We start from the raw sequence: 57671 nt of genomic DNA, 5'->3' as shown, positions 1-57671 counted from the left end.
CGCCGATGAAGTGCGCACCCAGCAGGCGGCCGGTGGCGCGGTCCGCAATCAACTTGGCAAAGCCGTCGCGATCCTCCAGCGCCCAGCCGTAGGCGACATCGCCGTAGTTCTGTACCTTCACGGTAATGTCCGTGCCATTTTCCGCAGCCCAGGCGCGAGCTTCGTCCTCGGTCATACCGACCTGACCTATCTGCGGATGTGAGAAGACTGCCGACGGAATGTAGCGGTGGTCAAATTCGCGCAGGTCGGACGGGTTCAGCACGTTGTGGAAGACAACCTTGGCCTCATGGTTGGCAATATGCTTCAGCTGGTACGGGCTAGAGACATCGCCCAGCGCCCACACACCTTCGGCAGAGGTGCGGCCGTACTGGTCAACCTTGATGCGACCATCGTCGTGCATCTCCACACCACCGGCGGCAAGGTCCATACGGTCACCGTTGGGAATGCGTCCGGTTGCCACGAGCAGGGCATCGGCTGCGATCTCCGTGCCGTCGTCAAGCGTGGCCGTGACGATCTCGCCCTCCTGGGAGAGCTCAGTGATGGAGGTGTTCATACGGATGTCAATGTCGCGGGAGGCAACCTCGTGGAAGCGCTCGGAGATAGCGGCGTCTGAGCCACGCAGCATGACATCGGAGCGCACCAACATGTGTACCTTCGTACCGAAGGAGGCGAAGACGTGCGCGAACTCGCTAGCGATGTAGCCGCCGCCGACGACGATCATTTCGCGCGGGAGCTTGTCGACGCGCATGATGTTCTCGTTGGTGTAGTAATCCACCCCGGAGTTTGCGATGAGGCCCGGAACGTGAGGGCGGGAGCCTGCAGCGATGATGATGTTGTCGGCTGTGATGTCGACGGTTTCCTCGCCGATGCCAGTGCGAATAGTGCGGCGGCCGACGAACGTTGCGTGGCGGTCGTAGACATCGATATTGGGAGTCTCGTCCCCGCGGCGGTATGCCTCGCCGCCGTCGGCAATCTTGTCTACGCGCTGGGCAAAAACGCGATCCTGGATTTGCTTGAGATCAACGGAATCGAAGGTGCCGTGCACGCCCAGGCGGCTGGCCTCGCGGATGTTGCGGGCGGCATCAGCGGCCAGAACGAACATCTTGGTGGGAATACACCCAACGTTGAGGCAAGTACCCCCGAAACGTCCTTCCTCCACCAGAGCGATACGGACATTGTCGTAGGCCGGGGCTGGAATGGAATTGCCGGACCCGGTTCCGATAATGATGACGTCGTAGTGGCGTGGGGTAGTCTCAGGCGAATTCTCAGTGGTCACAAGCACTCCTAGCATTCTGGTCAAACTAGTTTGGTTCAACCGTACTGAATGCTGATTTATTCCGAGTTCCTATTCTGTGCTCCTATTTTGAGCTGTCTCCTGGATTGACTGTGGCAAGGAACTGAAAGGTCTCATTAAAAGCGCGGTCAAGTGCTTCGGGTGCGGAAAGGTAGACGTCATGGAGAGCACCCGGAATCGCGACGTTGCGAGCCTGCGGTCCCAAGTGGGCAGTGGCATCGGCAATTTGCTCAGTGTTGAGGACAGAGTCAACGCGGCTGAGCTCCGGGGTGTAGTCGGAGCCGAGAAGGTAGTTGTCCGAGTGGAGGACGAGCGTCGGCACGCCGGTGTCAATACCGCGGCTGACACGTTGCTGGCCGACGATGATGGCATTGAGCCAACGCCAGTTCTTGTCATGGCCAGCCAGCGGCTTGAAAGTGCGGTTGTACTCCCAACGCCCCTGGTGGTCGGCGCTAATGGATTTTCCATAGCCGCCCGCAGACTGCACTGGAATAAGACTGTTGGGGCGAATCCGCGACATAACACGAGTCACCAGCGAGTACACGGGAGCCTTTGCCCGGGAAACGTGCAGAGTCAGCCACGGTGAGTTCAAGACGGCAGCCGTGACGGAAATATTGGGTGCTTGCGGGCAATGGCCGCCTGTGCTTCGTAACCAATCGAGCCAGAGCACGGCAATGAGACCACCAGTGGAGTGCGCATTAACAGTGACAGTTGTATGACCAGCGTGGTCTAACACCGCGAGTGCCCTGTTGAGATCCTCGAAGTAATTCGTCAGATCGCTGCAGCCATGCCAAGTCTGCCCAGGTTGGTGCGCGCGCCCGCACTTACGCAGGTCAATAGCGTAAAAGGCGTAGCCTTCGGCGTGGTACCGCTCCGCCACGTGCTTCTGGAAGAAATAGTCCGACATCCCGTGAATCCATAGAACCGCCGGACGCGTTTGGAAGTCGCTTGCCGACGAGTCGGGGCAGTAGCGGACCAATACCGCGTGTACGGATCCCTCACCGTCGGGATCCTGGCCGAGTTCGATGACATGTTGGCTGTAGTCTTCGCCTAGGTTATCGGGGTTAAAGGTGGGGGTAACGAAATCGGGAATATCGGTAGTCACAGGGTCAAGCCTAGCGCCGATTACCGGGGGTAGTGGGAATGTGTGCCACAATAGATTATGGACTGAGACGGTAGCTCTCTTTTGCGTCTTTAGTTGTGTGCGCGCATGTGAGCGAGCGCTAGTTTGAATCACTAATCAAGTTAGTAAGGATGTTGACAGCAAAATGGCTGATAACAAGCTTCCTGCTTCCAGTGGCGACGAGGTAGACGTCGTCCTCATCGGTGCAGGTGTAATGAGTGCGACGCTGGGTGTGCTGCTCAAGGAGCTCGAGCCATCCTGGTCACAGGTTCTGTTCGAGCGTCTCGATCAGCCCGCCAAGGAGTCTTCCTCCCCGTGGAACAACGCTGGTACCGGCCACTCTGCTCTGTGCGAGCTGAACTACACGCCGGAGAAGAACGGCAAGGTCGATGTCACCAAGGCTAAGCTCATTAATGAGCAGTTCCAGGTTTCCCGCCAGCTGTGGACCTCGCTGATTGAAAACGGCACCCTGACTGACCCGAAGGAATTCATCAACCCAGTTGATCACACCACCTTCGCTCAGGGGCCGGAGCAGATGGCGTTCATGCGTCGTCGCTACGAGGCACTTGAGAAGGAGCCGCTGTTCCACGGTCAGGAGCTCATTGAAGATCCGGACCGTTTTGCTGAGTACCTTCCGCTGATGTCCGAGGGCCGTGACTTCTCCAAGCCGGTCTCCGCTATTCGTAACCCGAATGGTACGGACGTTAACTTCGGTGCACTGACCAAGCAGTACCTGGCCGCACTGTCCGATATGGGTACTGAGATTCGCTACGGACACGAGGTCACCGGTCTGAAGCGCGACGGTTCCAAGTGGATCGTCACCGTGAAGAACCTGCACACCAAGGACGTTCGCACCCTGGTTGCCAACTTCGTATTCGTCGGTGCCGGCGGTGACGCACTGCCGCTGCTGCAGAAGGCTCGTATTAACGAGATTCGCGGTTTCGGTGGCTTCCCGGTCTCCGGCCAGTGGCTGCGCTGCACCAACGAGGAAGTCATTGCTAAGCATGACGCCAAGGTCTACGGTAAGGCTTCCGTCGGCACGCCGCCGATGTCCGTTCCGCACCTGGACACCCGTGTTATCGACGGCAAGCGCGGCCTGCTCTTTGGCCCGTACGCCGGTTGGAACATGAAGTTCCTCAAGAACGGTAACAACCTGGACCTGATTAAGTCTCTGCGTCCGGCCAACCTGCCGTCCATGATGGGTGTTGGTGTCCAGGAGATGGGGCTGACCAAGTACCTGATTACTGAGGTTCTGAAGGACTTCGACGCACGTATTGAGTCCCTGCGTGAGTACGTCCCGAACGCTCGCCCAGAGGACTGGGAGCTGATCGTCGCTGGTCAGCGCGTCCAGGTCATTAAGCCGATGAAGGCTCCGGTCTTCGGTACCCTCGAGTTCGGTACCGCGGTCATCAACTCGTGGGACGGCACCATTGCCGGCCTGATGGGTGCATCCCCGGGCGCTTCCATCGCTCCGGCTGTGATGATTAGCCTGATTGAGCGCTGCTTCGGCCGTCACATGGGCAAGTGGGCTCCGAAGCTGAAGGAGCTCGTCCCGTCCTACGGTACGCACCTGGCTGATGACCCGGCTCTGTTCAAGGAGGTCTGGGAGGCTTCCCAGAAGACCCTGAAGCTGGAGCGCTAGTAACTCGCTGAAGAGCTTCAAAGAGTTCAATTAAGCCAACATTGTTCTACCCCGCTGTGAGCCATCCGTTCGCAGTGGGGTAGAACTGTGTTTATGGAAAAAATCACGCCAGCGACCACTGCACAAACAGAGCCCACTTTTCCTTTTACTGCGATTGTCGGGCAGCAGCGACTACAGCTTGCGTTGATTCTGACCGCCCTATCCCCGGAGATTGGTGGCGTGGTCATCCGCGGTGAGAAGGGCACGGCCAAGACCACTACTGTCCGCGCGTTGGCACCATTTCTCAGCGGATCGTTGGTAAACCTACCCCTCGGCGCGACGGAAGATCGAGTCGTAGGCTCCATCGATGTGGAGACCGTCCTGACTACCGGACACGCACAGTTCAATCCGGGACTACTCAGCGCGGCTGACGGTGGCATTCTCTATGTCGACGAGATTAACCTGTTGCCGGATCATCTGGTTGACTCCGTTCTCGATGCCGCAGCCACCGGTCGCGTGGTTGTTGAACGCGATGGCATCTCGCACTTTGCAACCTCCAGGTTCGTGTTGGTCGGCACGATGAACCCGGAAGAGGGCGAATTGCGTCCCCAGCTTCTCGACCGCTTTGGTCTCGCCATCGACGTCACCGCTTCCAAGGATCCGGCTGTCCGCGCGGAAATCGTCGCTCGCCGCCTCGACTTCGACACCGACCCGGAGAGCTTTGTCACGCGGTTCGCCGCCGACGACGAGGCACTGCACGCCCGCATCGATCGCGCACGCGCACTGCTTGACGACGTCGAATTGACCCCCAACATTCTTGGTCAAATTGCCACAGTGTGCGCTGCTTTTGATGTGGACGGGATGCGTGCCGACATCGTCATTGCACGTACCGCCCGCGCTCACGCTGCCTGGCGAGTAGCCGGGGACGAGTCGGCGCAGCCGGCACGCGGCAATCCAATTGAGATCACTGCGGAAGACATTAAGATAGCTGCGGAAATGGCACTGCCGCACCGTCGTCGCCGTGACCCCTTTGATGAACCAGGACTGGACCAGGAACAGCTCGACGATGCTCTGCAGGATGCAGAGGAGCAGTTCCGAGATGACCAGGATCAGCCAGAGTCGGATTCGGAGACCTCAGACCAGCCCGAAGTCAAACCTGAGAAGCCCTCCCAGTTCGACTCCAACTCCGAACCACAGGAGCCACAACAGTCGAATTCCGCGGGATCGAAGGGAGGTCGCGCCGCTGAAGGCGCCCCCTTTCGCCGTTCGTAAAATCAGCGTTGACGGTGTCGGCCAAGGGGATTCCGGTCGGCGTTCCAAGGCCATCGGCCCGCGGGGCAGCACCATTGGTGCCGAGCGGGGAGGCCATGGTCTCCACGTGCCGGCGACAGTGCTGGCCGCAGCCAATCGTGGTGCCCGGATGGGCGGCTCCATGATCCCTCTGGAACCGGAGGACGTTCACGGCGCTATTCGACAGGGAACTGAGTCCAATCTGGTCGTCTTTGTCGTGGACACCTCGGGTTCCATGGCAGCACGCGACCGTCTGGCAGCCGTCACCGGCGCGGTCACATCGCTGCTGCGTGATGCCTACCAAAGCCGCGATAAAGTCGCTGTCATTACTTTCCGCGGAAATAACGCCGAATTAGTTTTACCGCCGACGAAGTCTATCGACACCGCAGTACGTCGCCTCGCAGATGCCCGCACTGGTGGCCGAACTCCATTGGCCGAAGGATTGCTGAAGGCACACGAAGTGGTAGTTCGGGAAGCCCATAGGGAGCCCACACGGCGCGCAATCATGGTGTTGCTCTCCGACGGCCGAGCAACGGGTAAAAATGGCCTGCAGCAGGCGAGGGCTGTGGCCGCAAAGATCCGTCGTCAAGCGTTGGCGGCGACGGTGGTCATCGACTGTGAGCGCTCTCGCGTGCGGCTGGGGCTGGCACAGGAACTCAGCGTGGAATTGGGTGCGACCTGCATAAATCTCTCCGAACTCAATGCCGAAGCCGTGGCGGGCGTGGTCCATGCCTATCATCGAGACCATGGCACAAGGAAAGCTTGACCCCAAATCAATTCCCAACGATGGACTGACCACCAGGCAGCGTCGCATGATTCCGATTACTGCGGTGCATACGGGCCCAGGTAAGGGCAAGTCCACCGCGGCATTCGGTATGGCGATGCGCGCGTGGAATCAGGGGATGAATATCGGTGTCTTCCAGTTTGTGAAGTCGGCAAAGTGGAAGGTTGGCGAGGAAGCTGTCATGCGCCGATTGGGCGAGCTTCACGACGACACGGGGGAAGGCGGCCCGGTCGAATGGCACAAGATGGGAGAAGGCTGGTCTTGGTCGCGTAAGCAGGGCACTGAGGAGGACCATGCGGCAGCTGCTGCCGAGGGATGGCAGGAGATTAAACGCCGCCTGGAAAATGAGGTGCACGACTTCTACGTGCTCGACGAGTTCACCTACCCAATCAAGTGGGGTTGGATTGATGTCGACGATGTGGTGGAGACATTGAGGAACCGTCCCGGCCGCCAGCATGTGGTGATGACTGGCCGCGATGCGGATCCGAAGCTCGTGGAGGTCGCGGATCTGGTGACGGAGATGACCAAGATTAAGCACCCGATGGATGTCGGACGTAAGGGACAAAAGGGCATCGAGTGGTAGCGCCTGGAATTGTCATCGCGGCGACAGCATCAGGCACGGGAAAGACGACAATCTCCACGGGCCTGATGCGTGCACTGTCGCGCCGTCACGCGGTGGCACCTTTCAAAGTCGGACCCGACTATATTGATCCTGGCTATCACGGGGTAGCCGCTGGTCGTCCCGGCCGCAATCTGGATTCCTTTATGTGCGCGACTGAGATGATTGGGCCGCTCTACGCGCATGGAGCTGCCGACAGCGATATTGCGGTGGTCGAAGGGGTTATGGGGCTTTTCGACGGCCGCATTGGTGACGACCCGCTATCGGTGGAGGGCTCGACGGCTGAGATTGCCTCACTGTTGGGCCTTCCGGTGGTGTTGGTGATTGATGCCCGGCATATGTCGCAGTCGGCGGCGGCTGTTGTCCACGGTTTCTCCACGCTTCGCACTGACGTCCGAGTCAGTGGCGTGATTATTAATCAGGTGGGCAGCCCGCGGCATGCGGACATCATTACCCGTTCTGTGGAGGCCATGGGGGTCGAGGTGCTCGGTGCTATTCCGCGAGTGACTGATATTGAGGTGCCCAGCAGGCATTTGGGGCTGGTCACTGCGGTCGAGCAGGGTGAGCAGCTAGAAGCGGTCATTGAATCGATGGCCAACTTGGTGGAGACCTACATCGACATCGACCGGATTATCCAGCTTGCCCGGCAGCCCTATCCAGCCGAACCATGGGACCCTGCACAGTTCGTTGCACCGCTGGCTCTTAATCGCCGCGTGCGCGTGGCGGTCGCGGCGGGTCCTGCGTTCTCGTTTACCTATGCAGAGCACCGTGAGCTATTGCAGGCCGCTGGAGCCGAGGTCGTGGATTTCGACCCATTGGTTGACGAACTGCCGGAAGCCGAAGGCTACATCGTGCCCGGTGGATTCCCGGAAGAGCATGCCGACGCGCTATCTATTCGTGATGACATTCGCCGCGATCTACGTCAGGCTGCCGATGATGGTGCGCTGATTCACGGCGAATGCGCGGGGCTGCTCTGGCTGCTTGAAGATCTCGGTGGGCGCCGTATGTGTGGCATCATCCCGGGGCGAGCGCACATGGCACGGTTGAAGCTGGGGTACCGGGAGGCTGTGGCGCTGACTGATTCTGCGCTGTGCCCGGTAGGAACGCGCGTGCGCGGTCACGAGTTCCACAAGACAGCCCTCACCGATGACACCGCAAGTGTCGCTGCTGCGGCCGGGTGGCAACCAGCCTGGGGTTGGCGTGGATATCAAGGCGAAACAGTTCGCGACGGCTTTGTTTCCGAGTCTGGGCGGATTCATGCCGGTTACCTGCATGTTCATCCGGCGGGTGCGCCGGGGAACGTCAGTCGCTTTGTCGCTTCGTGCGCCGGGTAAAGTGCTAGCTATGAGTTTGCTTCTCAAAGACTACGGTGTGTTGGTGATTGGCGGTTCCACGGCTGCAGAGCGCGTGATTCCTCGGCTGTTGGACTCTGGCGCTGATGTCACTGTGTGTGAAGGTGGGGAAGTAACAACTGCGATTGAGGCCTGGGCTGCAGACGGCCGTATTACTTTGACCCGCACCGGTTTTACCGAGGCGATGAGCTGGGGCAAGGCTCTCATGGTCTGCTGTGACGAGGCGTTGTTGCGTGAGGTGACTCTAGAGGGACACCGCCGAGGTATTCTCGTCGACGATGAAACCGGGGCTTCCAGCCCGCTTACTCCTGTGGCGCTGACCGGCCGTCGCGCGTCGCGCGCTGGGGACCTCGCTGGTCAGGTCGCGCTTGTGGGTGGTGGCCCGGGCGACCCCGGTCTGATTACCGTTGAGGGGCGTCGCTTGCTCCGGCTTGCCGACGTTGTCGTTGCAGACCACCTCGGTCCACTGTCGCTGCTCGGTGACTTGGAGCCGGATGTCGAGATTATTGATGCCGGCAAGCTTCCTTACGGCCGCGCCATGGCTCAGGAGCGCATCAATGAACTGCTAGTTCATCGTGCCCGCGAGGGCTACTTTGTGGTCCGGCTCAAGGGTGGCGATCCGTACATCTTCGGCCGCGGTTTTGAAGAGCTTCAGGAGCTGCAGCAGGCAGGGGTACCGGTTCGAGTTGTGCCGGGTATCACCTCGGCACTGGCGGTACCAGGGACGATTGGTATTCCAGTAACAATGCGTGGCGTCAACCACGAATTCACTGTTGTGTCCGGTCACGTCCCACCGGGGCACAGGAAATCGCTGGTCAATTGGGATGCGCTGGGCCGGATGCACGGCACTATTGCCATCATTATGGGAGTTAAGAACGGGCCGAAGATTGCCGAGGCTCTGATGAAGGCCGGCCGCAGCCCGAAGACTCCGGCTGCGGTCATCCAGGACGGCACGTTGCCGAATCAGAGGTCGCTACGCTGCACACTCGGCGAGCTTGGCGAGAAAATGGTCGAAGAGGCAATCAAGCCGCCCGCCGTTATCGTCATCGGTGAAGTCGCCGGTCTGGATGAGGGCGATGAGTAAGAACAACAAGTCGAGCAACAACAAGTCGAAGAAACCAGAGCCAGAGCAGCAAAAGGCAGGGCTTGTTACCCGACTGCTTGCCGACGATCAGCTGCGTAGCGCCATCTGGATGGGTGCTGCGACCTTCCTGGTCTTCTACCTCGGAGCCATGATCATCTTCCGCCTCCTTCTCCTCGGCGGAGAAGGATCGCGATACGACAGCATTTTCATCGCTGTTATCGCTCTGATCGCCGCCATTGTGGCAGGCCGAAAGCGCTACAACGACGACATTTAGTTTTCCGGGACGCGGAAGATGAGGGTGTCGTCGTCAAGCGAGACGTCGTATCCTGCGGCGCGTGCGATGTCGACGGCCTCTGTGGGGGAGGTCGGTGTCGTGTCGGAAAGGGCGATGGCGCGGGCAAATAGGCCCTTGTAGTGCTTGTTGAAGTGGCTGACGATTTTGCCCTCGGCGGTGAGCACGGTCATCGTTGTCGCGCTCTTGACTTTGCCCAAATTGGCGTAGGTGCCGGAACGAAGGTCGATGAGGAAGTCGACATCATTGAGAGCCTCGGTGATGGCGGTGCCCCAACGGCGCTTCATTGTGGGAGCCGCGTCGGCAGGCTGATCCGCGAAGGGGAGCTTGACCGTACCAGAGAGACGGTAGTGGGGGATGAGGTCGTCCCCGCCAATGACACCGAAGAGCGCTGACCCGATGGCGAGTCGAGCACGGCCGGTTTCCGGCAAATCGCTGGGGGAGAGTGCGTCGTAGAGCACCCCGGTATAACGCTCGAGAGCCGGCATAGTCGGCGACTCTAGGAGCGCGGCATTAGCTGTGACTTCGTCAGCAAGCCGTGGCCCCAGCTTCAGTGTTTCCATCGCGGCTTCCCTGTTCGCACTTAGCGCCACGAGATCGGCTGCAATGCGCTCGCGGATGGGGTTGAGGGAGCCGAAGCTCAGCGAGGAAAAGTCTACTGCGGGATGGCTGCCACCAGTGGCTTTGGTTTCAGATGGGGGTAGGACTACGAGCATGGGCACCATAGTAATGCCCCGCATGTTGCGAAGAATGATCGACGGGTAAAATCAGCATTCATGATTACGCGAATGTCCCAGCTGTTCCTGCGCACACTGCGCGAGGATCCAGCTGACGCCGAGGTCCCTAGCCACAAGCTGCTCGTCCGTGCCGGCTACATCCGGCGAACTGCCCCTGGTGTGTACTCCTGGCTGCCACTGGGCTTGAAGGTTCTGCGCAACGTAGAGAAGGTTGTGCGCGAGGAGATGGAAGGCATTGGCGCACAGGAGCTGGCATTCCCTGCACTGCTCCCGCGTGAACCGTACGAGGCGACGAATCGGTGGACCGAATACGGCTCCGAGCTGTTCCGTCTGAAGGATCGCAAGGGCGCGGACTACCTGCTGGGGCCGACGCACGAAGAGATGTTCGCGCTGGCTGTCAAGGATCTTTTCAGCTCCTACAAGGATTTCCCGACGACGCTGTTTCAGATTCAGACCAAATACCGCGACGAGGCCCGCCCGCGCGCTGGTATTCTGCGTGGCCGCGAGTTCGTGATGAAGGACTCTTATTCCTTCGACATGGACGACGAGGGGCTGGAGAATTCTTATCAGCAGCACCGCGGTGCCTACCAGCGAATTTTTGACCGGCTGGGCATTAAGTACGAAATCTGCCACGCCACCTCCGGCGCTATGGGCGGTTCGGCCTCCGAGGAGTTCCTGGCTGTTAGCGAAAGTGGCGAAGACTCCTTCGTAGTCTCCACCGACGGTGAGTACGCCGCCAATGTGGAAGCCGTGAAGATTCCGGCAGTTGAACCGCAGCCGATTGAGGGACAACCGGAGGCGAAGGTTTACGAGTCTCCGAACTGCACCACAATCGCAGCACTTGTTGATTGGGCCAATGGTGCGGACCTCGGACGCGAGGTCACTGCTGCCGATACTTTGAAGTGCGTTCTCGTCGCCGTCGACCCGAAGAAGGTCGATAAGGAGGGCAACGCCCTGCCGGAACAGCTCACCGCAATCCTGGTTCCCGGTGACCGTGAGGTCGATGAAAAGCGTCTTGAAGTCGCATTTGAACCGGGTGAGGCACGCTTGCTGGAGGACAAGGACTTCGCAGCCAATGACTTCCTGATCAAGGGCTACGTCGGCCCGCAGGGGCTCGCCGATCGCGGTGTGAAGGTCCTTGCTGACCCCCGCGTGGCGGAGGGCACAAATTGGATTACAGGAGCCAACGAGGAAGGCAAGCACATCGTCGATGTGGTCGCTGGTCGCGACTTCCAGATTGACGGTATTTGCGATGTCGCAGAGGTGCGTGACGGCGACCCGGCTCCGGAGGGGCATGGCACGCTAAAGATCGAGCGCGGAATCGAGATCGGTCACATTTTCCAGTTGGGCCGCAAGTACACCAACGCCTTTGAAATCGACATCCTCGATGTCAACGGTAAGCGTGCTCGTCCGACGATGGGGTCCTACGGCATTGGCGTATCCCGCCTGGTCGCTGTCCTCGCAGAACAGCAGTTGGATGAAAAAGGCCTCAAGTGGCCAGTTGCCGCAGCACCGTACAAGGTTCACATCGCTGTGGCCGGCAAGAACGCCGAAGCAGCTGAGGCCGCTGAACAGCTGGCGGAAGACCTCAGCCAGCAGGGCATTGAGGTGCTTTTCGACGACCGTCCGAAGGTCAGCCCCGGTGTGAAGTTCAAGGACGCCGAGCTGCTGGGTATGCCGTTTGTGGTCATCTTTGGCCGTGGCTACGCGGACGGCAAGGTGGAGCTGCGTAACCGCCTGACCAACGAGACCGACGAGGTCGCCGCTGACGGCATTGCAGCTCACGTCGCGGAGCTGGTTCGCAAGGCTTAGAGCCCGGGCAACGGCTCCAAGTTGTTGCCACCTAGCGCTGCCGCTCCGGCGGCAGCCACGCCAGCTGCCTGCAGTGCGAACATACGCATCCGAGGGTTATTAGCAGCGAGCAATACGTCTTCCCACGCCTGGGCACAATAGCGCTCCAATGCAATCATGTAATCGACGGGTGCCGTATCTGGCGAAGGAGCGCCTTCCGGCATATAGCCAGGTGCGCTCTCCGGCACCTCAACGTCGGAATCCTCCAAAATTAGTCGGGCACGATCGCGCAAAATTCGGTGGCGCTCGCCACGGGCCAAAAGTGCAGTAGTGGTATCGCCTCCGACACGTGGTGCGGCTACGCCGACACCGTAAATCATCATGTATTCGGCTTGCAGTGCCTTAGTCATCTGTTCTTCGGCACCCGAGATTTCATCCCTGTCACTGGGAATCAATGGGACAAGCTCCTCCCACTCAGCGCCCGCAACACGCAGAGCGAGGACGATACCGCCATCGACAGCCGTGGCGAGGCGCGCAGTGTGCTCCTCCCGCAATGCAGTGCGTGAATCCAGGGCATTCGTCAGTACGGGATTGTTTCGCGAGTCCGTGAGCAGTAGCTTCGCGTCGGAACCGGTAACCAGGGATCCTGGGACTGCTACGTCCGAGCCACATTCATCGACAGGTTTACCGTCCTTGTGGGTGCCGCAGGCGCGTGTGATTTCCTTATCCAGTTCGGTAACCTGCGCGGAGCGCACCGCTGCGAGGTCAGGATTGGCGTCGATAAGCGAATGTGAATCGCGCGCCGCGAGCGCGTGGAGAACCTCAATGGCGTAATCGGGGCGCGGTGCCACCAGATGCGAACACGCGGAGAGCGCGGGAAGTGATCCCACGGCGAGGGCAGCAGCGAGGAAGCCACGGCGTGAGAGAGTACGAGTGCGATGCGATGCGGAAGCAAAACTGGGGGCGGGAGGTTCAACAATCACCTCACTATGGTGCCACGGCGAGCGGCACTTTGTGTCAATGCGGTATGTGGAAAGCGCCCAGGTGCGCAATTCCTAGTACTTGACCTGTAGACTCTACGACTATGGCGATACCCGCACCCGAGAAAATTGAACAGTTTGTGAGCCCGGCGCTCGCACAAATCGGCCTGGATGTGGAAGATGTCAAGGTCGTTCGCGCCGGCGCAAAGTCACAGGTCATTGTGTTGGTTGACGCAGATGAGCGTCCTGACCTCGATGTTCTGGAACAAGCCACGCATGAAGTATCTTCGGCTCTGGATGCCGCGGAGGTACGTGGTGAAGCCGACTTCGGCGCTCAGGGCTACACCTTGGAAGTTTCCACTCCTGGTATTGACGCACCGCTGACTCAGCCTCGGCACTGGCGTCGTAACCGTGGTCGTATTGCGGAGATTTCGCTTGCCGACGGTTCCGCGATTGCAGCCCGCATTGGTGCGTTGTCGCCGGATGAAGAATCCATCATTCTCGTTACCTCTAAAGGGCCAAAGGGGCGTTTGAAGGCTGTTGGTCAGCGTGTCCAATTAACCAATGTGGCCCGTGCAGTGGTACAAGTTGAATTCTCTAATCCGCCCGCAGCCGAGAAAGATTTTGCGGGACTAGACTATGACGATGCCTTGACCAGGCTGGAGGATAACAAGTGAAGATTGAACTAGCTGCCCTGCGAACCTTGGAAAAGGAAAAGGGTATTCCTGTTGACGAAATGCTGGGACTGGTCGCCCGAGCATTGCGTGAAAGCTACCGTAATACCACCGCACCGGCACAGTATGCGCGCGTCGAAATCGACCGTGAGACCGGTGACGTCATAGTCTTTGCCCAGGAGCGAGACGACGAGGGCAATCTCATCTCCGAATGGGACGACACTCCGGAGGACTTCGAGCGTACCGCTGCATTCGCTGTTCGTCAGACCATCCTTTCGCGTCTGCGGGATGCGGAGAGCGATAAGGTTCTCGACGAATACGCAGACCTGTCTAATCAGGTCATTTCCGGCGTGGTCCAGCGCGATGTCTATGCCAATGAAAAGGGCATTGTCGTCGTCCACATCGGTTCGGAGGCCAACGGCCGCGACGGTATTCTGATGCCGGCTGAGCAGCTGCCAGGTGAGGAACTCAAGCACGGTGACCGCATCAAGTGCTACGTCGTCGGTGTGAACAAGACTCCGCGGGGTGTTGCGATTCACCTGTCACGCACGCACCCGGAGCTCACTCGTAAGCTCTTCGAACTTGAAGTTCCGGAAGTTGCCGATGGGGCAGTGGAATTGATTTCCATTGCGCGCGAGGCCGGTCACCGCACCAAGGTTGCTGTACGCCCCACGGTCAAGGGCCTCAACGCTAAGGGCGCCTGCATTGGGCCCCGCGGTCAGCGTGTGAGCTCGATTATGAATGAGCTCAAGGGCGAGAAGATCGACATCATCGACTACGACGAGGATCCGGCGAAGTTCGTTGGTAACTCGCTGGCGCCCGCCAAGGTAGTTAGTGTCAAGATTCTGGACATGGACGAGCGCCGTGCACACGTTGTGGTGCCCGACTACCAGCTCTCTCTTGCTATCGGCAAGGAGGGACAGAATGCCCGTCTGGCGGCTCGTCTGACCGGCTGGCGAATCGATATCCACTCCGACGCGGAGTAGACACAACGTCAGCGTCCCAGCGGTTGCGAAAGTGGCGGGAAAGTGCCTAGGGGGTTGGCACTTTCCCGCCTTTTCGGGTTATGCTGGGAGGTGGCCAAACGACAAGGCGTGATTTTCCTATGCGAATTTTCGCGCTGAATTTCTTAGCAGGAAGGTGGGTGCGTCAGGAGTATGACGACTTCGCGGGTGCTAAACCCGAATTCGACAACTCATACGCCTGCACCCACACGTACCTGTATCGCAACTAAGCAGCGCCACAATTGCTCGGAGCTGCTGCGCATTGTCGCCACCACCCGTTCAGATGGCTCAGTAGCCGTCGTTGCTGATCCGCATCGTCGGATGCAGGGGCGAGGTGCCTGGATCACCCCAACACTAAAGGCTTGGGAGATCGCCGACAAGCGCCGTGCATTTGGCCGCGCACTGAAGGTATCTACGCAGGTAGATGCGTTTCCGGTTAAACAGTTTATCGCCACGCACTACGAAGCGGCGGAGGGTTTCGCCCCCGCTGACGATGTGCGTGTCGCTAAGCAGGGAGGCAGGAAAAATGACAACAGAAAGACCTGAACACTGATGAGCACACGATGAAGCATCAGCGATGAACGGCAATAGATAAGAGGGAGCCCTGCAGGCGCTCTCGGTGCGCGGACAAATCCGCCATCGGGCGCTGCTCGGCCCCCACTAGTGAGGAGAGCAGTGTCCGGAAAGCTACGTGTCCATGAGCTCGCTAAGCAGCTCGGGGTCACCAGCAAAGAACTACTCGCCGAGCTGAAGGCTCAGGGCGAGTTTGTTAAGACCGCTTCTTCGACGGTGGAACCACCCGTCGTCAGGAAGATGAAGAAGGTCTACGAAGAGAAGAATGCTGGCGCAGGTGCTGACGCGTCTGCCCAGGCCCCAGCGACCAAGGCTGCAGCTAAGTCTGCTGCTAAGTCGGGTGCCAAGCCAGCAGCTAAGCCAGGCGCTAAGCCTGCTGCACCAGCGGCGGCAAAGCCAGGTGCCAAGCCTGCTGCACCAGCGGCGGCAAAACCGGGTGCCAAGCCTGCTGCACCAGCGGCGGCAAAACCGGGTGCCAAGCCAGCTGCACCGTCCCGTTCGCCGAAGCCGGGACAGGAAATGCCACGCCCGCCGAAGCCTGCTGGCCCGAAGCCAGGGCCGAAGCCAGGCGCACGCGCACCGCGTGTGGCGAACAACCCATTCTCGACCGGCGGATCCTCCCGTCCGGCACCGCGGCCGTCCAACATGCCGCGTCCGCAGGGCGGTCCTGGCCGTCCGGGCCCGAAGCCGGGTGGACGCCAGGGTGGCCCTCGCCCGCAGGGTGGAAACGGCCGTCCGGGCCCGAAGCCGGGAGCACGCCAGGGTGGCCCTCGCCCGCAGGGTGGACAGGGTCGCGGTAATAAGCCGAGCGGCAATCGTCCAACTCCTGCAATGATGCCTTCGCACCCGAACCCGGGGCAGATGCCTGCAAAGGCAAGCCGCGGTGGCGGTGGCGGTGGCTTCGGCGGCCGTGGTCGCGGCCCGGGTGGCCCGGGTGGCGGACCGCGCGGTGGTCGCGGCGGACGTCGCGGTGGAACTGCAGGTGCATTCGGGCGACCAGGAGGCGCCCCGCGTCGCGGACGTAAGTCGAAGCGTCAGAAGCGCAACGAGTACGAGGCAATGCAGGCACCATCCGTGGTAGGCGGCGTTAAGCTGCCCAACGGTAAGGGCACGACCATTCGCCTCGCACGTGGTGCATCCCTGTCTGACTTCGCTGAGAAGATTAACGCCGATGCAGCATCGCTGGTCCAGGCGTTGTTCAACCTCGGCGAAATGGTGACGGCAACTGCATCGGTCTCCGACGAGACCCTGCAGCTGCTCGGCGACGAGATGGATTACAAGGTCCAGGTCGTCTCGCCTGAGGATGAGGACCGCGAGCTCCTCGAGTCCTTCGACCTCCAGTTCGGTGAGGACGAGGGCGACGATGAGGACCTGGAGCAGCGCCCGCCAGTGGTAACTGTGATGGGTCACGTCGACCACGGTAAGACGCGCCTGTTGGACACGATTCGTAAGGCCAACGTCGGTGGACACGAGTCCGGTGGTATTACCCAGCACATCGGTGCCTACCAGGTGCCGGTGGAGCTCGACGGTGAGAAGCGCAAGGTTACCTTCCTGGATACCCCGGGTCACGAGGCGTTTACCGCCATGCGTGCTCGTGGTGCCAAGTCGACCGATATCGCGATTCTGGTTGTTGCAGCTGATGACGGCGTCATGCCGCAGACGGTTGAGGCTATTAACCACGCCAAGGCCGCTGATGTGCCGATTGTCGTTGCAGTCAACAAGATTGATAAAGAAACTGCAGATCCGCAGAAGATTCGTGGTCAGCTGACTGAATACGGTCTCACTGACGAAGAGTGGGGCGGCGACACTATGTTCGTCGATATCTCCGCTAAGCAAGGTCTCAACATCGATCAGCTTCTCGAAGCAGTGCTGTTGACTGCCGATGCTTCGCTGGATCTGCGCGCCAATCCGGATATGGACGCTCAGGGTGTCGCCATTGAGGCTCACCTTGACCGTGGCCGTGGTCCGGTGGCAACCGTTATCGTTCAGCGCGGTACGTTGCGCGTCGGTGATTCCATCGTTGTCGGTGACGCATATGGTCGTGTTCGCCGCATGGTCGATGAGTACGGCAACGACGTCGATGAGGCCGGTCCTTCCCGTCCGGTTCAGGTGCTCGGCCTGACCTCCGTACCGGGTGCTGGTGACAACCTCCTGGTTGTTGACGAGGATCGTACGGCCCGCCAGATTGCAGACCGCCGCGACGCACGTCGTCGTAATGCGCTGCAAGCACGTCGTCGCAAGCGCGTCTCCCTGGAGAACCTGGACGAGATTCTGAAGGAGACCAACACCCTCAACCTGATCCTGAAGGGCGACAACGCCGGTACCGTCGAGGCACTGGAAGAAGCCCTGCTCAAGATCGAGGTCGACGACGAGGTCGCTCTGAACATCATCGACCGTGGTGTCGGTGCTGTCACGCAGACCAACGTCACGCTGGCTGCTGCGTCTGACGCCGTCATCATCGGCTTCAACGTTCGCTCCGAGGGCAAGGCCACCGAGGTTGCCAATGCTGAGGGCGTTGACATCCGCTACTACACGGTGATCTACCGTGCTATCGAGGATGTCGAGGCTGCTCTGAAGGGCATGCTCAAGCCGGTCTACGAGGAGAAGGAGATTGGTCGTGCAGAGATTCGCGCCATCTTCAAGTCTTCCGCAGTTGGCCTCATCGCCGGCTGTATGGTCGAGTCCGGCAAGGTCCGCCGCAACGCGAAGGCTCGCCTGGTTCGTGACGGCAACGTCATTACGGATTCGGCGACTATCGAGTCGCTGAAGCGAGAGAAGGACGATGCCACCGAGGTCGCAGCCGGTTACGAGTGCGGTATGGTGCTGTCCTACCCGGACATCCAGGTGGACGACGTTATCGAGGTCTACGAGATGGTCGAGGTTCCGCGCACGTAGCGACGTAAGCTAAACACTGCGTGAACTTTGATAAGGCGCTCCCTTCGGGGAGTGCCTTTTTGCGTATCGTGTTCGTTATGGGCTTCAAAACTAATCTCTTTGCACTCTCAGGTGAACTGCCGCGAACGAATATTTTGAATTATCCTCCTGCGAGCGCAGAGGAGACTCTTGCGCAATTGGACAAGATTTGGCCAGGGAAATTCGCCTTTGATTCCGAGGAAACCATTGAGGATGGTCATAATTGGTACTTCCACGCGGTAGCGTTTGGGCCAACGCTGCTTTTCGGGACCGACGACGTATACGACCTTATTGAGGACCCAGCGTTGGCGAACGATCCTCGCGAAAGTTGGTCACTGTGCATCAATAGTGTTGTCGATTTCTGCCACTACAAGACTCCTACCAGGGAATTAGAAGCAAGCTGCGAAGACTATGATTTTGACATGCAGCGGTTTTTCAGCTCTGGACGACTGTTGGATTTCGAGGTACCGTTCGCTAACGGTGAACACGTCGAGGTACTACATCCGACGGATGTGGCTGAATGGGAACAAACCCATGGCAGTGTGGCGCCCAAGGATAAAAATGGTGAGGTAAGTTACCTTTTCCATCCGCTGGAGCTAGGTAATGCTGCGGTTAAATGGATTTTCGGCATCGAGGGAGAAACACCATTGCAGGACAGTGTGATGGATTCACTGCCTGACTGCTCTCATGTTAATGGGTTACCGATGTACAACTTCGTGGAGCGCCGTTAAGAGCGTACGGGTAGGCTGCGTTTCACCTGCGCAATTCCGTAGTAGCGACTCCCCATGCCGTCGATGACATCGGTGGTGGTGGCAGTGTTGTCGTGATGATTAATGGGTTAGTAACAAAGGGCGAGCGTGCGGCGAAGCAATTGACTGCACTCGGTAAACGGGTGCGGGCGAAGTCGCGAAACATGCGGTTCGAAGTTGAGTAGTGTTTTGCGTGTTAGTATTAGCAGTCCTTTGTATTGAACCGTTTTGCCGGATCCCAAATGGGTCTTTGTCAGTGAAGGGGCGCTTCAGGCCCCACGCTAAATGGGGTCTAGCTACGAATCGTTACGCACAGGTAGAGATAGATAGGGAGTAGCCAAAAATGGCAGATCCAGCACGCGCGCGCAGGCTGTCCAAGCGTATTCAGGAGATTGTCGCCAGCGCAATTGAGCGTGAGATTAAGGACCGGCGGCTGGAGTTTGTGACTATCACCGACTGCCGCGTCACCGGCGATTTGCACGACGCCACAGTTTTCTACACTGTGCGCGGACGTACGCTCGACGAGGAACCGGACTACGAGTCGGCAGCAGCAGCGCTGGAAAAGGCGAAGGGGCAGCTGCGTTCCCTGGTCGGTCGTGGCACCGGTGTGCGCTACACACCGACGCTGGCTTTTGAGGTTGACACCGTGCCGGAGATTTCCGCGCACCTTGAGGAGCTGCTCGATAAGACTCGCGCGCGCGACGCGGAATTGGCTGAGCAGGCTAGAAACGCAAAGCCCGCAGGCGATGCCAACCCATATCGCGACGAGGAGTAAAACTCTCCACCGGCCACATCTATCGATGAAAGGGGCACCCACGTGACCACTTCTCCGCAGGCTCAGGAGCAGGCAGCTCACCAGCTTTCCCAGGCGATTAATCGCCGCATGTCCAAGCCGATTCAGCAGATGCAGGATATGCTTGCCGACGCCAAGAAGGTCGGCGTCATTGCCCATGTTCACCCCGATGCGGATGCGATTGGTGCTGCATCTGCGATGGTCATGGCACTTGTACAACGTGGCATTTCGGCTGTAGCCAGCTACGGTGAGAGCGATTTGCCAGCCAAGTCGCTGCTGACCATCCCCGGATGGGAGCGATTTGTCGAGTACACGGACTTGGATGAAGACATTGATACGTGGGTGACTGTCGACTGCGCAAGCCCGGGGCGCCTCGGTGCGCTGGAAGATCGCGTGATGGCCTCCGACCGCGTTATCAATGTTGACCATCACGCGACCAACACTCGCTTTGGGTCCGTCAACATGGTTGACGAACGCGCAGAGTCCTCGACCATGGTGCTCCTGGACTTCTTTGGTGTCTGGGGTATCAAGCTGACCACGCCGATGGCTCATGCTCTCTATGCAGGGCTGTTGACGGACACCGCATCGTTCCAGTTCGGCCATTCCCGCATGCACACTGCAGCGGCGCGCCTGCTGGATAAGGGGCTCAATCCGCGCACGATTGGTGCACAGCTGCTGGAAGAACATCCGTTTGCCTACCTTCCATTCCTGGGCAAGGTGCTTTCCACCGCGACATTGGTGCCCGAGTGGGGCGACGGCGCTGGCCTAATCCACGTCGTCATTGAGTACGACCAGACCGCCGAAGTTGGCCACGATGAGATTGAATCGGTCGTGGACATTGTGCGTACGACTAATGCGGCCGACGTCTGTGCCGTGCTTAAGGAGTATGAGCCAAACCAGTGGGCCGTCTCGCTGCGTTCTCGCGAGCTTGTCGATGTCTCCCAGGTCGCCCTGGAAATTGGCGGCGGTGGCCACGAGCGTGCCGCCGGTCTGACTCGGGAGTGCAGCAAGGATGAGCTGCTGCAGGCCATCCTGGACACCAGCGATGTCGCAGCCCAGGCACGCCGAGGCACAAGCGAGGCCTAGGGGATTGTCGGACTCGCGAGAAACTCAGGAACACACTGAGATTGAGCACACTGACATAGAGCGAACCGGGCACAGTGCGAAGTCAGATGTCAGCCTTCGCGCAATCGTTTCGCTGGCGCTGCCAGCGTTGGGCGTTCTTGCCGCGCCCGCCCTCTATGTGCTGCTGGATACGGCTGTCATTGGTCGGCTTGGAGCTGTCCAGCTTGCGGCGCTTGCCGCTGGTTCGACGGTATTTTCCGTGGTAACTACGCAGCTCACTTTCTTGGCTTACGGCACGACCGCCCGATCAGCGCGAGCCTTTGGCAGGGGCAACGTGGACGAGGCGGTTGAAGAGGGACTGCAAGCGACGTGGGTCGCCATCTTTGTGGGCCTTAGCCTCTTTGCCATCATCGTGGGGTTGGCACCAGTATTTACCGGTTGGTTAGCTTCTCATCCGGAGGTCGCTCATGATGCCGGGCAATGGCTGAGAGTTGCTGCTTTCGCCATTCCGCTGACGTTGATTGCACAGGCCGGAAATGGTTGGCTGCGCGGTATCCAAAACACCCGCGCGCCGCTGATATATGTGCTCTCAGGCCTTGTTCCGGCCGCCATTGTGATTGTGCCGCTGGTCCGCGCCTTCGGTCTCGAGGGCTCTGCGATGGCCGTTCTTTTCGGCGAATTGATTACCGGCGGGCTGTTCCTCCGCCGTCTTTTCAAAGAGTGCTCTAGCCGCAAGCTCTCCATGCGCCCGAATGGCGCCATTATCAAAAGCCAGCTGGTCCTCGGCCGCGATCTCATCGTTCGCTCCTTGTCCTTCCAGGTAGCGTTCCTCTCCGCCGCAGCGGTTGCTGGCCGCGTTGGGCCGACCACGCTCGGTGGGCACCAGGTCATGCTGCAACTGTGGAACCTGATTTCGTTGGTGCTCGACTCGCTAGCGATTGCTGCACAGACGCTCGTCGGTGCAGCGTTGGGCGGTAGCTCCACGGCCGTTGCCCGCTGGACTGGCAAGCGCGTGACTGTCTGGTCAAGCGTCATTGCCCTCGGCCTAGCGGCTGTTTTCGCAGTAGGTAATGCCAGTATTGTCCGCATTTTTACCGACGCCACAGGCGTGATTGACGCAGTCACCGCTGGACCATGGTGGATTCTTGTCGCAATGATTCCTATCGGCGGTGTCGTCTTCGCGCTCGATGGCGTTTTGCTCGGCGCCGGCGACGCAGCCTTCCTCCGTAACGCCACCGTTAGCGCGGTCTTGTGCGGTTTCCTCCCACCGGTCTGGCTGGCGCAGGCATTTGGCTGGGGGCTGACCGGCGTGTGGTGCGGTCTCTTGGCCTTCATGATTCTGCGACTCATCTTTGTCGCTACCCGTTTCCGTGGAGAGAAATGGTACGGCATCAGCGCATGAGTGTGCTTGTCGACGTCCAGGAGTATCTGGCCAGGCATTTGCCCGCCGGTAGCCGGCTGGTTATTGACTCCAATGCCGAGCGTCCGTTTAGTGATGCGGAATTGCAGCAGCTCCGTAGCGCTGAGTTGAGGCTGTCTGATAGTGCAGCACCTGTTCGAATCCGTGATTTCACCCGAGGGCGCCTCGCTGCGCATGAGGCGGTGCAACGGCTAGGAGAGTCTGCCCCACATGGGATTGGCATGTCGGACACCGGAGCGCCGCTGTGGCCACAAGGGATCGTGGGGTCAATTAGCCACTGCGGCAGGGCCGTGGCAGCCGTGTCCGCGAGCGCTGAACAGCTGCAGGGGATTGGCATCGATGTCGAGGTCGAGCAGACTCTAGAGTTAGGAATCATCGATGCAGTCTTGCGCACTGACGAAGCACGTCCTGACCCGCTGGTGCAATTTAGCGCCAAGGAATCAATGTACAAACTCTGGGAGCCGATAGTCGGGCAGTGGCTGGACTTCGACGAAGTCTCCGTCGAACTGAGAAAGAAACGGATAGCAGGGCGAGGTTTTTCCCGAGGACTCACAGGCGGACCTTTACAGCTAACGTTTCACCGTGAGATTCCCGACGCCTTCTGCGGAGTAAAAGGCTTCTGGGCTCGCGGTGCAGGCATCGTTGCAACCGCGGTGTGGCTCGAGCAGTCTTAAAATCCTTGAGAGGTAGTCACAGCGTGGCCGGGCGCACCACGAAGACCGTCTTAGCCCGTTTGCCAGATTCTGTGAGCAGCGCCGGAACCTTTCCCGTTGGTGACACCGCCGCATAGACTCCAGGTTTTCCGATCGGCTCCAGCCACTTGCCCTGAGTCAAATCAGCCGCCTGCTGTTCAGTAATTTCGCGGGTATCAAAGCAACGCAGGCAGGCCTCGTCCAGACTCATCGGCAGCAAGGAAGCGGCGCGCTCCGGGACTGGGCGTCGCATCTCCGCAATTTCTGGATTGGCGGTGTCGAACTGCTCGGCCTTCGCCGTGAGCTCGTCGATAGTCAACGCCTCATCAATAGTGAAAACGCCGGCGGCAGTACGTCGAAGCGCGGTGAGATGACCACCGACCCCCAATGCATCCCCCAAGTCACGAGCTAGGGCGCGGATGAACGTGCCGGCAGAGCAGTCGACCTCCACGTCGATATCGATGCACTCCCCGGGGCGGGAAGGATCGGAGTCGTGGCGGATGTCCTGAACCTCATAGCGGGTGATTGTCACTGGGCGCGCAGGGATATCGACCTTCTCACCACGGCGGATGCGCTCGTAGGCGCGGACACCGTCAATCTTCACCGCTGATACCGCCGCGGGTTTTTGCATGATTGTGCCGGTGAACTTCGCAATTTCCGCTCGAACCATTTCATCAGTCACCGATGCCGCCGAGGATTCGGAGAGCAACTCGCCTTCGGCGTCGTCGGTAAGCGTGGCAGCGCCGAGCCGAATGGTGGCTTGGTAGGACTTCGTGTCCGCGTGGACATGCGGTAGGAAACGCGTGCCGCGGCCGATGCCGAGGACGAGCACACCGGTGGCCATGGGGTCGAGGGTGCCGGAGTGGCCGACCTTCTTGGTGCGGAAGATTCGACGGAGTTTGCCCACTACATCGTGGCTTGTCCAGCCTTGGGGCTTGTCCACGATGACAATGCCGGAGTCTGCAATCGGATCGAAGTCGGTCATAGAGGCAATCCTATGTTGCGCTATATGCGGTGTGTTAAACGGTGACCAGTTACACTGGCTCTCTGTGGAGATTTGGTATGGCTTGGACAATGCACCCGAAGACCTGGGGGACACGGTCGTAACCATCGGAGTGTTCGATGGTATTCATCTTGGGCATAAGCGCCTGATAGCTGCTGCGGTCAGTGACGCTCGCGCTCGTGGCGTGAAGTCGCTGTTGATGACTTTCGACCCCAATCCCGTAGCGCTGTTTGCCCCGGATAAGGTGCCGCCGGCGCTGTCCACCGTTTCCCGTCGTGCCGAGCTGGCAGAGGCGGAGGGAATCGATGCCATGCTTGTCGTGCCTTTCGACAAGAACTTCTCCAGCATCCCCGCAGAAGACTTTGTACGCACCGTTGTCCGCGACAAGCTGAATGCACAGGCCGTCTTCGTTGGCCAGAACTTCACCTATGGGCAGAAGGCCGCAGGTACCGCCGAGACTATGCCGGAGCACGGCCGTAAGTGTGGGGTCGACGTCACCATCGTCGACCTTCTCGACGTCACTGCCGCGGACTCGACCGAACGTGTTTCGTCGACACGTATTCGCGGTTTGCTTGCCGACGGTGCGGTGTCCGCAGCCGCCTCGTGTCTCGGGTACTTCTACCGTGTCGATGGTGATGTTATTCCAGGTCAGGGGCGTGGGGGAGCGCAGCTGGGCTTTCCGACCGCCAATATTGACTTCGCTGAGGGCCTAGCAATCCCGGCTGATGGTGTCTACGCGGCATGGTTCACGGTTCAGCCGACGGCAGCCCGCCCGGAGCCGGACCCGAAGGGCGATATCGAGTTTGGGGTGCGCTACCCAGCGGCCGTGTCGGTGGGCACTAATGTGACCTTTGGAGACACTGGTCGAACGGTCGAGGCCTACGTGATTGACCGTCATGCGGACCTCTACGGCACCGCTGGGCAGGTTGAGTTTGTCGACCGGATTCGCGGAATGGAGAAGTTCGACTCGGTCGAAAAGCTCATTGACCGGATGAACCAGGACGTGGCAGACACCGAGGCCATTTTGGCTAAGACCGATTAGCTGTTAAAGTAAAACGTCGGCTGTGACTGCGGTCCACAAGCAGTTGCGAGGAACCAGCTGCCAGACGCTGTTTGGTTCCGGGAAAGCCGAGAATGTGGACTGAAAAAACGACCATAATTTGATTCAAGGAGTTAGATTTACATGGCTTTGAACACTGCAGAAAAGGCTGAGATTCTCAAGGAGTTCGGCCTGCACGAGACCGACACCGGTTCCCCGGAGGCTCAGGTTGCACTGCTGACCGCACGTATTCGTCAGCTGACCGAGCACCTGAAGTTCCACAAGCACGATCACCACTCCCGTCGTGGTCTGCTGCTGCTGGTCGGTCGCCGCAAGGGCCTGCTGCAGTACCTGCAGGACAACGATGTTGAGCGCTACCGTAAGCTGATCGAGCGCCTGGGGCTGCGTCGCTAAGGTTCTCCTTAAGGTCCTGTTTGACAGAGCTTCATTGGTGTAAGTTGCTCTGTTAATTCAAGGCTTTTAAGCTTTTTAGACTCGCCGTTTGGGTTTCCATTGGATGGAAGCTCACGGCGGGTCTTTTTTTTGATCACTTGTCGTTGTGGTATTCACTCATCGATGCGCTGTAGCGTGGCCACAAGTGAATACCTCATCGACATGTGGAGGGGCTGATCGAAAGCGTGCGCATAAGTGCCGGGGCACCATCGATAAGACACGGTAATTCGTCGATAAGACACGGTAAACCATCGATGAGTTAAGAAAAGTCATCGATAAGTGCCCCCCGCCCCGCAAACTCCTAGAACCCCGCGTAGGTGCAAGAACCCAGATGGCAGTGAGATATCTCCGATCCGTCCAATACAAGAACTTTCCGCGTTAGCTGGTAGAATGCGTGACGCAAACGAAGTTCATTCGATCTTTTACAGGCGACATCGATGATCGCCGCTATTTCTAGGAGTAAGAAACCTATGGCCAACAGCAAGGCTGTTGAATTTTTCTTTGATGAGGATTTCGGTATTACCGAGGCCGTTGCCACCATCGACAATGGTGATTTCGGCACCCGCACCATTCGCTTTGAAACGGGCCAGCTGGCTCGTCAGGCCGATGGTTCGGTGACCACCTACTTGGACGAGGAGACCATGCTCCTGTCCACCGTCACCGCTTCCAACCAGCCCCGCGAGGGCTTTGATTTCTTCCCGCTGACCGTCGACGTTGAAGAGCGTATGTACGCTGCAGGCAAGATTCCGGGTTCGTTCTTCCGCCGTGAGGGCCGCCCGTCTACCGATGCCATCCTGGCATGTCGTCTGATCGACCGTCCGCTGCGTCCGACCTTCGTCAAGGGCCTGCGCAACGAGGTACAGGTTGTTGTCACCGTCATGTCCTGGGATCCGAAGGACCGTTACGACGTTGTCGCAATCAACGGCGCGTCAGCTGCAACTCAGCTTTCCAGGCTGCCGGTCTCCGGCGCTGTCGGTGGCGTCCGCATCGCGCTCGTTGCTGATGACAAGCACCCAGAGGGTGCATGGGTCGCTTTCCCGACCGAGGAGCAGCACGAGCAGGCTCTGTTCGAGATGGTCGTCGCTGGCCGTATCGTCACCCGCAAGCGTCGCGGCAAGAACGTCGAAGATGTCGCCATCATGATGGTGGAGGCCGGAGCAGGGGAGACCGTCGTCAAGCGTATTGCTGACGGTGCACCGGCGCCGACCGAGGACATCGTCGCCGCTGGCCTCGAGGCAGCAAAGCCGCACATCAAGGTTCTGTGTGAGGCACAGAAGGGTCTGGCTGAGCGCGCAGCGAAGGAAACGCAGGAGTTCCCGCTGTTCCCGGCATACGGCGATGAGATTTTTAACGCAGTCGAGAAGAAGTCCGCTAAGAAGCTGGCCAAGCTGCTCACCATTCCGGGTAAGCAGGAACGAGATGACGCCACCAATGAGTACATGGAGGACGTCGAGGGGCAGCTGCTGGAGCGCTTCGTATCCGATGATGTCGACGAGCAAGCTGCATCTAAGCAGATTCGCGCTGCATACAACGCAGTGATGAAGCAGATTGTCCGTGAGAAGATTCTGGCTGAGGGCTTCCGCATCGATGGTCGCGGTGTCACCGACATTCGTGACTTGGGCGTTGAGGTCGGCTTGATTCCGCGTGCCCACGGCTCTTCGCTGTTTGAGCGCGGCGAGACCCAGATTCTGGGTGTCACCACTTTGGACATGCTGAAGATGGAGCAGCAGATTGACTCGCTGACTCCTGTTACCTCCAAGCGCTACATCCACCACTACAACTTCCCGCCGTACTCCACCGGCGAGACCGGTCGTGTTGGCTCTCCGAAGCGCCGCGAGATTGGTCACGGGGCACTGGCTGAGCGCGCTTTGCTGCCGGTCGTGCCGTCCCGCGAGGAGTTCCCGTACACCATTCGCCAGGTCTCCGAGGCGCTTGGATCCAATGGTTCGACCTCCATGGGCTCGGTCTGTGCTTCGACTCTGTCGCTGTACAACGCCGGTGTGCCGCTGAAGGCTCCGGTTGCCGGTATCGCCATGGGCCTGGTTTCCGGCGAGGTTGACGGTGAGAACCGCTTCGTCGCACTGACCGATATTCTCGGTGCCGAAGACGCATTCGGTGACATGGACTTCAAGGTCGCTGGTACTGCGGACTTCATTACCGCACTGCAGCTGGACACCAAGCTCGACGGTATTCCGTCGAAGGTTCTGGCCGATGCTCTGTCCCAGGCTCGTGATGCACGTCTGGCCATCCTGTCCACCATGGCTGAGGTCATCGAGTCTCCGGACGAGATGAGTGGTCTCGCTCCGAAGATCACCACCGTTAAGGTTCCGGCTTCGAAGATCGGTGAGCTCATCGGTCCGAAGGGCAAGACCATCAACGGCATCACCGAGGAAACCGGTGCTGATATCTCTATCGAGGACGACGGCACCGTATTTGTCTCGGCAACTTCCGGTAAGGCCGCGGACGCTGCAATCGAGCAGATTAATGCCATTGCTAACCCGCAGCTGCCGAAGGTCGGCGAACGCTACCTGGGCACTGTCGTGAAGACTGTCGCTTTCGGTGCTTTCGTCTCCCTGACTCCGGGCCGTGACGGTCTGATCCACATCTCCAAGCTCGGTGGCGACAAGCGCATCGAGAAGGTCGAGGATGTCATCAACGTCGGCGACAAGATTCAGGTCGAAATCGCTGATATCGACAACCGCGGCAAGATCTCGCTGGTTCCGGTCGAAGACGACTAATGCTTGGCGACGGAGGATGTGCTGTAGGTAGCCTCTGACAACGCGTGTAGCGAGGGCGCGGTTAGGTCACAAATTGACCTAACCGCGCTTTTGTTTTGGGTTAATCTCGGGTTTCGAACGGATTAATTTTCGAACCCACGTGGAAGGTGATTTGCGCATGCAACTTGTCGCGCACGATCATGAATTCATTGACATTGCGGCCGGTGACTATGTCGCAAGTATTTCCCAGTTCGGTGGTGGTCCGAGATCACTGGAGTACTGTGGCCTGCCACTGCTGACTGACTATCCCAAAGGGTTCAATCCACCGTTGTCCGCAGGTACGCTCCTGGCTCCGTGGCCGAACAGGGTCGCTGACGGAGTATTCATCTTTGATGGGGAAGTCCATCGACTAGATATTTCGGAGCCGTCCCGGGCGAATGCTATTCACGGGTTTGTTGCAGATCGCGTTTGGTCTGTGGTCGATTCTGATGACAGCAGCGTCACCTTGGGCGTGGAAGTTGAGCCGCAACCGGGCTGGCCTTGGGAACTCGGTATGACCGTGCGCTGGCAAGTCACGTCTGCAGATGGCCTATCGGCGGAGTTCACAGTGCATAATCGCAGCGATAGGGAGTGCCCGTTTGGTCTGGGCTGGCATCCCTATTTAAGCGCGTTGGGCGCTGACTTCGGCAGTTGCACACTGCGGTTGCCCGTTGATAAAAACCTGCCACTGGAGCCAATTCGAAACTTGCCCGCCGGCCCAGCGGTGCCAGCGGAGACAGTGGTTCCCAGCCTTCGAGAGGGGGTATCCCTGGATGGACTGTGGCTGGATCACTGCTTCTTTGCTGCCGCGGAGGCAGCGGGGAGTGACTCGCCGCGCCGTCGTGAAGCGCATTTGGTTGGGCCAAATGGCAAGGGTGCTGTGCTCTGGGCCGATGATGAATTCAGGTTCTTCCAGGTCTATGTTGCGGACGCCGGACGACGAGAAGGATTTCCTGGGCACGGGAATGCGATTGCGGTGGAGCCAATGACATGTCCGCCGGATGCGCTACGCTCCGGTACCGGTTTGCTGCGAGTTCAGGCTGGAGAGACAACAACTCTTGCCATGGGGCTGCGCGCGGAAACGGGTGGAAAATAGTTTTCCCAGCGCAGAAGAGTACAGCCCCCTCAATGGAAATCCCGGGCCGGGAGCAAGCCGCCTAGTTTAGGCGGTATTCCCCCCCGGTCTTGGGGGGCTACTGTAATGCAATCTTCTTCCGCTGCGGCTTGAGCAGCGTGGTGAGGAAGATTAGTACCACGGCAAATCCCGCGGCGGTAAACATCGCAATGCTATAGCCACGAATCACGTCGTCGGCGGCAGGAGCTGCTGCACCAGTGCTGGACAGGCCAGCGGCAATAACAGCTGACAGTGCCACAAACAGTGCAGTACCGACAGCGCCGGCAACCTGCTGCAGCGTGTTCATAATTGCTGAGCCATCCGGGTAGAGGCGCTTCGGAAGATCACCAAGACCGAATGTAAACAGCGGAGTAAACAGCAGCCCCAGGCCAATCTCAAGGACGATGTGGCAGGCGACAATCCACCACAGCGGAGTCGATGCTGAGATGAAGCCGAGCCCGAAAAGACCGAGGGCAAGGACAACGGAGCCGGGAATTGCCAGTGGGCGCGGACCATAGCTGTCAAAGAGCCGACCGACAGCCGGTCCCATAAGGCCCATAACCAGTGGACCAGGCATCACAATCAAACCAATAGTCTTGACGTCGACACCTCGCAGATTGAGGTAGAGCGGCAAAATGATGATCACACCGAACATCAGCATGAAACCAATGGTCAGAATGATTGTGGACAGCCTAAAGCTCTTTGTGCGGAAGGTTCGAAGATCCAGCAGAGCTCGGTTGTGCGGTGCCAAACGGCGCTGGCGCATGATGAAGAATACCAACAGCACGATGCCGACTACGCACAGGATTCCGTCGATAAGCGAAAACTCTGCGCCTACGCGGCTCAGCGCGTACACCAGCGGGCCGAATGCACCGGCACTGAGGAACACCGAGAGGATATCGATGGGCTTCGCGGAGTTTTCCTCAATATTGGGAACGAGAATGACACCCACTACCAGCACAATTAGGCCGAGCGGCAACATCGTGTCGAAAAGCGCATGCCAATTGTTATTTGCGATCTCCAGAATGAGACCGGAGATGGTCGGTCCGATAGCAGGCGCGACAGCGATGACCACGCTCATTCGTCCCATCATGCGCCCGCGCTCATGCTCCGGTACTACGTTGAGCACCGTGGTCATCAGCAGCGGCAGCAGCACTGCGGTACCGGACGCTTGGACAATGCGTGCGAGCAGAACGATCGCGAAGTTTGGCGCGAAAGCACCGATGAGAGTGCCCACGACGAATAGTCCTTGACTGACCGCGAAAAGAATGCGGAACGGCACTGCCGAAATGAGAAATCCAGTGACCGGAATGACAACTGCCATGGTCAGTAGGAACGATGTTGTCAGCCAGCCTGCGGTAGCTGCGCTGATTCCGAGGTCCGCCTTGACGACGGGAATTGCGACGCTCATGACCGTCTCGTTCAAGATAGCCATGAATGCCGCAGCTAGTAGCACGTAAATGGCCATATAAGCACTTTTGGGCGCATCGGCCTGTGGTGCCTCCGAACTTGGGCTGAGTTCGGAATCTTCAGATTCAGAAACCAAGTGAAGTCTCTTTCTATATATCGGTACAGAAATAGGTGATTGTCGAAGATATTGAATCTTAGCGCAACAAAAACCCCGTCGTAAGTCGACAAAAAGGCAAAGCGGACGGGGGCATTGGCACACAAGTTGGCCAACACATTCTAAGGTAAGGGAGAAAGATAAACCCGTTGGGAAAGGACAATAGCTGTGAGCAATATCAAGGTCGGCGTACTTGGCGCCAAGGGCAAGGTAGGGTCCACCATCTGCGAGGCAGTTGAAGCCGCCGACGATTTGGAGCTGGCAGCGGGTCTCGACTCTGGCGATGACCTGAATGAACTTGTCACCGCTGGTGTGCAGACCATTGTTGACTTTACTCAGCCCGACGCTGTGATGGGCAATCTTGAGTTCTGCGTTAAGAATGGCATCAACGCTGTCGTGGGTACTACGGGCTTTACTAAGGAGCGCCTCGATCAGGTGCAGCGCTGGCTTGACGACGCCGCCGGTGAGGCCAATGTTCTTATTGCACCGAACTTCGCAATCTCCGCGGTACTGACCATGAAAATGGCGGAGCTAGCCGCTCCGTACTTCGATTCCGCTGAAGTTATCGAAATGCACCACCCTTTTAAGAAGGATGCCCCCTCGGGCACCGCTATCCACACTGCTGAGGCTATTGCTCGTGCTCGCAAGGAAGCCGGCATGGGGGAGCAGCCGGACGCCACTGAGCAAACTCTCGATGGTGCTCGCGGTGCTGAGGTCGAGGGCATTCCGGTGCACGCAGTCCGTATGACCGGTTCGGTGGCTCACGAGACCGTTATCTTCGGTGCAGAAGGGCAGTCGCTCACCATCAAGCAGGACTCCTACTCGCGCACCAGCTTCGTACCAGGCGTTCTGCTGGGTGTGCGCAAGATTGAGGATTTTCCGGGCCTGACTGTGGGACTGGAGCCATTCCTGGGACTTTAATGGCCGGGAGTTAACTGAAAATGTCTGAAAATGTCACTCTCAAGGCGCAGCTAATCGCCGCGACCAACTTCTTCCCGCCGGAGGACATCGACTTTGATAGCGATGCCGATGGTGGGGAAGCATTGATTGAGTTCTCCGGCAGGGCTTGTTATGAAACGTGGGACAAGCCCAATCCACGAACGGCGACGAATAGGGGATATCTGCGACATGTGCTTGAGGTAGGCCACACCTCACTTTTTGAACACGCAAGTGCAAGCATCTATGTTCGTGGGCTGTCGCGCTCGTGTGCACATGAACTCACACGGCACCGCCACTTTTCCTTTTCGCAGTTGTCGCAGCGGTTTGTGCCGGCCAGTTCCAACAATGTTGTGGTTCCTCCCGCAATTGCGGAGGACCCGGATCTGTTGCGAGTTTTCGAAAGCGCGGTTGATCAGTCCCGTTTCGCCTATGGTGAGTTATTAGACGCACTGGAAGAGAAGTGGGCCGACGAGTCCAACGCTATCTTGCGGCGAAAGCAGGCACGCCAGGCAGCCCGGGCGGTTTTGCCCAATGCCACCGAAACTCGAATCGTGGTTACTGGTAATTTCCGGTCTTGGCGCCACTTCATTTCGATGCGTGCGACTGAGCATGCCGATGCTGAAATTCGGGAGTTGGCAGTGGCTTGCCTGCGGGAGCTGCAGCGCTGTGCCCCTGTTGCTTTTGGGGATTTTGAGATAAACACTCTGAAGGATGGGTCGGTCGTCGCGTCGAGTCCTTACGCCTTCGAGGGGTAATCGCACGTACAGTGTGAAGATATAGTCGATTGAGATTTTTAAGAAAAGGTAGTCAACAATGAGCACAGGAATTGCGTCAACTCGCGGTGCTGACATTTTCGGCACCGTCGCCGTAGCTATGGTGACCCCTTTTGATAAGGACGGAAACCTCGATGTCAAGGCGGGTGTGCAGCTCGCTGGTCATCTTGTAGACGGTGGCTGCGATGCACTCATTCTGGCCGGTACTACCGGCGAGTCGCCTACTACGACGGTTGAGGAAAAGCTTGAGCTTCTCCGAGCTGTCCGTGCAGAGATGGGTGACGAGGTTAAGCTCGTGGCCGGTGCCGGCACCAATGACACGGCCGGGTCCATCGAGCTGGCAAAGGCTTCTGTGGAGGCGGGCGCGGATGCGCTGCTCGTCGTCACGCCGTATTACTCCAAGCCGTCCCAGGAGGGGCTGTACCGTCACTTTACGGCAGTGGCTGACGCAACCGAGGCGCCGGTGTGTTTGTATGACATTCCGCCGCGTTCGGTTATTCCGATTGAAGTTGATACCATTTACCGGTTGGCGGAGCACCCGAGAATCCAGGCTGTTAAGGACGCCAAGGGGGATTTGGGAGCTGCCGCCGGCATTATCGCTAATACTGATTTGGCGTGGTACTCCGGTGACGATGTGCTGAACCTTCCGTGGCTGTCTATTGGCGCCACCGGGTTTATTTCCGTTATTGGACATGCAGCCCCGCAGCTGCTGGCTGAGGTGCGCTCTTGCTTTGACAAGGGAGACCTTGCTGGTGCGCAGGCTGCCCACGCGAAGATGACTCCGCTGTTTGCCGCTCAGGCTGCACTTGGCGGTGTAAGTTTTGCTAAATCCGCTCTGCGTCTGCAGGGCATTGAGATAGGAGATCCACGCTTGCCGCAAATTGCAGCAAATGACCAGCAGCTTGAGATGCTTGAAGAAGCTATGCGGAAGGCGGGTGTTCTGTAGTGGCTGAAGGACGCAATCGCGCCCGCAAGGTAACTCGTAAGGCTGGTCCGCCTTCCGAGTCCGACGTGGCTGCAGCAGAGCAGTCCAATAACTCTGCATCCAAGGGCTCCGACAAGGGTGGAGCTAAATCCAACGGCTCGAAGTCCTCGCAGCGTTCCGGTGAGCGTAAGAACTCCGGTAACGCTAAGAAGTCCCAAGGTTCTTCGAATTCTTCCAACCGCGGTTCCCGCGGTGGTCGCGGCGGCCGTGGAGGTAACCGCGGAAATAGTTCGAGGGGTGGCCGTGGCGGACGCGGTGGCAACCGTCGTAACGTAGTCCAGTCGATGCAGGGTGCAGACTTGACGCAGCGTCTTCCTGCACCGCCGAAGGCCCCCAAGGACGGCCTGCGCGTGGTCGCACTGGGCGGTATTTCCGAAATCGGTCGCAATATGACCGTGTTGGAGTACAAGAACCGCCTGATCATCGTCGACTGCGGCGTGCTGTTCCCGAGCTCGGATGAGCCGGGTGTTGACCTGATCCTGCCTGACTTCTCCTACATGGAAGACAAGTGGGATCGCGTGGAAGCTCTCGTGGTCACCCACGGTCACGAGGACCACATCGGTGCTATCCCTTGGTTGCTCAAGCAGCGCGCGGACATCCCGATTATTGCTTCTCGCTTTACCCTGGCACTGATTCAGGCCAAGACACAGGAGCACCGTCAGCGCCCGAAGGTCATCGAGGTCAACGACACCAGCCACATTCAGCGTGGTCCGTTCGATCTGCGTTTCTTCAATGTCAACCACTCGATTCCGGAGTGCCTTGGCATCGTCATTAAGACCGGAGCTGGCATGGTCGTCCACACCGGTGACGTGAAGATGGACCAGACCCCGCCGGACGGGAAGCCGACTGACCTGCCGGCGCTGAGCCGCTACGGTGATGAGGGAATCGACCTCTTCTTGTGTGAGTCCACCAACGCTACGATTCCGGGCTTCTCGGGATCCGAGGCGGAATTGGCTCCAACTCTGCGCCGTCTGATTATGGATGCCAAGCAGCGCGTTATCGTCGCGGCCTTCGCATCGAATGTCTACCGCGTGCAGGCGGTCATCGACGCAGCTGTTAAGGCTGGCCGCAAGGTTGCCTTCAACGGTCGCTCTATGATTCGCAACATGCGCATCGCGCAGGAATTGGGGCTGCTGACCGCTCCGGAAAATACCATTGTGGAGATGAACGAGGCCGCTCGCATGGCGCCCCACAAGGTCGTGCTGGTGACTACCGGTACGCAGGGTGAGCCAATGGCTGCGCTGTCTCGCATGGCCCGCCGTGAGCACCGTCAGATCACCGTCCGTGATGGCGACCTGATTATCCTCAGTTCTTCGCTGGTACCCGGTAACGAAGAGGCAGTCTTCGGCGTTATCAACATGCTGGCCCAAATTGGTGCCACGGTTATCACCGGTAAGGATGCGAAGGTTCACACCTCCGGTCACGGCTTTGCCGGCGAGCTGCTGTTCCTCTACAACGCAGCTCGTCCGTCGAACGTCATGCCGATTCACGGTGAGTGGCGCCACCTCCGTGCCAACAAGGAGCTGGCTGTGTCCACTGGCGTGAAGCCAGAGAACGTTGTCCTGGCTCAGAACGGTGTGGTAGTCGACCTCGTTGATGGCCGCGCTCGTGTAGTTGGCCAGGTTCCGGTCGGTAACCTCTACGTCGATGGCGTCACCATGGGTGACGTCGACGCTGACGTGCTGGCAGACCGTGCTGAAATGCGTGAAGGTGGTCTTATCACCGTCACAGCCGTCATTGATAACCGCACTGGCCGCCCGTTGGAGAAGCCACGGGCTCAGGCTCGCGGTTACTCGGACGACGCCAAGGAAGTGCTCGAAACCGTCGAGCAGGTCGTTGACGATACTCTCTTTGACCTGGCTGGCAGTGGCGAGAACAACCCGTACCGTATGGCTCAGGAAGTTCGTCGCCGCACCGAGCGTGTCATTAACCAGAAGTGGCGTCGCAGCCCGATGGTTGTTCCGACAATCGTGCCGATGTCCTCTGAGGCAGCCGAAGAGGTTACCGATGAGGAAATCCAGGAGTCGCGCGAAAGTATCTAAATTTCTAGAGCGTCTTTTAGCGTAAGAGCCCGCATCCACCTACAACCGTGTGGATGCGGGCTTCTCCGTGCCTGGTCTAGGCTGGAGCTATGACTTTTGCTGAACGGGAACGTGAAGACCTAGCTAATCTACTGCTCAGCGTCGGCCCCGACGCCCCGACCTTGTGCGAGGGGTGGACGACCCGGGATCTTGCCAACCACCTGTACATTCGCGAAAACCGTCTGGATGCCGCTGGCGGGATGTTCGTCAAGGCGCTTTCGGACCGCCTTGATGCTGTTACCGCTGAGGTCAATCGAATGCCCTACGTCGAAGTGGTGGGGAAGTGGGGTAGTGGTGCTCCGCGATGGAATCCAATGAACTGGGCAGACCGCTACGTCAACGCTGCGGAGAACTTCGTCCATCACGAGGATGTCCGTCGTGCCCAGGAAGGCTGGACCGTTCGTCAGCTGCCACCCTCCGGAGTTTCGGACCTGTGGCGTCTGGTCACTACTGCCGGCCGTATGATGTTGCGCGGTTCGACCTCGACCGTGGTGCTAATGCGTGACGACGGAGTTGCGGTGACCCTAATCGACAACAGTGCTAAAGGTGCTCCAGTTGTGACTGTCCGCGGAAGCGTCGGGGAACTGGTGTTGTGGCTCTATGGCCGTGGCGAGGTGCGCGTCACCATCGACGGCGACGAATCGGGCATCAAGCGCAACAGTCTTTGAGATCACGTTCTCAGTTCTGGACGGTCGCGACAGCACGCCTGTTAAACAATGACACGCGTGTGACTAATGTGAAAACGATCCGGCGTTAGCTGTAAGGTAATGGTCATGTCTGCGACCAGCCGAACCAGAACTGACAATCGTCGTGGATCTTCCCGCTCTGCGGAGACAGATGCCACGCGGCGATACCCCGTGCACAGCGCCACGGAGGAATTCGAGCGCACTCCTAGCGCTATGTCGTTCGTGGGCAATAGCTTGGCCAGCGCCTGGACTGAAACTGCCCGCGGCGTGGCCGGTCTTGCCCGGCGGGTCAGCGGTCGCAAAAATAAGCGAAACGAAGAGGAGAATATGTCGCGGCGCGAAAGTGACGCCGATTTTTCGACGAAGCCCCGTAGGAAGCGTCGTAAAGCAGCTAGCGGCTATGACGATGTAATTGAACCGCCGGCACCGGCCTCCGTGCCAGCTGACGAGTTCGATGCAGACTTCGATGAGGGTGGCGAACCGGGATCGAAGGATGGCCTGGCACTACTCGTGCTGGCGTTGGCAATTGTGCTGGCTGGTTCGACATGGTTCCACCTGGCAGGGCCAGTGGGGGAGTTCATTGAAACGGCAGTGCGCACGCTCATTGGTATCGGCGCTTTTGTACTTCCGGTGCTGCTCGGTGTTGTTTCCGTATTGATGATGCTGGATGCGATGCCGCGTCGTGAACGTCTGACACCTACCATTACTGGAGCTTCGCTGATTGTGGTGGGTCTGCTCGCAATTGTGCATATCGGCTCTGGTCGTCCTGCGGACTGGCAGGGGCGACGTGCAGCTGGTGGCGCAATCGGTGGTTATATCGGTTCGCCGCTAGCAGCCGGGTTTACCTCGTGGGTCGCCGTCGTTTTGTTGCTGGGCATCGTTTTTTACGGCGCTCTGGTGCTCTCTGGCGCGACGGTGCGTCAACTTATCGATGCCACTAAGGAGTACTTCAACTTTTCCGAATGGTCTTCGCGTCGTGCCGGCGACGAGCCGGAATCGGACGATCCCTACGGCAATGTCGATGACATGCTGGAACGTCGTGCGAGCTGGGATTCGGATACCGCATATGCCGATGAGGACTTTGACCAGCCGACGCAGCTAATCGAGCGTCGCCCAAGCCACAGCGGCCGCACGCATCATTCCTCGTCGCGTTCGACCGATCGCTCTGCTTACCGAGCTCCTCGCCGTGGCGCGGATAGCCGTATGTCTGCACCCGAACCCGCGCCTTACGACGAACCGGATGCTGACGGTAATCTCTACGATCTTTTGGACGAAGAGCCGCAGAGGACTCGACAGGCTCCGCGACCTGCCCGTCAGGTTGAGGATGTCGACTACGATTCGGCAAAGACCACAGTGTTTGATGTCCGGCATGGGGCACAGCACTCCAACCGAGTCTCCCCGGTGGAGCCGGCGTTTCCGGCGGCTGAGTACGTGGAGGAAACTCAGTCGGATGCTGTGCATCGGGACACCGCCGAAACGGAATCGACTATTCCGGCTGTCGGGGGCACGAACTGCCACGCTGCCGACGAGGAGTATGACGAGTACTCCGAGTACCCGACGCAGGAGGCTGCTGCAGCGAGCAGCAGCGAACGCAATCGTGTTTCCGCTTCCCGAGCTCCGAAACAGCCCGTTCAGTCTGAGACCGTAGCGCCGGAGAGTGCCCCGCAGGGCGAGTCGTCTGTCGACGATTCGCGGGATGCGGTTTCTGAGGCTACGCGCCGCACCATGGATGCCATTGCCGCTCGTTCTGGCATCGATGCCTCTAAGATTCCGGCCACAACTCCGAAGTCTGAATTGGAAAAGGACGCCGAGGGTACGTCCGCTTCGTCGGCATGCACGCCGGAGTCTGACTACCACCTGCCATCGACTAACTTGTTGATCCCAGGTGAGCGCCCCAAGACACGTACGGCGACGAACGACCGCATGATTGAAGCGATTACTGAGGTATTCGCAGAATTCAAGGTCGACGCTGCGGTGACTGGTTTCTCTCGCGGTCCGACGGTGACTCGCTACGAGGTCGAGCTTGGCCCGGGCGTGAAGGTCTCGAAGATCACGAACCTCCAGTCCAACATTGCCTATGCGGTAGCGACCGACAATGTCCGCCTACTGACTCCGATTCCGGGCAAGTCAGCCGTTGGTATCGAGGTACCGAACAACGACCGTGAGATGGTTCGGCTTGCCGACGTACTCAACGCGCCCAAAACCGTTGCGAACGATGACCCGATGCTGATTGGCCTCGGTAAGGATATTGAGGGCGAGTTTATCTCGCACTCTATCCAGAAGATGCCGCACCTTCTCGTTGCCGGTTCGACCGGTTCGGGTAAGTCCGCGTTCGTAAACTCGATGTTGGTGTCGCTGCTGACGCGTGCAACCCCGGAGGATGTCCGACTGATTCTGGTGGACCCGAAGATGGTCGAGCTGACTCCCTACGAGGGGATTCCTCACCTGATTACGCCAATCATCACTCAGCCGAAGAAGGCCGCGGCGGCTCTGCAGTGGCTGGTTGAAGAGATGGAACAGCGGTACATGGACATGAAGGCCGCCCGCGTCCGTCACATCAAGGACTTCAACCGTAAGGTCAAGTCCGGTGAGATTACGACGCCACTTGGCTCGGAACGCGAGTACCGTCCGTACCCGTACATTGTCTGTGTCGTCGACGAGCTGGCAGACCTGATGATGACCGCACCCCGCGATATCGAAGATGCGATTGTGCGCATCACGCAGAAGGCCCGTGCCGCCGGTATCCACTTGGTGTTGGCTACGCAGCGTCCGTCTGTGGATGTGGTCACCGGTTTGATTAAGACGAACGTGCCATCGCGATTGGCATTCGCTACCTCGTCACTCACGGACTCCCGCGTCATTCTTGACCAGGGAGGTGCTGAAAAACTCATTGGTATGGGCGATGGCCTGTTCATCCCACAGGGTGCAGGCAAGCCGCGACGTCTACAGGGTGCCTTCGTCACGGACGAGGAGATTCAGGCCGTAGTCGATGCAGCTAAGGCACAGGCCGAGCCGGATTACACCGAGGGTGTCACAGAGGATAAGAGCGCTGAGGCTGAGCGCAACATTGACCCCGATATTGGAGATGACCTGGAAGATTTGCTTCAGGCAGTCGAGCTGGTGGTCACCGCACAGCACGGGTCGACCTCGATGTTGCAGCGCAAGATGCGAGTCGGCTTTGCCAAGGCTGGTCGACTGATGGACCTGATGGAAACTCGCGGAGTGGTCGGGCCATCAGAGGGCTCTAAGGCACGTGAGGTCCTGGTCAAGCCAGAGGAGCTCGAAACCATTAAGTGGATGATCAAGGGCGCAAATCCGGAGGACGCTCCTAAGGAAGAAGTAAACGTAGTCGACGCTGATCCGAATCAGTCTATGGCGTAGGACGACCCAGCCTCACCGCCGTTTCTGATTGCGTGTATAGTCGGCACACGTGGAGGGGAGTATCCCCGGTAGAAGCGGATGTTTTTCCGCTAGCCCGTGACGGTTATCGTCAGCACGGATTGGACGCACAGACTCGCTTTGTGCAGATTCAATCCCGGTGCCGTCACTTTTGTCACTTTGGCAGAAGCAGGAGAGACCTCCGGTTCATGTTCGCACGACCGGAGGTCTTTTTTTAATATGCATGTCCCCGCATTGGTATGGATCATCACCATTGTGGTCGTCATGGGTTTTATCGCCTTTGACTTCTATGCACACGTTCGCACGCCGCATAACCCAACTATGAAGGAAGCCGGCGGCTGGACCGCTTTCTACGTAGTCTTGGCATTAATTTTTGGCGGAATGGTGTGGTTGTTGTGGGATCACCACCGAGGCATTGAGTTTCTATCGGGCTATATCACTGAAAAGGCGCTCAGCGTAGACAACCTGTTTGTCTTTGCGCTCATCATCGGTGCGTTTAAGATTCCACGCCAGTACCAGCAAAAGGTTTTGCTGTTCGGTATTGCGATGGCGCTGGTATTCCGAGGCCTGTTCATTTGGGCTGGTGCGGCCGTTATTGCCAAGTGGTCTGACGTTTTCTACCTGTTTGCAATCTTCCTGATTTACACGGCTATCAAGACGGTGTACGACGAAGCCGTCGATAAGCCGGAACCCGATCCGTCGGATATGAAGTTGATTCAATGGCTGCGTCGAATTGTCCCGATTTCGGATCATTACAACAAGGACAAGCTGACCGTTAAGGAAAACGGCAAGCGTTACTTGACGCCACTTGCCATCGCGCTGGTGTCCATCGGTTTTATCGACGTGATGTTTGCGTTTGACTCTATCCCGGCTATCTACGGCCTGACGGATGAGGCATACATCGTCTTTACTGCAAATGCCCTGGCTCTCATGGGTTTGCGTCAGATGTACTTCTTGCTTGACGGTCTGCTGGATCGGTTGGTGTACCTGGCTTATGGTCTGGGTGTCATCCTGGCCTTCATTGGCGTGAAGTTGCTATTGCACGCACTGCATGAAAACAACCTGCCGTTTATTAACGGCGGTGAGAACGTGTCGGTGCCTGAAGTATCGACCTGGGTGTCGCTGGCGGTGATCGTCATCGTGCTGGTGGTGACTGTCCTGGCATCGTGGCTCAAGATTAAGCGTGATGAAAACATGGGTGCGATTGCCCTTCCGCGTGTTCACCACGATGATCATGGAAACGACGATGACCTTGGCTCTCACGCTTCCTCTACCTCTGTCGGTGGGAGGTCAGCGTCGGCCGGAAACGAAACTAACGGTTCGCACACCGGTAAGAACGAGCCTGGGCATTAATCGAACACGATTGTGAGATAAGGTAACAACTGTGACTGCTCCAAGTGCTGATACAAGCCGTGTTTCCAACTGGAACTTGCCCAATTTCCTGACCGTGCTTCGCATCCTCGGAGTGCCGGTATTCCTGTGGGTACTTCTTCAGGAGGGCGGCGAAGCCACCAATTGGCGCTGGTGGTCGTTTGTCGTCTTCGCGCTTCTGATGGCGACTGACAAGTTGGACGGGCACCTCGCACGCAGCCGTAATCTCATTACCGACTTTGGCAAGATTGCCGATCCGATTGCCGATAAGGCGCTGATGCTGGCCGCGCTGATCGGTATGAATATCATCGAGATTCTGCCGTGGTGGGTGACTGTCATCATCGTGATTCGCGAAGGTGGCATCACCATCTGGCGTATGTTCGCACTGCGTCAGGGGCGTGTTGTTCCGGCTTCTCGGGGCGGCAAGATAAAGACGGTCCTGCAGTCTGTAGCAGTGGGGCTATTCCTGATGCCAGTAAACTGGTTGTTCTGGCCGTCCTGGATTGTGATGATTGCCGCGATTGTCGTCACCGTCGGTACCGGAATCCAGTACATTGTGGATGCGCGTAAGGTCTCGTAGAGGAATTAAGTGGAGGTTAAAGCTGTGAACACAGTCGACCACCTCGCCCAGAGTGACGAAAACGCTGACGCTGTCGACGGCGTTTCGCTTCAACTCGTCCAAGCGCTTACCTCTCGCGGAGAGACTTTTGCAGCCGCAGAATCACTTACCGCAGGTCTTCTCTGCGCCACTGTCGCCTCCGTACCGGGAGCCTCCGCCGTTCTGCGCGGTGGCGTGGTCACCTACGCCACTGACACAAAGGCGTTGCTTGCCGACGTGCCAAAGGATGTTTTGGCCGCATATGGCCCCGTGTCCGAGTTGACGGCCCGGTATATGGCACTTGGAGTGGCGAATAAGACAGTGGCGGACTGGGGGATTTCGCTAACTGGCGTTGCTGGTCCAGCGATGCAGGATGGGCACCCAGTAGGTGAAGTCTGGTGTGGTCTGAAACCGCCGGGGGTTTCAGACCTTGATGGGGTAACCGCTGTTAGGTTGCCGGTGAATAAAGAGGGTTCGCGCGCGGAGATTCGTCGTCAAGCAGTGGTATTGGCGTTAGAACTGTTGTTGCAGAATCTCGACGGTGAGTAGAATTTTTGAAAATTGGGAACAGGTCGGCCTTCTAAAGCGTTAGACAAAGTGATGACCAACAATACTGCACTTATGACCATTCGCTACCCAGAGGTAGATAGCGCTGCTGCTTTGGAGGCTTCCATGGACGCCACAGCACCGTCGGCGCGAGTGGCTGTAGCGGAGCAGCATGGATCAGTTGCAAAGTTAACGGCACAGGATTTGGCGGAACGGGGAGAATCCCGTGAGCCGCTCCTGCGAGAGGCACTGGGGGAGACGCTGCGTGATATCCGTTCGCGCAGTGGACAGACGCTTCGTGAGCTTTCTGAAAATGCGGCTATTAGCCCTGGTTATTTGTCTGAGCTTGAGCGTGGACGGAAAGAAGTCTCATCTGAGCTGCTGGCGTCGGTATGCGCGGCGCTTGGTGTGACGGTGTCGGATTTGATGATGGAAGCAGCCACAGCGATGGCCCTGCATTCGGCGAGCCCAGAATTGGCAGCGATGTAGAAATTGGTTGCGGCGGTGGAATTTCATTCCATTGCTCCGGTACTTAGCACCCGAAGACGCTCGGCTTTAGTTAAGATTGGGTGCGCGATAAGCACAGACCTGCTTTGAGGTAGTTGCAATAAGAAAGGTGTATGGGACGCTATGGCTAATCCATTTGTAAAGCTGTGGAATTACTTGATGGCCGCTTTTGATTCCAAGATTGAGGAAAACGCTGATCCGAAGGTGCAGATTCAGCAGGCTATCGAGGATGCCCAGCGGCAGCACCAGGAACTATCGCAGCAGGCAGCGGCGGTGATTGGTAATCAGCGCCAGCTGGAAATGCGCCTTAACCGTCAGCTCGCTGAGATTGAGAAGCTGCAGGGGAACACTCGTCAGGCATTGCAGCTCGCTGACAAGGCTCGTGCTGAGGGGGATACTGCCAAGGCTACGGAGTATGAGAACGCAGCTGAGGCTTTCGCAGCTCAGTTGGTTACTGCTGAGCAGTCGGTAGAAGATTTGAAGGCTCTGCACGATCAGTCGCTGCAGCAGGCGGCTCAGGCTAAGAAGGCCGTCGAGCGTAATTCCATGCAGCTGCAGCAGAAGGTCGCGGAGCGCGCAAAGCTCCTCAGCCAGCTGGAGCAAGCAAAGATGCAGGAGAAAGTCTCTGAGTCCCTGCAGTCGATGAATCAGATTTCTTCGGGGGCTACACCTAATCTGGATCAGGTTCGTGACAAGATTGAGCGTCGTTACGCTAACGCTCTTGGTCAGGCCGAGCTGGCTCAGAACTCGGTTCAGGGGCGTATGGCTGAGGTAGAGGCCGCAGGCGTTCAGCTTGCTGGGCACTCTCGCCTGGAGCAAATCCGCGCAGAAATGAACGGTGGCAACGAGCTCTCTGGTGGCGAGGCTCAGAAGTCCATCGAGGGAAGCGCTGCCTCCAACGTTGACCCTGCTGTTGCTGAGCGCATGCGCCAGCTGCGTGAGGGCAATTAATTCTCCTACTCACCTTCACCACGTGCGATTAGCGAATCACCCATTGCCTTCGAGCGATTAATGGTTCGGATGACCACAGGTACGCCGAAGGCAATGATTGAGCCGGCAGCCCCTCGTGCTTTTCGAGCCTCCAGTACCTCGGCAGCGGCCATAACCTGAAGCGGAATCATACGCAGCGTCAGCGATAGTGCGAGCGCGATGGTGTCGACTGGTAGGCCGAAACGGGCGAACGGCTGCATCGCAGTGGTCAAAGTATCCATGATGTCGCTGACGCGGGTCGTCAGCGTTAGCAATATTGCCGCTGCGATTGCGGCGAGAAGCGCGAGGAAGGTCGTCAGCGCTTGCTCACCCCCGGCGCGCCACCACAGGAGAAGCGAAAGCAGCGCCAAAATGATTACGGCTCCACGGAGCTGCCGGAAAGCAACCATTGGTGGCACCTTGGCCACCGCATAAGCGAGGGTGACAATTGCCAGGGCAATCGCCCCGCCTAGCCAGGTATCCACGAGAATCCCGGTGAGCAATAAAAATGCGATGACAATGATGAGTTTGGGGGCCGTCGGGAGCCTGTGCACAGGCGACTTATGGTTTAGGTAAAGCCCTAACGGGACATCGGCTGGATGAATCATGAGCGGCCTTCTTCCGCACGAGTCATATCGCTGAAGTATCGGTCAATAACTTCCTTCGGCGCACCGTCGTCGACGATTTCTCCTGCGCTTACACGGATAACTCGGTCGAAGTCCATAAGAAAATCCAGATCATGAGTGACCACGATAATTTGCTGCTCAAGCTGGGCGAAAATACTCCGAATGTGGAGACGATTGCGCAAGTCGAGGAGCGTAGTGGGCTCATCGGCAATAATGGTCGTGGGATTAAGAATTAACACTGCCGCCAGCGCCAGTAGCTGTTTTTGTCCACCCGAGAGCAAGTGTGGCGAGGCGTCAGCATGATCGGCAAGCCCAAACCGCTCGAGGGCTTCCTGCACCAGCTGGTTGCGCTCATCCTTTGGTAGTTTTCGCTTGCGTAGTGAAAAGGCAATGTCCTCTGCGACTGTAGGCATCACAATTTGATTATCCGCATCAGAAAAGATGAAGCCGACATTCTTGCGAATTGCCTTTGCCTGCTTTGCGACATTCATGCCCTCATACGTGACCGTGCCACCAGTGACCGGGCCCAGGCCGTTAATGAGTCGCACCAGCGTGGACTTACCGCCACCGTTTTCGCCGATAATGCCAATGCGCTTCTCTGTGAGAGTTAGCGTGGTCGGCTTCAGTATCTGGCGTCCCGAATAGGTTGCGGAAGCGCGGTCAAAAGCGATGGTGGGCATAGTGCGACTCGAGACCCTTTCTAATTCTGTGGGGTTAATTGCCCGAGGTGGCTGCTTCCTTAACCAAACGACTTTGCTTACGGTTGGCAGCGTCGGGAAGCAAATCAGGGAAAGCCTGCAGTACGGCAGTAGCAATAAGCGCGGCTACGACAACCTTTGCCACGTCGCCTGGGATAAACGGGACGTTGGTAATCAGTGCGTCGGTGAAGCTAAGTCCCATACGCCAAGCCAATCCGACAGATCCGAAGAAGTACTGTAGTAGAACTCCAACGAGGCCCGCGCCGATGAAGACGCTGATTCGTGAAACTTTCGCCCGTGGTGCTTGCTGGGCAATCGCGCCGATTGCGAAACCTGCAATTAAGTAGCCGACAATGTAGCCCACGGTAGGGCCGGGAAGTGCGGCGAGAAGTGGTTTCCAGCCCGCCATGTTTGGGACGCCCACGAGACCAACAGCCAGGAACAGGGTAGTGGCGAGGCCACCGCGTTTGAATCCGAGAATCATCCCGGCCAGTGCGATGCCCATGTTCTGTAGCACGATTGGCACGCCGAGGCCGCCAACGGGAATGGCAATGCCGCCGAGCACGATGATCAGTGCTGCGAAAGCAGCGATAAGAGTGAGGTCATACACCTTGGAATTATTCACAGCTCTCATCTTAAACCCATGGGTTGAGCACTGTTCAGGCAGGGGAGCGGGGATTAGGTTATGAAAAGAGGGTGGCCAGGTAGGTATCAGTGACAGGTATCTTGTACGTTGGTCTCATGCGATTGGCCGATTTTCACAACTTCGTCAACCACGAATTTGGGCCTCAGCACGGCCCGTGGCTGTTGCATTCCCACGTACTGATGGAATATGGAAAAACTCCCGCGGAATTGCTCGAGGACGGGGTCGAACCTCGGGATATCTGGTGGGCGCTGTGTAGGGAACACGATATTCCCGAAGACCGCTGGTACGGTCCTGACGAATAGGTTCCGGCGTAGACGACGGTGAATGCTTGCCGACGGCTCTTGCGTGTCGTTGCCATTCGAACAGGGTTTCGCATATTATCGAAAGTGCTGATGAAGTCAATCCGTCTGATTCGGTATAACTTCCGGGTGTAACCGGCAGTAGAGGTGTCGCGGACCAATTTGGAACCGGAACGGCTAGTTTCGCGCCTAATTAAGTGTGAGCGAAGTTTCTGTTTTGGATGAAAATCGGGAGACACATTCTCTGAGTACGGCTCCAGAACCCGATACCGTACGCGACAATGACCGCGACAATGACAATGAGGAAGAACAACGAACTATGGCTCGTAAGAAGGCTACGGCTTCGAACCAGGGCAATGATCGCCTGAAGGCGCTCGATGTAGCTCTGGCGAATATTGAGAAGGACTTTGGTAAGGGTGCAGTTATGCGCCTGGGGGACGACAATCGTCCTCCAATTCAGGTTATTCCCTCCGGCAATATCGCTATCGACGTGGCCTTGGGCCTGGGCGGGTTCCCGCGTGGTCGTATCGTAGAAATCTATGGTCCAGAATCCTCGGGTAAGACCACAGTCGCACTGCATGCTATTTCAGAGGCGCAGCGGCAGGGCGGTATTGCCGCATTTATTGATGCGGAGCATGCGCTGGATCCGGTTTATGCGCGCAAGCTTGGAGTAGATACGGACAACCTTCTGGTATCCCAACCAGATACCGGTGAGCAGGCACTTGAGATCACAGATATGTTGGTGCGTTCCGGTGCTATTGACATCATTGTGGTTGACTCGGTGGCCGCGTTGACTCCGAAGGCTGAAATCGACGGTGAAATGGGCGATTCCCACGTTGGTCTGCAGGCGCGGTTGATGAGTCAGGCGCTGCGCAAGATGACGGGTGCGCTGTCCCACACCGGTACCACTGCCATCTTCATTAACCAGCTGCGTGAAAAGATTGGCGTCATGTTCGGCTCTCCTGAGACCACCACGGGTGGTAAAGCACTGAAGTTCTACGCTTCCGTTCGCTGTGACGTACGCCGAATTCAGACGTTGAAGGATGGCCAGGATGCGGTGGGTAACCGCACGCGCTTGAAGGTAGTCAAGAACAAGGTGTCGCCGCCGTTCAAGCAGGCAGAGTTTGACATCATCTACGGCGAGGGCATTTCGCGTGAGGGCTCGTTGATTGACATGGGCGTTGATAACGGCATTGTCAAGAAGTCCGGTTCGTGGTTTACCTACGAGGGCGATCAGTTGGGGCAGGGCAAGGAAAAGGCTCGTATGCACCTGCGCGAGAATCCAGAAATTGCCCAGGAAATCGAAGTCAAGATCAAGAAGAAGCTCGGCGTCGGGGAATTCGCGGAGGTCGAGGACGAGACCGATATCGATGCCCCTGTCGATGTCGTGCCGGACATCGACTTCGATGATTTGGAAGACTAGCTAGCTCGAGGCGTAGTGCCGCGACACACGAAAAGTGAGGACCGTGGAGGATCGTAACGGCCGCGATGTGCGGGAGACTATCGAAAAGCTTGCTCAGCAAATTGCGGAAGCTGACGGTAGTTCGCTCTACGATGCGGGTCGTGAGGAATCCAAGGCCCCGATTCGTGCTAAGGCACTGCGCTTGCTCGATCAGCGAATGCGTTCCCGCAAGGAACTCGTAGAAAGGCTCGAGGCAGTCGAGGAGTTTCCAACCTCGATGATTGAAGAAGTCGTTGATGACCTGACCCGAAGTGGATTGGTCAACGACGAGCTTTTCGCATCCGAATGGGTGCGGCAGCGCTTTGCCAGTCGCGGCAAGTCGAAGATGGTTTTGAACCGGGAGCTGCAGGAAAAGGGCATTGATGCTTCGCTTCGTGCAGATGCGTTGGAGCAGATTACGCACAACGCGGAAGAAGAAGTCGCCCGGAAGCTAGCGGCGAAGAAAGCGGCCACTATTAAAACAGTGGCACCTGACTTCAACTCCAAGCAAAAGGATTTACGCAAAGTCGTCGGTGTGCTGGCGCGGCGTGGTTTCCCCTCTGAATTGTCCATGAGCATTGCTCGGGATCAGTTAGAAGAGCGATACCGGGAACTCGAAGAGGACACAGATTAGCGCCGGTGCCACCGCACGCCGGATTAGCACGCCGGCTGCGGACCCGTCAGGTTTAAAGGGATCGTTGATTGGGGAAATGGGCCATAAACAGCTAACCTAAACTGCCGTGACTACCCCTTCTTTGAACTCTCAGCAGCAGTCTTCGCCTCGCACATATGAGGTACGTACGTTCGGTTGTCAGATGAACGTCCATGACTCGGAACGACTGTCTGGCTTGCTGGAAGAAAACGGTTATGTAGCGGCTGCAGAAGGCGATAATCCTGATCTGGTCGTTTTCAACACCTGTGCCGTTCGTGAGAATGCGGACAATCGCCTTTATGGCACGTTGGGACAGCTCAAACCGGTCAAGGATGCTCACCCAGGCATGCAGATTGCCGTCGGTGGCTGCTTGGCCCAGAAGGATAAGGACGTCGTCGTAAAGAAGGCCCCATGGGTGGACGTAGTCTTCGGTACGCATAACTTGGGTTCGTTGCCAGCACTGTTGGAACGCGCCGCTCATAATGACCGGGCTGAAGTCGAGATTAAGGACGCGCTGGAAGAATTTCCCTCGGTGCTGCCGGCCAAGCGTGAATCCACTTACGCAGGTTGGGTGAGTATCTCCGTAGGCTGCAACAACACGTGCACCTTCTGCATCGTCCCCAGTTTGCGTGGTAAGGAACGCGATCGTCGTCCAGGCGAGATTCTCGCTGAGGTGCAGGCACTCGTGGAGCAGGGCGTTACTGACGTCACCCTCCTTGGACAGAATGTCAACGCCTATGGTGTTAACTTCGCCGACCCTGACATGGAACGCGACCGCTCGGCTTTTTCCAAGTTGCTGCGCGCCTGCGGCCAGATTGAGGGGTTGGAGCGCGTGCGCTTTACGTCTCCGCACCCAGCTGAGTTCACCGATGATGTCATCGACGCCATGGCGGAGACACCGAACGTGGTTCATCAGCTACACATGCCACTACAGTCCGGTTCCGACCGAGTGCTGAAAGACATGCGCCGTTCCTACCGCACCAAGAAATTCCTGGGAATTCTGGAGAAGGTTAGGGAAAAAATGCCGGATGCCGCCATTACCACTGACATTATTGTCGGTTTCCCAGGCGAGACTGAAGAGGACTTCCAGCAAACTCTCGACGTGGTGGAAAAGGCTCGTTTTAGCTCGGCGTTCACCTTCCAATACTCGCCCCGCCCGGGAACTCCGGCGGCAACCATGGCGGATCAGGTTCCACCACAGGTTGTGAAGGAACGCTATGGTCGGCTGCTAGCGCTTCAGGAGCGTATTTCCGAGGAAGAAAACGCTAAGCTAGTCGGCCGGGAAGTCGAGCTGCTGGTCAGCCAGTCCGATGGCCGTAAGAATGCGGAGACTCATCGCATGTCTGGTCGGAGTCGGGATGGCCGCCTGGTGCACTTCAGCCCGTCGGAAAGCGAACCAGGCATCGTCGACCGCAAGATTCGCCCAGGTGATTACGTGACAGTACGCGTGACCGACTCCGCACCGCACTTCCTCATTGCTGACTCCGGTGTGCTCACACACCGCCGCACTAAGGCGGGGGATAATGTAGAGGTCGGCCAGACTCCGACGACCGCGCCGATCGGAGTTGGTCTGGGCTTGCCAAAGATTGGGCGCCCGGAGAAAACGAGTGTAAGTGAGGGATGCGGCTGTGAGTAGTGACAAGGCTTCGCCGGAAAGTGATATGGAATCCACTAGCGAGCAGTCGGTGGAATCCGCGCAGGCGTTGCGGGTTCAGGAGCGCAAGGCCGCTGGCGAGCTGGATCTCGGCCGTGCGGTGATTCCGATGATGGTTGCCGTCATCGGCCTCATTACGAGTTTCTTCCTTCCGCACTCTGGCGTCGTTTTGGGCTTTGATGTGTTGCTGGATACGGATGTTGCGCATCAGTACTTCACGACTCGACCGGAGCGAATTTACTCCATTCTCGTGGTGGTAGGTGTCTTGCTAGCTATTGCCACGCTGATTACGCGGACGACGATTCTCGCATTCGTCACCTGGTTTTTTGCCTGTATTCAGATGGTCTACTCAGTCTTCGCTGGCTGGATGCGTCAGTCTCGTCCACAGGAACTGGCCGGCGAGGGTATTTCCTTCGGCCTGATGCTCGGTATTTTCTGCAGTTTTCTACTGGCCATCTCCGTGACTTTCATCGCTTTCCGACGTAGTAAGGAGCAGCTCGCAATCGCGACGAAACGTCGCAAGCACGCTGACACCGATCCGGTACTGCGCGCGCAGCAGGTTTACCTGCGGGCGGGCCTGACCCCGAATACGACTACGGATGTTGAGGTCGTCGACGACCGCCGTGAACGCGCTCGCCGACGCAATCGTGTCCAGCAGGGCAGTAGCGCGGATAATGTCTCTCAGCAGACCGGCGAAAAGGACGAACAGGTCAGCGACGAGTAGTGAGACTTTTTAACTAGCGCAGTAAGTATGGGGCTCTCTTCCATTCCGGAAGAGAGCCCCTTACTTTTAACCATCGACGCGTTGCCAGCACATAGCTGAGCCAGAATTCTGTTGAGGAAGCCGGAGAGTGAGAACCTGCTTCCCCGACACACAACTAGCTTCTGTTAGAGCTCCTTGAGAGTCTCCGCGGCCTGCTCTGCCCACTGTCGCCACTGTTCGGCCTGCTCCCGAGCCTTGGCTGCCTGAGAATCCTTGCCCTTCACCTCGAGTTCGGCGGCCTTCTGCTCAAACTCCGCTGCGCGGTCGGCGAACTGCTGGACGCGAGCCTGTGCTTCGGGGTCGGTACGGCGCCACTGCGAATCGGCAGCATCGGAGACGCGCTTTTCCAGTGCGCCAATGCGGTTTTCATACTCACGCACACGACCACGCGGCACAAAGCCGATGGCTTCCCATTTCTCCTGCAACTGACGCAGTTCGTTGCGAGCGTGATCGAGGCCCTTGGACGGATCAATGCGGTCTTCGTATTCAGCCAGCAGTACGTCCTTGGCCGCAGCGTTTTCCTCGAACTCCCTGTCTCGAGCTTCGTTGACCGCGTTGCGAGCACCAAAGAACTCATCCTGGGCGGCCTTGAACTGCGCCCACAGCTTGTCATCGACCTCGCGTGGGGCTCGACCAGCGGCCTTCCACTCAGCCATCAGGTCACGGAAGGCAGCAGCGGTGCCACCCCAATCAGTGGAGGTCTTCAGGGCCTCAGCTCGCTCAATGATGTCCTCCTTAACGCGGCGAGCAGCCGCACGGTTGCGGTCCAGTTCCGCAAAATGGGCACCGCGGCGGCGGTTGAAAGAATCACGCGCGCGGGAGTAACGGCGCCAGAGCTGATCATCAGTTTTGCGGTCGATGCCGCGAATCTGCTTCCACTCCGTGAGAATCTCGCGGATACGGTCGCCGGCGACCTTCCACTCGGTGGAGTTCTCTGCGAGCTCTTCGGCCTCTGCAGCGAGCTCTTCCTTACGTGCGATGGCGTTCTTACGGCGCTCTGCCTTGTCGTGAGCGACCTTTTCCTCTGCGACGTGGGAGGTGGCAATGACCTCTGCAAGGCGCTTATCCAGCGCATCGATATCGCCGAGGACCGTGGCGGTGGCAAGGCTCTCACGCAGTTCAACTGCGTTGTGAGAAATGGTCTTTGCCTCCTGCGGGTGGGAGACAACACGAGATTCCAGTAGCTCGACCTCGGTGGCTAGATCCTCGTAGCGCTTGCCGTAGTGGGCATAACCCTCTTCTACGGTGCCGGCCTGCCAGGAACCAATATTGCGCTCGCCGGCGCTGGTGACCAGCCAAACAGTGCCATCTTCGTCAATGCGGCCAAACTTCTTTGGATCATTGTGGACGGCATGTGCCACAGCGGCCGACCCCGCAGGCGCTGGAGTAGCTCCAGGGGCCTTACGATGAGCCGGCATTGCGCCTGGTCGAGGTCCCGGGCGTGGACCTGGCTTAGGGGAATTGCTGGTACCGGTCATAGTGGGTAAACCTCTTCCAATCTTCATGCAGAACTGCCGCGCGACACGGCTGCCATCAAACACTTACGGTATGTGCTTGAGTATCCCAAAAATTTTGGCACAGCGCGCGTAACACCGCCGGATTAAGGCATCGACTAGCCCCTCACGGTAGCGTTGAGGACGTGAATTCGCGTTTGCCTCGGCTTGTTATCGTTCCGCGTGCGCTTCTCATCGTCGAGGAGCTGGGTGGTTTTGCACCCATCGCCACGGAATTGCGCCGTCATGCCCGTGAAACTGTCGCGACGCTGTGGAGACATGACGAACCCGGGGAGCCCGGCGCGGTCGCTATTATCACTGGCAGGATGCAGGCGAAGTCCCCGCACCAGACCAGCGCACCCGGCAGTTTTTCTCCGTATGGGGTTGATGTCACGGTGTCCGGTGGAACCGAATTACCTGAGCTGCTGGGACGCTGGCTTATCGAAGACTACGCGCGACGGAATTCTGAAGGACCCACTGGCCGCGTCATTCAGGCAACGTGCTTCGACTCTATCGCTGAGGCACTCGCTGCCGGTCACTCGCGCCTGCTTGTGCTTGTCGACGGCGCATTCGGCCTTGCGGACGATTCCCCGGTCGGCGTAATTGAAGGTGCAGCGGAGGTTGATGCGCTGTGCAGTCTGATTGCTGGTCAGGACTGCTCAAGCATTAACGTGGAAAATATTGTGTTTCCAGCTCCCGGCGCGTACGCGGCCGAGTTATGGCAGCAGCTGAGTAAAGCTGCTGAAAGCTGGACGGGGTCTGGAATGACCGTCGTAAAGCGTTCTTACTATGACGGGGCGCCTTACGGCATCGGTTACCACGTGGCCAGCTGGCAGTGTGTTGCGAAGTAAGAGCTCGCGTTTTTAGTTTTTGTGCAGGAGTGTGAACTGGGTAGTGACGGCTTTCGAGAGTGAGAGCTTGCCGGTGCCGATTGCGGTGGTAGGGCCGACGGCGTCGGGAAAGTCGGATTTGGGGCTGGTGCTTGCGAAGCAGCTTGGCGGTGAGGTCGTCAATGTTGATTCGATGCAGCTGTATCGAGGAATGGATATCGGAACCGCAAAGCTGTCGGTGGATCAGCGGCGGGGGATTCCGCACCACCAACTAGATGTGCTGAACGTGACGCAGCCGGCGAGTGTGGCGACGTATCAGCGTGAGGCGGTCGCGGATGTTGAGGCCATTCGCGCGCGGGGGAAAGTCCCCATCCTTGTCGGCGGGTCGATGATGTATGTGCAGGCGTTGGTGGACGACTGGCAGTTTCCACCTACGGACCCTGAAGTACGTGCGAAGTGGGAGGCAGTGCAGGACGAGATTGGTCCGGCGGCGTTGCACGATCGGCTGGCAGAGATTGATCCGGATGCGGCGGCAATTATTGAGACCAACGACCCGCGGCGCACTGTCCGGGCTTTGGAGGTCATCGAGCTGACAGGTAAACCTTTTGCAGCGTCGAAGCCGTCGATTGATAAGCCACCGCGGTGGAACACTCGCATATTGGGGTTGCGCACGCAGGCGGAATGGCTAAATCCGCGGATAGAACAGCGTACGCGGGGCATGTTTGCCGCTGGCCTGGTGGAAGAAACTGAGAGTTTGATTGCGCAAGGGTTGCGCGAAGGTGTGACCGCTAGTCGCGCGATCGGCTATGCACAGGTGCTGGACTACTTCGATGGGGTTTACGACCTGGATACGGCTTGTGAACGCACGATTACTGGGACGCGCAGGTATGTGCGACGTCAGCGCTCCTGGTTCAACCGTGATCATCGAATCATGTGGCTAGACGCTGCCGGTGACGTGCCGGGACAGGCGTTTTCCGCACTTGGTCTGTAAGAGATTCGGACCTCCCGCTAGCATCAAGGGCATGGTTTCATTTGCCAAAGGCCACGGTACGCAAAACGATTTCTTGATTTTTCCAGATGATTTGGTGTCGATTGAATTGACCGAATCACTGGTCGCAGCAGTGTGCGATAGACAGCGGGGTCTTGGCGCTGACGGCGTCCTGCGGGTTGCCCGTGCGGGGAAACTCGTCGATGCCGGTGTTTTGGCGGCATTGCCGGAGGGGGTTAAAGCCGGCGATTGGTTTATGGACTACCGCAATAGTGACGGTTCTGTTGCCGAGATGTGCGGGAATGGTGTCCGCGTTTTTGCACACTATATTGCCGCGATTCACAGCCCGGACAGTGTCGTCGACGGAACTTTGCGGGTGGGCACTCGAGCAGGGCTGCGCGCTGTTTCGATTGATGAGCTCAGCCGCAGGCACGCGGTCGTCGGGGTGGATATGGGCCAGCCGGAAGTCCTCGGCCTCGCTACTGCGTTCATCGGTTCGGGCAACAATGCCCAGAAATTCGCCGGGATTGGTGTCGACGTGGGAAATCCGCATTTGGCCTGCGTCATGCCTGGCCTAAATGCCGCCGCTCTGGCGGAGCTGGAATTGGAAGCGGCGGGTAGTGTCGCGAAGCCAGTGCGTGCCGACGAAGCCATGTTCCCGAACGGCCTCAATGTGGAAATTGTCACCCCGCTGGATGCCTCTGATTCGGTGTCCATGCGAGTAATTGAACGTGGAGTTGGTGAGACCCGCTCGTGTGGCACCGGTACGGTTGCGGCAGCTATTGCCGCGCTGGCCGATGCCGGCCGGACTGAGGGGGTTGTGACAGTCAAGGTGCCTGGCGGTGTGGTGACTGTGGATGTCCACAAGGCCAGCAATGCGGATGGGGACTTCTCGGCGACCTTGACCGGGCCGAGCGTGATTCACACGCTCGGCGATATTGAGCTGGAAGCCCTGTGACTGGTAGCTAGTGCAGCAGGAGCCCTAGCGGGGTAGTGGAAGCGGTGGGGAGTTAGCGGACTAGTGTCCGCCGCAGCCACCGTCGCCACAACCACAGCCGCCATCGCCACAGCCGCCTCCGCAACCTTGAGGCGGAATGATCTCACCGGTCAGTGAGAAAGTGCCGGAGACGACCATACCTGGCTGGGGAGCTTCGTCGCCGCCGGGGACAAGTACGTCCATGGGGGTCGGAAGAGCAAGGTTGAGCACCCAGAACTTCTTGCCGGTCAGCTCATTGACATGCTTGCGGGAGTTATTGATAACACCAGCCAGTTTGACGGTTGCGCTAGGCGATGCCTTGCCGACCTGATCTCCGACAATTGCCTTAGCACCTTCGAAGTCCAATGTTGTCGGGGTTGCCCCAGTGCGCTTTTCGTACTCCTCAGCGGATGCGTCGAGGGTGAAATCAGTTGCCAGAGCTGATAGCGCGACATGCTCAAAAGTCTGAGTTCCGGCATCAACAATCATTGGCCCCTGTGACAGCAGGCAGGTAGCGACCTCGATGACCTTGTCAAAGTTATCCGAGGAGGGATCATCCTCGACGATTTCCACGAGCGCCAAGACATCGTCCACGCTGGATACATGGGCAGTGACGGTCGGGCTGCCCGCGAAGCCGGCGTAGGTAGAAAATGGTTCAACACCCAGGATGTGCAGACGCGCACCAGAGGAATCTTCGAAACGGACCAGCTGGCCACCGCGGACCTCGCCGATGACCGACAGATTGTCACTGGCAATCGCGGCTTCCATCGCGTCTCGCCAGCTGGGGTAGTCCATGCCAATGCTTCGCAAGTCAGTAGTCATACTTTTCGATGATACTTCCCATATCTTCATCTGCGAACTAGCGAATCGCACGTGAGCACATTGTGCTCTGGGGTACCTAGAACCATTCCTCCACGCCGCGGCAACTATTCGGATGGGACTAACAATTCTGCCACGCTAAATAGGCAAATATTAAGTGTGGCATAAATAACTTTCCTTAGGCGCGCCCGGTTTCTTCCATTTAGGCATGCCTAAGAGTAAGCTCGTCTCTGTAAACACCATTTGCTTAGGTTAATTCTTATCTATATAAGCGAGGTTTCTCATGCTCGGGTTGCGGTCTCGAAAGCAGTCGGATGACATTCAATCGCTTGCCGACGTCCCGGTGGGGGCAACCGTCACTCTGGGAGCGTCGCATGTGGATGAGCGCCTGTGTCGCAGGCTTTCGCAACTGGGGCTTCGCCCTGGAATGAGTGTCACTGTGGGGCGGAGCACCAGCGGCGGTGGGCGAATCGTCCATGCTGGCGCAACACGCTACGCCATCGATGGCAGCACGCTGCACAAGATGTCCGTCGCGGGTTAGGTTCCCTACATCTCTTTTTCTCACCTCCCTCCTGAAAGTTAACAATGACAACACCTATGGATTCCTCAACGCGAAAATTCGCATCCACGCCCAGCTGTCATGCTTGCAGTGGCGGAGCGCCAGCAAAGGATGGTGCACCTGTTGTCGCAGTGGTCGGCGCACCGAACTCCGGTAAGTCAACACTGTTCAATAGTTTGACTGGTGCGAAAGCGCAGATGGGCAATTGGCCTGGTACGACCGTAGAGGTCAGCCGCGGCGCGTGGAAGACCGATGCCGCTGAGTACGATGTCATCGATTTCCCGGGTGCCTACTCGCTGGATGCCATGAGTCCGGACGAAGAGCTCACTCGCGAGATGCTCATCGAGAAACCGGAAGAAGAACGCCCGGATCTCGTCGTTGTCGTTGTCGACGCCACGGCACTGGGCCGTGGCCTCTACATGGCCGCGGAATTGGCGGAACAGCCCCAGCGCATCGTTCTGGCTCTGACCAAACTAGATGTTGCCAAGGCCAAGGGCATCGATGTGAATCCGGACGCATTGCAGTCAGCTATGGGGATGCCGGTGGTGGCGCTGGATCCCCGTCGTAAAGCGGGAATGGCGCGGTTGGCCGACGCGGTAGCAGCGGCTCTGGACGGATGTAGTTCGGTGTCGTCACCGATTCGCCAGGTCGATGGTGACTCGATTGAACGTCTGGACGACGCACGCTTTGCCGCGATTGATGCGGCGGTTGCGGCATCTACGGGCGGGGTAGAGGACCGACAGACGTTCTCTGACCGCATTGATAACGTGGTTCTTCATCCGGTGCTCGGACCGATTGTGTTCCTGGCGGTCATGTGGGCAGTCTTCCAGATCACGACAACGGTGGCAGCGCCGTTGCAGGACGGTTTGGAAACCCTTATTACCGGTAATTTCGCAGATCTGGTTACCCGTGGATTAGAAGCGATGGGATGGGACCATCCGATTGTCACGGGGCTGCTTGTGAACGGCATCATCGGTGGTGTCGGCATGGTGCTGACCTTCGTTCCGCTGATGGCACTCATGTTCCTGTGCCTCGCAGTGCTCGAGGATTCAGGGTATATGGCGCGTGCAGCCGTGGTGGCTGACCGTGTCATGCGTGCAATTGGTCTTCCGGGTAAGGCATTTATTCCGCTCATTGTTGGCTTTGGTTGTAACGTGCCAGCGATTTCGGCAACACGTGTGCTGAGTAATCCGCGCCACCGCATTTTGACGGCTCTACTGGTTCCGTTTACCTCCTGCTCGGCGCGCCTAACCGTGTATGTCATGTTGGGTGCGGTGTTCTTCCCGGAACGCGCGGGCACAGTCGTCTTCGCTATGTACGTGATCTCGATTCTGCTGATCGTTCTGACCGGCCTTGCACTGCGTAAGACCCTGTGGCGCACCATGCCGTCGGAACCGCTGGTCATTGATCTGCCAACCTACCAGCTTCCGACCGCACGGCTGGCACTATCTGTGATGTGGATGCGTCTGAAGGGCTTCCTGCAGACCGCTAGTGGAATCATCGTCAGCACCGTCATCGTCGTATGGCTTCTGATGTCTATCCCGGTTGTCTCCGGGCACTCCTTTGCCGATGAAGACCTGGCACCGCAGGACTC

General features: G+C 58.2%; 52 protein-coding genes and 1 pseudogene (2 of these 53 cut by a window edge). 42 read left to right on the top strand and 11 right to left on the bottom strand.

All coding sequences use genetic code 11. The features are described from left to right. Both mtr and QP981_RS03830 read right to left on the bottom strand, forming a co-directional pair. On the bottom strand, positions 1-1291 hold the 5' portion of the coding sequence (mtr, locus tag QP981_RS03835; protein ID WP_284857455.1) for a mycothione reductase. The gene continues 149 nt to the left of window position 1, outside the view; the window shows 1291 of its 1440 coding nt (coding positions 1-1291); the start codon lies at positions 1289-1291; its stop codon lies beyond the left edge, outside the window. Positions 1292-1358: 67 nt separating this feature from the next. Next, positions 1359-2399 carry an alpha/beta hydrolase gene (locus tag QP981_RS03830; RefSeq protein WP_069358761.1) on the bottom strand — a complete coding sequence of 347 codons (1041 nt, stop codon included), beginning with the start codon at positions 2397-2399 and terminating at the stop codon, positions 1359-1361. 163 nt (positions 2400-2562) lie between these two features. On the opposite strand from QP981_RS03830, the gene mqo reads away from it, so the two are divergent. From mqo to QP981_RS03795, 7 genes are all read left to right on the top strand, one after another. Further along, a complete protein-coding gene (gene mqo / locus QP981_RS03825) occupies positions 2563-4059 on the top strand; it encodes a malate dehydrogenase (quinone) (RefSeq protein ID WP_049170803.1) in 1497 nt (498 codons plus the stop codon). Positions 4060-4152: 93 nt separating this feature from the next. Beyond that, positions 4153-5310, top strand: coding sequence for a magnesium chelatase ATPase subunit I (locus tag QP981_RS03820; protein WP_284857454.1), 1158 nt, complete (start codon positions 4153-4155; stop codon positions 5308-5310). Between the two features lie 106 nt (positions 5311-5416). Then, complete coding sequence (locus tag QP981_RS03815; protein WP_240593329.1) at positions 5417-6094, top strand: vWA domain-containing protein; 678 nt, start codon at positions 5417-5419, stop codon at positions 6092-6094. Next, a complete protein-coding gene (cobO, locus tag QP981_RS03810; RefSeq protein ID WP_042389270.1) occupies positions 6075-6695 on the top strand; it encodes a cob(I)yrinic acid a,c-diamide adenosyltransferase in 621 nt (206 codons plus the stop codon). The genes QP981_RS03815 and cobO overlap by 20 nt, the downstream gene beginning before the upstream one ends. Beyond that, a complete protein-coding gene (locus QP981_RS03805; protein ID WP_088611512.1) occupies positions 6689-8065 on the top strand; it encodes a cobyrinic acid a,c-diamide synthase CobB in 1377 nt (458 codons plus the stop codon). Before cobO ends, QP981_RS03805 begins: the two co-directional genes overlap by 7 nt. Positions 8066-8075: 10 nt before the next feature. Further along, entirely contained in the window at positions 8076-9167 is a 1092-nt protein-coding gene (cobA, locus tag QP981_RS03800) for a uroporphyrinogen-III C-methyltransferase (RefSeq protein WP_070602448.1), read from the top strand. Continuing rightward, on the top strand, positions 9160-9441 hold the full coding sequence (locus QP981_RS03795; RefSeq protein ID WP_239271971.1) for a hypothetical protein: 282 nt from the start codon (positions 9160-9162) through the stop codon (positions 9439-9441). Before cobA ends, QP981_RS03795 begins: the two co-directional genes overlap by 8 nt. On the opposite strand, the gene QP981_RS03790 is transcribed toward QP981_RS03795, so the two are convergent. After that, positions 9438-10175: a YaaA family protein gene (locus QP981_RS03790; RefSeq protein WP_042389272.1), complete on the bottom strand. Its 738-nt coding sequence runs from the start codon at positions 10173-10175 to the stop codon at positions 9438-9440. The genes QP981_RS03795 and QP981_RS03790 overlap by 4 nt on opposite strands. A gap of 60 nt (positions 10176-10235) precedes the next feature. Here QP981_RS03790 and QP981_RS03785 point away from each other — a divergent pair, with 60 nt between their 5' ends. After that, positions 10236-12008: a proline--tRNA ligase gene (locus QP981_RS03785; protein ID WP_088611513.1), complete on the top strand. Its 1773-nt coding sequence runs from the start codon at positions 10236-10238 to the stop codon at positions 12006-12008. Here the strand turns inward: QP981_RS03785 and QP981_RS03780 are convergent. Beyond that, the gene (locus QP981_RS03780) at positions 12005-12970 is read right to left on the bottom strand and encodes a DUF4439 domain-containing protein (protein ID WP_240593331.1); all 966 of its coding nucleotides are present in this window, start codon (positions 12968-12970) and stop codon (positions 12005-12007) included. The two genes, QP981_RS03785 and QP981_RS03780, sit on opposite strands and share 4 nt — an antisense overlap. Before the next feature lie 101 nt (positions 12971-13071). On the opposite strand from QP981_RS03780, the gene rimP reads away from it, so the two are divergent. The 9 genes from rimP (at position 13072) to QP981_RS03735 (ending at position 22832) form a co-directional block, all read left to right on the top strand. Then, complete coding sequence (gene rimP, locus QP981_RS03775) at positions 13072-13644, top strand: ribosome maturation factor RimP (protein WP_070644036.1); 573 nt, start codon at positions 13072-13074, stop codon at positions 13642-13644. Then, positions 13641-14627, top strand: coding sequence for a transcription termination factor NusA (nusA, locus tag QP981_RS03770; RefSeq protein WP_069358754.1), 987 nt, complete (start codon positions 13641-13643; stop codon positions 14625-14627). The genes rimP and nusA overlap by 4 nt, the downstream gene beginning before the upstream one ends. A 171-nt stretch (positions 14628-14798) precedes the next feature. Further along, positions 14799-15191: a YlxR family protein gene (locus tag QP981_RS03765; protein WP_016422585.1), complete on the top strand. Its 393-nt coding sequence runs from the start codon at positions 14799-14801 to the stop codon at positions 15189-15191. 129 nt (positions 15192-15320) lie between these two features. Then, positions 15321-18113, top strand: coding sequence for a translation initiation factor IF-2 (gene infB / locus QP981_RS03760; protein ID WP_284857453.1), 2793 nt, complete (start codon positions 15321-15323; stop codon positions 18111-18113). A 20-nt stretch (positions 18114-18133) separates the two neighbouring features. Next, complete coding sequence (locus QP981_RS03755; RefSeq protein WP_070546972.1) at positions 18134-18862, top strand: hypothetical protein; 729 nt, start codon at positions 18134-18136, stop codon at positions 18860-18862. Between the two features lie 361 nt (positions 18863-19223). Next, positions 19224-19655 carry a 30S ribosome-binding factor RbfA gene (gene rbfA / locus QP981_RS03750; RefSeq protein WP_016422588.1) on the top strand — a complete coding sequence of 144 codons (432 nt, stop codon included), beginning with the start codon at positions 19224-19226 and terminating at the stop codon, positions 19653-19655. 42 nt (positions 19656-19697) lie between these two features. After that, positions 19698-20759 (top strand): DHH family phosphoesterase, encoded by a 1062-nt coding sequence (locus tag QP981_RS03745; protein ID WP_070643398.1) that lies wholly within the window; start codon positions 19698-19700, stop codon positions 20757-20759. 4 nt (positions 20760-20763) lie between these two features. Continuing rightward, complete coding sequence (locus QP981_RS03740) at positions 20764-22140, top strand: MATE family efflux transporter (protein ID WP_088611516.1); 1377 nt, start codon at positions 20764-20766, stop codon at positions 22138-22140. Beyond that, complete coding sequence (locus QP981_RS03735) at positions 22119-22832, top strand: 4'-phosphopantetheinyl transferase family protein (RefSeq protein WP_167389311.1); 714 nt, start codon at positions 22119-22121, stop codon at positions 22830-22832. Before QP981_RS03740 ends, QP981_RS03735 begins: the two co-directional genes overlap by 22 nt. A 16-nt stretch (positions 22833-22848) precedes the next feature. On the opposite strand, the gene truB is transcribed toward QP981_RS03735, so the two are convergent. Then, entirely contained in the window at positions 22849-23835 is a 987-nt protein-coding gene (truB, locus tag QP981_RS03730; RefSeq protein ID WP_088611518.1) for a tRNA pseudouridine(55) synthase TruB, read from the bottom strand. A gap of 64 nt (positions 23836-23899) precedes the next feature. Here truB and QP981_RS03725 point away from each other — a divergent pair, with 64 nt between their 5' ends. From QP981_RS03725 to QP981_RS03710, 4 genes are all read left to right on the top strand, one after another. Beyond that, a complete protein-coding gene (locus QP981_RS03725; protein ID WP_284857450.1) occupies positions 23900-24895 on the top strand; it encodes a bifunctional riboflavin kinase/FAD synthetase in 996 nt (331 codons plus the stop codon). A gap of 141 nt (positions 24896-25036) precedes the next feature. Further along, positions 25037-25306 carry a 30S ribosomal protein S15 gene (gene rpsO / locus QP981_RS03720; protein WP_016422594.1) on the top strand — a complete coding sequence of 90 codons (270 nt, stop codon included), beginning with the start codon at positions 25037-25039 and terminating at the stop codon, positions 25304-25306. A gap of 509 nt (positions 25307-25815) precedes the next feature. Further along, entirely contained in the window at positions 25816-28083 is a 2268-nt protein-coding gene (locus tag QP981_RS03715) for a polyribonucleotide nucleotidyltransferase (RefSeq protein WP_502869550.1), read from the top strand. A gap of 157 nt (positions 28084-28240) precedes the next feature. Beyond that, the gene (locus QP981_RS03710; protein ID WP_284857449.1) at positions 28241-29197 is read left to right on the top strand and encodes an aldose 1-epimerase family protein; all 957 of its coding nucleotides are present in this window, start codon (positions 28241-28243) and stop codon (positions 29195-29197) included. Between the two features lie 97 nt (positions 29198-29294). Here the strand turns inward: QP981_RS03710 and QP981_RS03705 are convergent, their stop codons facing one another. Continuing rightward, positions 29295-30683, bottom strand: coding sequence for an MDR family MFS transporter (locus QP981_RS03705; RefSeq protein WP_246819623.1), 1389 nt, complete (start codon positions 30681-30683; stop codon positions 29295-29297). Between the two features lie 264 nt (positions 30684-30947). Between QP981_RS03705 and dapB the strand changes: the two genes are divergently transcribed. The 11 genes and pseudogenes from dapB to QP981_RS03650 all read left to right on the top strand — a co-directional run bounded on the left by dapB (position 30948) and on the right by QP981_RS03650 (position 43615). Next, entirely contained in the window at positions 30948-31700 is a 753-nt protein-coding gene (gene dapB, locus QP981_RS03700) for a 4-hydroxy-tetrahydrodipicolinate reductase (RefSeq protein WP_070643066.1), read from the top strand. Between the two features lie 20 nt (positions 31701-31720). Further along, positions 31721-32473 (top strand): FAD-dependent thymidylate synthase, encoded by a 753-nt coding sequence (gene thyX / locus QP981_RS03695; RefSeq protein ID WP_088611520.1) that lies wholly within the window; start codon positions 31721-31723, stop codon positions 32471-32473. A gap of 58 nt (positions 32474-32531) precedes the next feature. After that, a complete protein-coding gene (gene dapA, locus QP981_RS03690; protein WP_070643065.1) occupies positions 32532-33437 on the top strand; it encodes a 4-hydroxy-tetrahydrodipicolinate synthase in 906 nt (301 codons plus the stop codon). Continuing rightward, positions 33437-35518: a ribonuclease J gene (locus QP981_RS03685; protein ID WP_049170842.1), complete on the top strand. Its 2082-nt coding sequence runs from the start codon at positions 33437-33439 to the stop codon at positions 35516-35518. The genes dapA and QP981_RS03685 overlap by 1 nt, the downstream gene beginning before the upstream one ends. Positions 35519-35607: 89 nt before the next feature. Beyond that, positions 35608-36225, top strand: a complete 618-nt coding sequence (locus QP981_RS03680; RefSeq protein WP_070566282.1) for a TIGR03085 family metal-binding protein — start codon at positions 35608-35610, stop codon at positions 36223-36225. Between the two features lie 1866 nt (positions 36226-38091). Next, positions 38092-39624: pseudogene (locus QP981_RS11275) on the top strand (DNA translocase FtsK); the annotation flags it as partial. A gap of 237 nt (positions 39625-39861) precedes the next feature. Then, complete coding sequence (locus QP981_RS03670; RefSeq protein WP_070643064.1) at positions 39862-40995, top strand: TerC family protein; 1134 nt, start codon at positions 39862-39864, stop codon at positions 40993-40995. A gap of 31 nt (positions 40996-41026) precedes the next feature. Next, positions 41027-41593: a CDP-diacylglycerol--glycerol-3-phosphate 3-phosphatidyltransferase gene (gene pgsA, locus QP981_RS03665; protein WP_070643063.1), complete on the top strand. Its 567-nt coding sequence runs from the start codon at positions 41027-41029 to the stop codon at positions 41591-41593. Positions 41594-41617: 24 nt separating this feature from the next. Continuing rightward, positions 41618-42160 (top strand): CinA family protein, encoded by a 543-nt coding sequence (locus QP981_RS03660; protein WP_070643072.1) that lies wholly within the window; start codon positions 41618-41620, stop codon positions 42158-42160. A gap of 51 nt (positions 42161-42211) precedes the next feature. Beyond that, positions 42212-42646: a helix-turn-helix domain-containing protein gene (locus QP981_RS03655; protein WP_350309463.1), complete on the top strand. Its 435-nt coding sequence runs from the start codon at positions 42212-42214 to the stop codon at positions 42644-42646. Between the two features lie 141 nt (positions 42647-42787). After that, the gene (locus tag QP981_RS03650; RefSeq protein WP_005509356.1) at positions 42788-43615 is read left to right on the top strand and encodes a PspA/IM30 family protein; all 828 of its coding nucleotides are present in this window, start codon (positions 42788-42790) and stop codon (positions 43613-43615) included. Positions 43616-43620: 5 nt separating this feature from the next. Here the strand turns inward: QP981_RS03650 and QP981_RS03645 are convergent, their stop codons facing one another. From QP981_RS03645 to QP981_RS03635, 3 genes are read right to left on the bottom strand one after another with little or no spacing between them, the layout of a single operon-like run. Further along, positions 43621-44241 carry an energy-coupling factor transporter transmembrane component T family protein gene (locus tag QP981_RS03645; RefSeq protein WP_069358739.1) on the bottom strand — a complete coding sequence of 207 codons (621 nt, stop codon included), beginning with the start codon at positions 44239-44241 and terminating at the stop codon, positions 43621-43623. Further along, positions 44238-44939 carry an energy-coupling factor ABC transporter ATP-binding protein gene (locus QP981_RS03640; RefSeq protein ID WP_101687559.1) on the bottom strand — a complete coding sequence of 234 codons (702 nt, stop codon included), beginning with the start codon at positions 44937-44939 and terminating at the stop codon, positions 44238-44240. The genes QP981_RS03645 and QP981_RS03640 overlap by 4 nt, the downstream gene beginning before the upstream one ends. 34 nt (positions 44940-44973) lie before the next feature. Continuing rightward, positions 44974-45591 (bottom strand): biotin transporter BioY, encoded by a 618-nt coding sequence (locus tag QP981_RS03635; RefSeq protein ID WP_049170862.1) that lies wholly within the window; start codon positions 45589-45591, stop codon positions 44974-44976. Between the two features lie 80 nt (positions 45592-45671). On the opposite strand from QP981_RS03635, the gene QP981_RS03630 reads away from it, so the two are divergent. From QP981_RS03630 to QP981_RS03610, 5 genes are all read left to right on the top strand, one after another. After that, entirely contained in the window at positions 45672-45905 is a 234-nt protein-coding gene (locus QP981_RS03630) for a DUF3046 domain-containing protein (RefSeq protein ID WP_005509697.1), read from the top strand. A 316-nt stretch (positions 45906-46221) separates the two neighbouring features. Then, complete coding sequence (recA, locus tag QP981_RS03625) at positions 46222-47325, top strand: recombinase RecA (protein WP_284857461.1); 1104 nt, start codon at positions 46222-46224, stop codon at positions 47323-47325. A 43-nt stretch (positions 47326-47368) separates the two neighbouring features. Continuing rightward, a complete protein-coding gene (locus tag QP981_RS03620; RefSeq protein ID WP_284857445.1) occupies positions 47369-47977 on the top strand; it encodes a regulatory protein RecX in 609 nt (202 codons plus the stop codon). Positions 47978-48083: 106 nt separating this feature from the next. After that, positions 48084-49631: a tRNA (N6-isopentenyl adenosine(37)-C2)-methylthiotransferase MiaB gene (gene miaB / locus QP981_RS03615; protein ID WP_049170866.1), complete on the top strand. Its 1548-nt coding sequence runs from the start codon at positions 48084-48086 to the stop codon at positions 49629-49631. After that, positions 49624-50373: an Rv2732c family membrane protein gene (locus QP981_RS03610; protein WP_016422614.1), complete on the top strand. Its 750-nt coding sequence runs from the start codon at positions 49624-49626 to the stop codon at positions 50371-50373. Before miaB ends, QP981_RS03610 begins: the two co-directional genes overlap by 8 nt. A 164-nt stretch (positions 50374-50537) precedes the next feature. Here QP981_RS03610 and QP981_RS03605 read toward each other — a convergent pair whose 3' ends face one another. Further along, positions 50538-51890, bottom strand: coding sequence for a DUF349 domain-containing protein (locus QP981_RS03605; RefSeq protein WP_284857444.1), 1353 nt, complete (start codon positions 51888-51890; stop codon positions 50538-50540). Positions 51891-52051: 161 nt separating this feature from the next. On the opposite strand from QP981_RS03605, the gene QP981_RS03600 reads away from it, so the two are divergent. From QP981_RS03600 to dapF, 3 genes are all read left to right on the top strand, one after another. Then, positions 52052-52756, top strand: a complete 705-nt coding sequence (locus tag QP981_RS03600; RefSeq protein ID WP_284857443.1) for a hypothetical protein — start codon at positions 52052-52054, stop codon at positions 52754-52756. A gap of 67 nt (positions 52757-52823) precedes the next feature. Then, positions 52824-53726 carry a tRNA (adenosine(37)-N6)-dimethylallyltransferase MiaA gene (gene miaA / locus QP981_RS03595; RefSeq protein WP_101687705.1) on the top strand — a complete coding sequence of 301 codons (903 nt, stop codon included), beginning with the start codon at positions 52824-52826 and terminating at the stop codon, positions 53724-53726. A 31-nt stretch (positions 53727-53757) separates the two neighbouring features. Further along, positions 53758-54681: a diaminopimelate epimerase gene (gene dapF, locus QP981_RS03590; protein ID WP_284857442.1), complete on the top strand. Its 924-nt coding sequence runs from the start codon at positions 53758-53760 to the stop codon at positions 54679-54681. 60 nt (positions 54682-54741) lie between these two features. Here dapF and QP981_RS03585 read toward each other — a convergent pair whose 3' ends face one another. Further along, positions 54742-55521, bottom strand: coding sequence for a hypothetical protein (locus tag QP981_RS03585; protein ID WP_016422619.1), 780 nt, complete (start codon positions 55519-55521; stop codon positions 54742-54744). Between the two features lie 280 nt (positions 55522-55801). On the opposite strand from QP981_RS03585, the gene QP981_RS03580 reads away from it, so the two are divergent. Then, positions 55802-56059 (top strand): FeoA family protein, encoded by a 258-nt coding sequence (locus tag QP981_RS03580; protein ID WP_083308396.1) that lies wholly within the window; start codon positions 55802-55804, stop codon positions 56057-56059. Between the two features lie 56 nt (positions 56060-56115). After that, on the top strand, positions 56116-57671 hold the 5' portion of the coding sequence (feoB, locus tag QP981_RS03575; RefSeq protein ID WP_284857440.1) for a ferrous iron transport protein B. The gene runs 418 nt beyond the window's last position; 1556 of the gene's 1974 nt are visible here — the first part of the coding sequence; the start codon lies at positions 56116-56118; the stop codon falls past the right edge of the window.

The organism is Corynebacterium sp. MSK047, assembly GCF_030232285.1.
Taxonomy (GTDB): Bacteria; Actinomycetota; Actinomycetes; order Mycobacteriales; family Mycobacteriaceae; genus Corynebacterium; species Corynebacterium jeikeium_D.
This window is presented reverse-complemented; position numbering and strand designations above follow the sequence as displayed.

Excerpts from the sequence above, each read along its gene's own strand:
- cobO (WP_042389270.1), top strand. The coding sequence starts at position 6,075 with ATGGCACAAGGAAAGCTTGACCCCAAATCAATTCCCAACGATGGACTG.
- QP981_RS03795 (WP_239271971.1), top strand. The coding sequence starts at position 9,160 with ATGAGTAAGAACAACAAGTCGAGCAACAACAAGTCGAAGAAACCAGAG.
- QP981_RS03785 (WP_088611513.1), top strand. The coding sequence starts at position 10,236 with ATGATTACGCGAATGTCCCAGCTGTTCCTGCGCACACTGCGCGAGGAT.
- QP981_RS03820 (WP_284857454.1), top strand. The coding sequence starts at position 4,153 with ATGGAAAAAATCACGCCAGCGACCACTGCACAAACAGAGCCCACTTTT.
- QP981_RS03715 (WP_502869550.1), top strand. The coding sequence starts at position 25,816 with ATGGCCAACAGCAAGGCTGTTGAATTTTTCTTTGATGAGGATTTCGGT.
- recA (WP_284857461.1), top strand. The coding sequence starts at position 46,222 with ATGGCTCGTAAGAAGGCTACGGCTTCGAACCAGGGCAATGATCGCCTG.
- QP981_RS03635 (WP_049170862.1), bottom strand. The coding sequence starts at position 45,591 with ATGAGAGCTGTGAATAATTCCAAGGTGTATGACCTCACTCTTATCGCT.
- QP981_RS03650 (WP_005509356.1), top strand. The coding sequence starts at position 42,788 with ATGGCTAATCCATTTGTAAAGCTGTGGAATTACTTGATGGCCGCTTTT.
- QP981_RS03680 (WP_070566282.1), top strand. The coding sequence starts at position 35,608 with ATGACTTTTGCTGAACGGGAACGTGAAGACCTAGCTAATCTACTGCTC.
- QP981_RS03605 (WP_284857444.1), bottom strand. The coding sequence starts at position 51,890 with ATGACCGGTACCAGCAATTCCCCTAAGCCAGGTCCACGCCCGGGACCT.
- QP981_RS03585 (WP_016422619.1), bottom strand. The coding sequence starts at position 55,521 with ATGACTACTGACTTGCGAAGCATTGGCATGGACTACCCCAGCTGGCGA.
- QP981_RS03580 (WP_083308396.1), top strand. The coding sequence starts at position 55,802 with ATGCTCGGGTTGCGGTCTCGAAAGCAGTCGGATGACATTCAATCGCTT.
- thyX (WP_088611520.1), top strand. The coding sequence starts at position 31,721 with ATGTCTGAAAATGTCACTCTCAAGGCGCAGCTAATCGCCGCGACCAAC.
- truB (WP_088611518.1), bottom strand. The coding sequence starts at position 23,835 with ATGACCGACTTCGATCCGATTGCAGACTCCGGCATTGTCATCGTGGAC.
- QP981_RS03735 (WP_167389311.1), top strand. The coding sequence starts at position 22,119 with ATGGTACGGCATCAGCGCATGAGTGTGCTTGTCGACGTCCAGGAGTAT.
- QP981_RS03655 (WP_350309463.1), top strand. The coding sequence starts at position 42,212 with ATGACCAACAATACTGCACTTATGACCATTCGCTACCCAGAGGTAGAT.
- rpsO (WP_016422594.1), top strand. The coding sequence starts at position 25,037 with ATGGCTTTGAACACTGCAGAAAAGGCTGAGATTCTCAAGGAGTTCGGC.
- cobA (WP_070602448.1), top strand. The coding sequence starts at position 8,076 with ATGAGTTTGCTTCTCAAAGACTACGGTGTGTTGGTGATTGGCGGTTCC.
- QP981_RS03710 (WP_284857449.1), top strand. The coding sequence starts at position 28,241 with ATGCAACTTGTCGCGCACGATCATGAATTCATTGACATTGCGGCCGGT.
- QP981_RS03645 (WP_069358739.1), bottom strand. The coding sequence starts at position 44,241 with ATGATTCATCCAGCCGATGTCCCGTTAGGGCTTTACCTAAACCATAAG.
- QP981_RS03790 (WP_042389272.1), bottom strand. The coding sequence starts at position 10,175 with ATGCTCGTAGTCCTACCCCCATCTGAAACCAAAGCCACTGGTGGCAGC.
- QP981_RS03640 (WP_101687559.1), bottom strand. The coding sequence starts at position 44,939 with ATGCCCACCATCGCTTTTGACCGCGCTTCCGCAACCTATTCGGGACGC.
- rbfA (WP_016422588.1), top strand. The coding sequence starts at position 19,224 with ATGGCAGATCCAGCACGCGCGCGCAGGCTGTCCAAGCGTATTCAGGAG.
- dapF (WP_284857442.1), top strand. The coding sequence starts at position 53,758 with ATGGTTTCATTTGCCAAAGGCCACGGTACGCAAAACGATTTCTTGATT.
- dapA (WP_070643065.1), top strand. The coding sequence starts at position 32,532 with ATGAGCACAGGAATTGCGTCAACTCGCGGTGCTGACATTTTCGGCACC.
- QP981_RS03670 (WP_070643064.1), top strand. The coding sequence starts at position 39,862 with ATGCATGTCCCCGCATTGGTATGGATCATCACCATTGTGGTCGTCATG.
- QP981_RS03765 (WP_016422585.1), top strand. The coding sequence starts at position 14,799 with ATGACGACTTCGCGGGTGCTAAACCCGAATTCGACAACTCATACGCCT.
- QP981_RS03705 (WP_246819623.1), bottom strand. The coding sequence starts at position 30,683 with ATGGCCATTTACGTGCTACTAGCTGCGGCATTCATGGCTATCTTGAAC.
- rimP (WP_070644036.1), top strand. The coding sequence starts at position 13,072 with ATGGCGATACCCGCACCCGAGAAAATTGAACAGTTTGTGAGCCCGGCG.
- mqo (WP_049170803.1), top strand. The coding sequence starts at position 2,563 with ATGGCTGATAACAAGCTTCCTGCTTCCAGTGGCGACGAGGTAGACGTC.